46 protein-coding genes (1 of these 46 only partly in view) are annotated in these 57,141 nt (G+C 74.8%); 23 read left to right on the forward strand and 23 right to left on the reverse strand.

Going from position 1 to position 57,141, the window contains the following annotated elements:
* Positions 1 to 115: 115 nt before the first annotated feature.
* Both ABZ459_RS39795 and ABZ459_RS39800 read right to left on the reverse strand, forming a co-directional pair.
* Positions 116 to 532, reverse strand: coding sequence for a CBS domain-containing protein (locus ABZ459_RS39795; RefSeq protein WP_357982139.1), 417 nt, complete (start codon positions 530 to 532; stop codon positions 116 to 118).
* A gap of 77 nt (positions 533 to 609) precedes the next feature.
* Positions 610 to 1,926, reverse strand: coding sequence for a HAMP domain-containing sensor histidine kinase (locus ABZ459_RS39800; protein WP_357982142.1), 1,317 nt, complete (start codon positions 1,924 to 1,926; stop codon positions 610 to 612).
* A 439-nt stretch (positions 1,927 to 2,365) separates the two neighbouring features.
* Here ABZ459_RS39800 and ABZ459_RS39805 point away from each other — a divergent pair, with 439 nt between their 5' ends.
* From ABZ459_RS39805 to ABZ459_RS39815, 3 genes are read left to right on the forward strand one after another with little or no spacing between them, the layout of a single operon-like run.
* Positions 2,366 to 3,343, forward strand: a complete 978-nt coding sequence (locus ABZ459_RS39805) for an ABC transporter substrate-binding protein (RefSeq protein WP_357982145.1) — start codon at positions 2,366 to 2,368, stop codon at positions 3,341 to 3,343.
* Positions 3,340 to 4,116 (forward strand): ABC transporter permease, encoded by a 777-nt coding sequence (locus ABZ459_RS39810; protein ID WP_357982148.1) that lies wholly within the window; start codon positions 3,340 to 3,342, stop codon positions 4,114 to 4,116. The genes ABZ459_RS39805 and ABZ459_RS39810 overlap by 4 nt, the downstream gene beginning before the upstream one ends.
* Entirely contained in the window at positions 4,113 to 4,919 is an 807-nt protein-coding gene (locus tag ABZ459_RS39815; RefSeq protein WP_357982151.1) for an ABC transporter permease subunit, read from the forward strand. Before ABZ459_RS39810 ends, ABZ459_RS39815 begins: the two co-directional genes overlap by 4 nt.
* Before the next feature lie 3 nt (positions 4,920 to 4,922).
* On the opposite strand, the gene ABZ459_RS39820 is transcribed toward ABZ459_RS39815, so the two are convergent.
* Genes ABZ459_RS39820 through ABZ459_RS39830 form a run of 3 tightly spaced genes read right to left on the reverse strand, consistent with a single transcriptional unit; the run spans position 4,923 to position 7,773 of the window.
* The gene (locus tag ABZ459_RS39820; RefSeq protein WP_357982154.1) at positions 4,923 to 5,915 is read right to left on the reverse strand and encodes a nitrilase-related carbon-nitrogen hydrolase; all 993 of its coding nucleotides are present in this window, start codon (positions 5,913 to 5,915) and stop codon (positions 4,923 to 4,925) included.
* A gap of 1 nt (position 5,916) precedes the next feature.
* Positions 5,917 to 6,360 (reverse strand): hypothetical protein, encoded by a 444-nt coding sequence (locus ABZ459_RS39825; RefSeq protein ID WP_357982157.1) that lies wholly within the window; start codon positions 6,358 to 6,360, stop codon positions 5,917 to 5,919.
* Between the two features lie 3 nt (positions 6,361 to 6,363).
* Positions 6,364 to 7,773, reverse strand: coding sequence for an aldehyde dehydrogenase family protein (locus ABZ459_RS39830; protein ID WP_357982160.1), 1,410 nt, complete (start codon positions 7,771 to 7,773; stop codon positions 6,364 to 6,366).
* Between the two features lie 55 nt (positions 7,774 to 7,828).
* Here ABZ459_RS39830 and ABZ459_RS39835 point away from each other — a divergent pair, with 55 nt between their 5' ends.
* Entirely contained in the window at positions 7,829 to 8,332 is a 504-nt protein-coding gene (locus tag ABZ459_RS39835) for a hypothetical protein (protein WP_357982163.1), read from the forward strand.
* Between the two features lie 19 nt (positions 8,333 to 8,351).
* Here the strand turns inward: ABZ459_RS39835 and ABZ459_RS39840 are convergent, their stop codons facing one another.
* Positions 8,352 to 9,806 (reverse strand): serine/threonine-protein kinase, encoded by a 1,455-nt coding sequence (locus ABZ459_RS39840; protein ID WP_357982166.1) that lies wholly within the window; start codon positions 9,804 to 9,806, stop codon positions 8,352 to 8,354.
* Positions 9,807 to 9,942: 136 nt separating this feature from the next.
* Positions 9,943 to 10,941 carry a hypothetical protein gene (locus ABZ459_RS39845; protein ID WP_357982169.1) on the reverse strand — a complete coding sequence of 333 codons (999 nt, stop codon included), beginning with the start codon at positions 10,939 to 10,941 and terminating at the stop codon, positions 9,943 to 9,945.
* Between the two features lie 153 nt (positions 10,942 to 11,094).
* Here ABZ459_RS39845 and ABZ459_RS39850 point away from each other — a divergent pair, with 153 nt between their 5' ends.
* Positions 11,095 to 14,052 carry a S8 family serine peptidase gene (locus ABZ459_RS39850; protein WP_357982172.1) on the forward strand — a complete coding sequence of 986 codons (2,958 nt, stop codon included), beginning with the start codon at positions 11,095 to 11,097 and terminating at the stop codon, positions 14,050 to 14,052.
* On the opposite strand, the gene ABZ459_RS39855 is transcribed toward ABZ459_RS39850, so the two are convergent.
* Positions 14,045 to 14,902, reverse strand: a complete 858-nt coding sequence (locus ABZ459_RS39855) for an SDR family NAD(P)-dependent oxidoreductase (protein WP_357982175.1) — start codon at positions 14,900 to 14,902, stop codon at positions 14,045 to 14,047. The genes ABZ459_RS39850 and ABZ459_RS39855 overlap by 8 nt on opposite strands.
* Before the next feature lie 120 nt (positions 14,903 to 15,022).
* Here ABZ459_RS39855 and ABZ459_RS39860 point away from each other — a divergent pair, with 120 nt between their 5' ends.
* From ABZ459_RS39860 to ABZ459_RS39875, 4 genes are all read left to right on the forward strand, one after another.
* On the forward strand, positions 15,023 to 15,940 hold the full coding sequence (locus ABZ459_RS39860; RefSeq protein WP_357982177.1) for a LysR family transcriptional regulator: 918 nt from the start codon (positions 15,023 to 15,025) through the stop codon (positions 15,938 to 15,940).
* Positions 15,941 to 15,978: 38 nt separating this feature from the next.
* Complete coding sequence (locus tag ABZ459_RS39865) at positions 15,979 to 16,659, forward strand: HAD-IA family hydrolase (protein WP_357982180.1); 681 nt, start codon at positions 15,979 to 15,981, stop codon at positions 16,657 to 16,659.
* Between the two features lie 167 nt (positions 16,660 to 16,826).
* The gene (locus ABZ459_RS39870) at positions 16,827 to 17,702 is read left to right on the forward strand and encodes a hypothetical protein (RefSeq protein ID WP_357982183.1); all 876 of its coding nucleotides are present in this window, start codon (positions 16,827 to 16,829) and stop codon (positions 17,700 to 17,702) included.
* 66 nt (positions 17,703 to 17,768) lie between these two features.
* Positions 17,769 to 18,107, forward strand: a complete 339-nt coding sequence (locus ABZ459_RS39875; RefSeq protein WP_357982186.1) for a hypothetical protein — start codon at positions 17,769 to 17,771, stop codon at positions 18,105 to 18,107.
* A gap of 9 nt (positions 18,108 to 18,116) precedes the next feature.
* Here the strand turns inward: ABZ459_RS39875 and ABZ459_RS39880 are convergent, their stop codons facing one another.
* The gene (locus tag ABZ459_RS39880) at positions 18,117 to 19,682 is read right to left on the reverse strand and encodes an FAD-dependent oxidoreductase (RefSeq protein ID WP_357982189.1); all 1,566 of its coding nucleotides are present in this window, start codon (positions 19,680 to 19,682) and stop codon (positions 18,117 to 18,119) included.
* A gap of 91 nt (positions 19,683 to 19,773) precedes the next feature.
* On the opposite strand from ABZ459_RS39880, the gene ABZ459_RS39885 reads away from it, so the two are divergent.
* Complete coding sequence (locus ABZ459_RS39885; RefSeq protein ID WP_357982192.1) at positions 19,774 to 20,364, forward strand: helix-turn-helix domain-containing protein; 591 nt, start codon at positions 19,774 to 19,776, stop codon at positions 20,362 to 20,364.
* A 33-nt stretch (positions 20,365 to 20,397) separates the two neighbouring features.
* On the opposite strand, the gene ABZ459_RS39890 is transcribed toward ABZ459_RS39885, so the two are convergent.
* Positions 20,398 to 20,853, reverse strand: a complete 456-nt coding sequence (locus ABZ459_RS39890) for a VOC family protein (protein ID WP_357982195.1) — start codon at positions 20,851 to 20,853, stop codon at positions 20,398 to 20,400.
* A gap of 87 nt (positions 20,854 to 20,940) precedes the next feature.
* Positions 20,941 to 21,897 carry an iron-siderophore ABC transporter substrate-binding protein gene (locus tag ABZ459_RS39895; RefSeq protein WP_357982198.1) on the reverse strand — a complete coding sequence of 319 codons (957 nt, stop codon included), beginning with the start codon at positions 21,895 to 21,897 and terminating at the stop codon, positions 20,941 to 20,943.
* A 59-nt stretch (positions 21,898 to 21,956) separates the two neighbouring features.
* Between ABZ459_RS39895 and ABZ459_RS39900 the strand changes: the two genes are divergently transcribed.
* From ABZ459_RS39900 to ABZ459_RS39910, 3 genes are read left to right on the forward strand one after another with little or no spacing between them, the layout of a single operon-like run.
* Complete coding sequence (locus ABZ459_RS39900) at positions 21,957 to 24,041, forward strand: iron chelate uptake ABC transporter family permease subunit (RefSeq protein ID WP_357982201.1); 2,085 nt, start codon at positions 21,957 to 21,959, stop codon at positions 24,039 to 24,041.
* Between the two features lies 1 nt (position 24,042).
* A complete protein-coding gene (gene fes / locus ABZ459_RS39905; protein ID WP_357982204.1) occupies positions 24,043 to 25,134 on the forward strand; it encodes an enterochelin esterase in 1,092 nt (363 codons plus the stop codon).
* Entirely contained in the window at positions 25,131 to 26,246 is a 1,116-nt protein-coding gene (locus tag ABZ459_RS39910; RefSeq protein ID WP_357982207.1) for a M20 family metallopeptidase, read from the forward strand. The genes fes and ABZ459_RS39910 overlap by 4 nt, the downstream gene beginning before the upstream one ends.
* Here the strand turns inward: ABZ459_RS39910 and ABZ459_RS39915 are convergent.
* The 9 genes from ABZ459_RS39915 to ABZ459_RS39955 all read right to left on the reverse strand — a co-directional run bounded on the left by ABZ459_RS39915 (position 26,236) and on the right by ABZ459_RS39955 (position 40,360).
* On the reverse strand, positions 26,236 to 27,570 hold the full coding sequence (locus ABZ459_RS39915) for an MFS transporter (protein WP_357982209.1): 1,335 nt from the start codon (positions 27,568 to 27,570) through the stop codon (positions 26,236 to 26,238). The two genes, ABZ459_RS39910 and ABZ459_RS39915, sit on opposite strands and share 11 nt — an antisense overlap.
* Positions 27,567 to 27,761 (reverse strand): MbtH family protein, encoded by a 195-nt coding sequence (locus ABZ459_RS39920; protein ID WP_357982212.1) that lies wholly within the window; start codon positions 27,759 to 27,761, stop codon positions 27,567 to 27,569. Before ABZ459_RS39920 ends, ABZ459_RS39915 begins: the two co-directional genes overlap by 4 nt.
* Positions 27,758 to 34,606: an amino acid adenylation domain-containing protein gene (locus tag ABZ459_RS39925; protein ID WP_357982215.1), complete on the reverse strand. Its 6,849-nt coding sequence runs from the start codon at positions 34,604 to 34,606 to the stop codon at positions 27,758 to 27,760. The genes ABZ459_RS39920 and ABZ459_RS39925 overlap by 4 nt, the downstream gene beginning before the upstream one ends.
* A gap of 11 nt (positions 34,607 to 34,617) precedes the next feature.
* Positions 34,618 to 34,836: a phosphopantetheine-binding protein gene (locus tag ABZ459_RS39930; RefSeq protein ID WP_357982218.1), complete on the reverse strand. Its 219-nt coding sequence runs from the start codon at positions 34,834 to 34,836 to the stop codon at positions 34,618 to 34,620.
* Positions 34,829 to 35,476, reverse strand: a complete 648-nt coding sequence (locus tag ABZ459_RS39935) for an isochorismatase family protein (RefSeq protein WP_357982221.1) — start codon at positions 35,474 to 35,476, stop codon at positions 34,829 to 34,831. The genes ABZ459_RS39930 and ABZ459_RS39935 overlap by 8 nt, the downstream gene beginning before the upstream one ends.
* Before the next feature lies 1 nt (position 35,477).
* Positions 35,478 to 37,031 (reverse strand): AMP-binding protein, encoded by a 1,554-nt coding sequence (locus ABZ459_RS39940; protein WP_357982225.1) that lies wholly within the window; start codon positions 37,029 to 37,031, stop codon positions 35,478 to 35,480.
* 68 nt (positions 37,032 to 37,099) lie between these two features.
* The gene (locus ABZ459_RS39945; RefSeq protein WP_357982229.1) at positions 37,100 to 38,194 is read right to left on the reverse strand and encodes an isochorismate synthase; all 1,095 of its coding nucleotides are present in this window, start codon (positions 38,192 to 38,194) and stop codon (positions 37,100 to 37,102) included.
* Between the two features lie 91 nt (positions 38,195 to 38,285).
* Entirely contained in the window at positions 38,286 to 39,041 is a 756-nt protein-coding gene (locus ABZ459_RS39950) for a 2,3-dihydro-2,3-dihydroxybenzoate dehydrogenase (protein ID WP_357982232.1), read from the reverse strand.
* 218 nt (positions 39,042 to 39,259) lie between these two features.
* The gene (locus ABZ459_RS39955) at positions 39,260 to 40,360 is read right to left on the reverse strand and encodes an alkene reductase (RefSeq protein WP_357982235.1); all 1,101 of its coding nucleotides are present in this window, start codon (positions 40,358 to 40,360) and stop codon (positions 39,260 to 39,262) included.
* 125 nt (positions 40,361 to 40,485) lie between these two features.
* Here ABZ459_RS39955 and ABZ459_RS39960 point away from each other — a divergent pair, with 125 nt between their 5' ends.
* The 8 genes from ABZ459_RS39960 (at position 40,486) to ABZ459_RS39995 (ending at position 51,895) form a co-directional block, all read left to right on the forward strand.
* On the forward strand, positions 40,486 to 43,659 hold the full coding sequence (locus ABZ459_RS39960) for a BTAD domain-containing putative transcriptional regulator (protein ID WP_357982238.1): 3,174 nt from the start codon (positions 40,486 to 40,488) through the stop codon (positions 43,657 to 43,659).
* A gap of 187 nt (positions 43,660 to 43,846) precedes the next feature.
* Positions 43,847 to 44,956 (forward strand): S1 family peptidase, encoded by a 1,110-nt coding sequence (locus ABZ459_RS39965; RefSeq protein WP_357982241.1) that lies wholly within the window; start codon positions 43,847 to 43,849, stop codon positions 44,954 to 44,956.
* A 265-nt stretch (positions 44,957 to 45,221) separates the two neighbouring features.
* Positions 45,222 to 46,232, forward strand: a complete 1,011-nt coding sequence (locus ABZ459_RS39970; RefSeq protein WP_357982244.1) for a hypothetical protein — start codon at positions 45,222 to 45,224, stop codon at positions 46,230 to 46,232.
* Complete coding sequence (locus tag ABZ459_RS39975; protein ID WP_357982247.1) at positions 46,229 to 47,338, forward strand: FAD-dependent oxidoreductase; 1,110 nt, start codon at positions 46,229 to 46,231, stop codon at positions 47,336 to 47,338. Before ABZ459_RS39970 ends, ABZ459_RS39975 begins: the two co-directional genes overlap by 4 nt.
* Before the next feature lie 104 nt (positions 47,339 to 47,442).
* Positions 47,443 to 48,579 (forward strand): hypothetical protein, encoded by a 1,137-nt coding sequence (locus tag ABZ459_RS39980; protein ID WP_357982250.1) that lies wholly within the window; start codon positions 47,443 to 47,445, stop codon positions 48,577 to 48,579.
* 26 nt (positions 48,580 to 48,605) lie between these two features.
* On the forward strand, positions 48,606 to 49,829 hold the full coding sequence (locus ABZ459_RS39985; RefSeq protein ID WP_357982253.1) for a cytochrome P450: 1,224 nt from the start codon (positions 48,606 to 48,608) through the stop codon (positions 49,827 to 49,829).
* Between the two features lie 163 nt (positions 49,830 to 49,992).
* Entirely contained in the window at positions 49,993 to 51,306 is a 1,314-nt protein-coding gene (locus tag ABZ459_RS39990; protein ID WP_357982256.1) for a cation:proton antiporter, read from the forward strand.
* A 40-nt stretch (positions 51,307 to 51,346) separates the two neighbouring features.
* The gene (locus tag ABZ459_RS39995; RefSeq protein ID WP_357982259.1) at positions 51,347 to 51,895 is read left to right on the forward strand and encodes a GNAT family N-acetyltransferase; all 549 of its coding nucleotides are present in this window, start codon (positions 51,347 to 51,349) and stop codon (positions 51,893 to 51,895) included.
* Positions 51,896 to 51,910: 15 nt separating this feature from the next.
* On the opposite strand, the gene ABZ459_RS40000 is transcribed toward ABZ459_RS39995, so the two are convergent.
* Positions 51,911 to 52,447, reverse strand: a complete 537-nt coding sequence (locus ABZ459_RS40000; RefSeq protein ID WP_357982262.1) for an RDD family protein — start codon at positions 52,445 to 52,447, stop codon at positions 51,911 to 51,913.
* 144 nt (positions 52,448 to 52,591) lie between these two features.
* Between ABZ459_RS40000 and ABZ459_RS40005 the strand changes: the two genes are divergently transcribed.
* Positions 52,592 to 54,028: a carboxylesterase family protein gene (locus ABZ459_RS40005; protein WP_357982488.1), complete on the forward strand. Its 1,437-nt coding sequence runs from the start codon at positions 52,592 to 52,594 to the stop codon at positions 54,026 to 54,028.
* Between the two features lie 46 nt (positions 54,029 to 54,074).
* Here the strand turns inward: ABZ459_RS40005 and ABZ459_RS40010 are convergent, their stop codons facing one another.
* Positions 54,075 to 55,109, reverse strand: a complete 1,035-nt coding sequence (locus tag ABZ459_RS40010) for a hypothetical protein (protein ID WP_357982265.1) — start codon at positions 55,107 to 55,109, stop codon at positions 54,075 to 54,077.
* A 196-nt stretch (positions 55,110 to 55,305) separates the two neighbouring features.
* The gene (locus tag ABZ459_RS40015; protein WP_357982268.1) at positions 55,306 to 56,091 is read right to left on the reverse strand and encodes an SAM-dependent methyltransferase; all 786 of its coding nucleotides are present in this window, start codon (positions 56,089 to 56,091) and stop codon (positions 55,306 to 55,308) included.
* A 47-nt stretch (positions 56,092 to 56,138) separates the two neighbouring features.
* Here ABZ459_RS40015 and ABZ459_RS40020 point away from each other — a divergent pair, with 47 nt between their 5' ends.
* On the forward strand, positions 56,139 to 57,141 hold the 5' portion of the coding sequence (locus ABZ459_RS40020; RefSeq protein WP_357982271.1) for an MFS transporter. It continues 323 nt past the right edge of the window; only the first 1,003 of its 1,326 coding nucleotides appear in the window; the start codon lies at positions 56,139 to 56,141; its stop codon lies off the right edge, out of view.

Consider the following 57,141-nt stretch of genomic DNA (forward strand, 5'->3'; position numbering starts at 1 on the left):
GTGGAACCCGGCGATGGCCTCCTCGAACGCCTTGACCTCGGCGTCGGTGGAGAATCCGTGCCAGAGCTGGATCGTGGCCGCCGGGCGGTCCGCGGCGCCCGGCCCGTGAGGCGGGTCAGTCCGTGGTGAGGGCGTCGAGCAGGTCGCCCACCTTGGCGTCGGGCACGGACCTGGCCACCTCGGCGAGCGCGACGATCCCGACGAGCCGGTGCCCGTCGATGACCGGCAGGCGCCGCACCCGGTGGCCGGCCATCGTCCGCAGGATCTCGCGGGCGTCGTCGTCGGCGCCGATGGTGACGGCCTCGCCCTGGGCCAGCTCGCCCGCCCGGCACTGAGCCGGGTCCTTGCCCGCGGCCAGCACCTTCACCACGATGTCGCGGTCGGTGAGCATGCCCTTGAGCCGGTCGTCGGAGCCGCAGATGGGCAGCGACCCGACGTCCATGCGGGCCATCTTCTCGGCGGCCACCAGCACGGACTCCTCGGCGCTCACGCACTCCGCGTGCGGGGTCATGATCTCTCGTGCGGTCGGCACGATGGTCCTCCTCGTCTCGGGGTCCCGCCCGACTGCCCGCCGCCCGGCGCCTGAAACTGTGTTCTCGGCGGCGGTCCCTAGCGTGGCGGGGCGTCCGGCCCGGGGGCGGGCAGCGGGAGGCGCAGGACGAAGCAGGGGCCCTCCGGGGTGTCCTCGATCTCCAGGTCGCCCTGGTGGGCGCGGGCTATGGCGCGGGAGATGGCCAGGCCGAGCCCGCTGCCCTCGGGGTCGCGCCGGCGTCCCTCCGACAGGCGGACGAAGGGGTCGAACACCCGCTCGCGGTCGTCGGGCGCGACGCCCGCGCCGTCGTCGCGGACCGAGACCACCGCCTGGCCGTCGCGGCGCTCCAGCCGGACCTCGACCACCGTACGGGTGTGCCGCTGGGCGTTGACCAGCAGGTTCGTCAGCACCTCGCCGAGCTGGACGCGGTTGCCGAGCACCTGGAGCTCCTCCTCGACGTGCACGCGGATCAGCAGCCCCGCCCGCCGGCTCGCGACCTCCTCCCGGACCAGCTCGCCGAGCCGCACCGGCTCCCGGTCGTGCGGCGAGGCCGTGCGGACGCGGGCCAGCAGCAACATCTCCTCGATGATCGCCTGGAACCGGTCGGCGGTGGACAGCGCGTCGCTGAGGGCGGCGCGGGCGTCCACGTCGGGGTAGGTCAGCGCCTCCTCCAGCCGGGCGCGCAGGCCGGTCAGCGGGGTGCGCAGCTCGTGGGAGACCATGGAGGAGAAGTTGCGCTGCTGCTCGACCGCCTCCTCCAGGCGGGCCAGCGTCCTGTTGGCGGTGCGCGCGAGCTCGGCGACCGCGTCGCCGCCGGGCGGCTCGGGCACCCGCTTGCTCAGGTCGGTGACGGTGATCTCGGCCATCCTGGCCCGCATCGCCTCGACCGGCCGCAGCGTGCGCCCGATCAGGAACGCCGCGATCCAGGTCAGCAACGCGCTGACGGCCAGGCCCCCGGCGACGATGATCATCTCCAGGCGGTGGGTGGACAGCAGCCGCGGCTCCACCCGGGCGGCGTAGACGACGTGGGGCGCGCCACGCCACAGGAACTGCTCCTCCTGCGGCGAGGGCCGAGTGGCGGTGAACATCAGGCACTCGTCCTCCCGGCAGGCCACGCCGTGCCGGATGCGGTCGTCGGAGGGCGGCCAGAGCGTGCTGATGGGCGGCCTGCCCAGCGCGGCGCGGCTGGCGGCGACCACGCGGCCGCGGGCGTCCACGAGCTGGATGAGGTCGACGTAGGACGTGGTGACCGGGGGCGGGAAGGTGGTGCCCATCGAGCCGATCCACTCGGTGGTGGCCCGCTGGGTGTCGGCGAAGACGTCCTGCCGCACCCTGTCGCGGATCAGCAGGTCGAGGGCGACGCCGATCGCCGTGCAGACGATGAGCGACAACACGGCGGTCGCCAGGATGAGACGCGCCTGGACCGAGAGCCGAAGCGGCCGCAGGGCCCCCACCCCCTCACCGGTCTCGCCCGGGTCCTGCCGCCCACATGCTCTCAACCCGGCTCTCATGGCACGCCCAAGGAGCGGCAATGCCCACGTCGGCGGCGATACGCAGTTCAGCAATTGATCCCGCAATGGCCAGGGATATACACGAATAACCGATTTACCGTGACTTATACCGACCGTTAGGGGCGTCAATACAAATGCCCGGTTTGTTTCATGGCGGTGGCCGCGACTCCTGCTGTACGATCGCCATTCGTGGCAGCGGGGCTTTCCGGTGGCGCCGAATGGTCGGGGGTTCGGGCGATTCGGGCCCGCGTCCGTCCGTGCGCGCGCCGCGATTCTCCCATTGCCCGGCCAGGAACCGCGCCGGCAGTCAGGAGAGAGCATCGTGAAGATCGCACACGCCGCCGCCGCGCTGGCCCTCGTCGCGGGCCTCGCGGCCTGCGGCGGCGGCGCGGCCCCCACCCCCACCAGCGGCTCCGGAAGTTCCGGCGGGCCGGAGAAGACACAGCTCCTCGTCGGCGTGGTGCCGGTGCCGTCGGCGGCGCCGCTGTTCATCGCCGAGAAACGCGGTTTCTTCAAGGCCGAGGGCCTGACGGTCAAGACCGAGATCATCCAGGCCCCTCAGGCGGTCATGCCGAAAATACTCAACGGCAGCATGGACGCGTTCCTGACCTCCTACGTCTCGCTGCTGTCCATCAACGATTCCGGCGCGGCCAAGCTCAAACTGTTCCAGCACAGCCAGGAGTCGGCGCCCGGAATCGCGGGCGTGGTCGTGCCCAAGGGGTCGCCGGTCCGCTCCGCCACCGACCTCAAGGGCAAGACGGTCGCGGTCAACGTGCTCAAGGCGCTGGGCCAGACGGTCACCAACGCCCACCTCCAGCAGGCCGGGCTCGCCCCCGACGACGTCAAGTACGTGGCGATGCCGTTCAACGAGCAGCTCGGCGCGCTGGCCTCGGGCAAGGTCGACGCCGCCTGGCTGGTCGAGCCGTTCCTGACCGCCGCCAGGAAGGCGGGCGGCACGCAGGTGATCGACACCATGTCGGGCCCGACCGCGGGCATCCCGATCGACGGCTGGGGCGTGTCCGAGTCCTGGCTGGCCGCCAACCCCCGCACCGCCGCCGCCTTCCACCGCGCGCTGGCCAAGGCCCAGGGCGTCGCCGCCGCCGACCGCAAGGCGATCGACGCGGTCATCCCGACGTACACGCAGATCGACGCGGCGGGCGCGGCGGCCATGAAGCTCGGCGTCTTCTCGATGGAGCCGCCCCGGGAGGGCTTCCAGAAACTGGCCGACCTGCTCGTCGGCTACGGCTACCTGAAGAGCAGGCCCGACGTCGGCACGCAGATCGCGACCGGCCTGGAATGATCACGCGGGGCGGGCGGCTGGTCCTCGGGGCGGCGGGGGTCGCCGGGGCGCTGGTCCTGACCGAGGCCGCGGGGCGGGCCGGGCTCATCGACCCCGGGGTGCTGCCGTACGCCTCCGACGTCCTGGCCGCCGCGGCCGGGCTGGCGACCGACGGCGCCTTCCACGCGCAGGTGCTGGCCACGCTCGGCGCGTGCGCGGCGGGCCTGCTGATCGCGATCGCGGTGGCGGTGCCGGCCGGGCTGCTGCTCGGCACGGTGCCGGTGGTGGAGCGCTCGGCGCGGCCGCTGGTGGAGTTCCTGCGGCCGATCCCGTCGGTGTCGCTGATCCCGCTGGCCATGTTCCTGTTCCCCGACAGCGCCGACGCCAAGACCTCGCTGATCGTCTACACCTGCTGCTGGCCGCTGCTCGTCAACACCATGTACGGCCTGTCCGACGTCGACCCGCAGGCCAAGGAGACGCTGCGCAGCTTCGGCTTCGGCCCGCTGGCGGTCGTGCTGCGGGTCTCGCTGCCGAGCGCCGCGCCGTTCGTCGCCACCGGCGTGCGCATCTCCGTCGGGGTCACCCTCATCGTCGCCGTCAGCGTGGAGCTCATCGCGGGCGGCGACGGCATCGGCACGTTCCTGCTCCAGGCCGGCAGCGCCAACCACGTCGACCGGGTGCTGGCCGGCACGCTGTGGGCGGGCCTGCTCGGGCTGGCGGCCAACCTGCTGGTCACCTCGGCCGAGCGGCGGCTGTTCCGCTGGCACCACGCCCGCGCGCAGGCCGCCGCGTGACCCGGCCGGGGCCGGGCGGGCCCGGGGCGACCGTCCGGCGGTGGGCGCGCCGCCACTGGCTGTTGCCCGTGGTGGCGGTGTTGTGGGAGCTGGTCGCCCGGCGGGCGGCGGCCGTCTACTTCCCGCCGCCCAGCACGATCCTGGCGCGGCTGCGCGAGATGTGGTTCTCCGGCTCGCCGGGCCGGCTGTTCCTGACCGACGAGGCGGTCGCCGACCTGCTGCCCAGCCTCGGGCGGCTGGTGGCGGGCTGGGCGCTGGCCGCGCTGGCCGGGGTGGCGCTGGGCCTGGCCCTGGGCCGCCTGGAGTGGCTGGCGGCGCTGGCCGAGCCGCTGCTGCACCTCGGCCGCTCGGTGCCGCCCGCGGCGCTGCTGCCGGTGTTCCTGCTGCTGTTCAAGATCGGCACCCCGATGCAGCTCGCCTCGATCGTGTACGGGGTCGTGTGGCCCGTACTGATCAACTCGATGGACGGCGGCCGCCACGTCGACCGCGGCTACCTCGACACCGGCCGGGTCTTCCGCCTGTCGGCGGCCACCCGCCTGTTCCACGTCGTGCTGCCCGCGGCCGCGCCGAAGATCCTGGCCGGTCTGCGGCTCAGCGTGTCGCTGGCGCTGATCATGATGGTGATCTCCGAGCTGTACGGCAGCAGCGAGGGCATCGGCCACCGCCTGCTGGAGGCGCAGAGCCAGTTCGACATCCCGGCCATGTGGGCCGGCATCGTGCTGCTGGGCGTGCTCGGCGTGGCGCTCAACTCGATCTTCCTGGCGGCCGAGCGGAGGCTGCTGCGCCGCTACGCCCGCGCCTGACGCTCAGCCCCGGCCGTGCAGGCGCTCGATGACCTCGCGCTGCCGGGCGACGTGGAAGCCGCGGTCAGGGGCGGTGTCCAGGTCGGCGGGCCGCTCGACGTCGTGCGCGGCGTACTCCTGCGCCCACAGCGCCGTCTTGACCCGGCTGGGCAGGTTCGCCATGCCGGGCCTGCGCCGGACGCGGCGCAGCGCGGCCAGGTCCAGCTCGGCGGCGGCGACCAGCGTCTCCCCCGGCCCGGCCTGGGCCAGCGCGCGGCCCTCATGGTCGATCACCTCCGAGCCGCCGTTGACCGAGTCGCCCGGGATCGCGATGCCGGACAGCCCGGCGGTGTTGGCCGAGACGACGAAGGCCAGGTTCTCCACCGCGCGGGCGCGGCGGGCGACGGCCTTGGGGGTCAGGGCGGGCGAGTACGCCTCGGAGGTCGGGTTGCAGAACACCTCCGCGCCGCGCAGCGCCAGCGCCCTGGCCAGCTCGGGCACCAGGATCTCCTCCGAGGCGAGCGCGGCCAGGTTGCCGATCTCGGTGCGCGCGATCGGCAGCACGCCGTCGAGCCCGTACCGGTCGAGGTACCGCTCCCACACGTCGTACGGCGTGGGCGTGAACAGCGAGTGCAGCCGCCGGTAGCGCAGCACCGCCTCCCCCGCCGGGGAGAGGATCACGCACGCCTGGAAGTACAGGCCGGGGAAGTGCTCGTCGCGCTCGTAGGCGTTGACGCACAGGAACACGTCGTTGTCGGCGGCGATCGCGGCCAGCGCCCGGTACTCGGGCCCGTCCACGTCGAGGGCGGCCTTCTCGCGCCACTCGGCCGGGCCCTGCCCGGCGGGGAAGCCGGTCAGGACGTACTCCGGCAGCACCACCAGCCGCAGGGCGGGGCCGAGCCACGCCTTGCTGCCGCCGACGCGCTCCGCGACGCGCCCGACGGCGGCGGCCAGGTCGGCGCGGTCGGTGACGGCCCTGGCCGCGACCTGGAGCGCCAGGGCGGTGTAGGCGGTCATGTCAGGCGGTCCTGTGCTCGTCGATCAGCGTGCGCCGGACGCACTCGCCGTTCCTGATCCACTGCCAGGTGCGGCTGCGGGAGGCGCCGTCCGGGCTCAGCACGATCAGCTCGAACAGCCGCAGGTCGTCGCCCTCGGCCTTGAAGCGCCAGGTCAGGTAGATCGTGCTGTCGTCGAGCTCCCAGAACTGGCCGGTCAGCCGGTCGGTGTCGAACGCGCACCGGCCGCCGCCCAGGTACGTGCCGGGGAACTCGTGCACCTCGGTGCGGCCGTCGTCCCAGCGGTAGCGGTTGGTCTGGTGGTAGCCGGCGTCGTCGACGATCGCGCAGGTCATCTCGACGTGGTGGCGGTCGATCACGGCGCCGTCCTTGTCGACGTGCACGTACTCGCCGGCCCACTCGCCCTCGTGGCGGGCCAGCAGCGGCATCTCGGCACGCAGTCCCATGCTCTATCCCTCCCTGAGGTGCCACCACGGGTCGGCGGCCCCGGACCGGTTGATCAGGTACGCCCTGCGGCGCAGGAACCGGCCGATCGAGGCGGCGCCCATGCGCGAGCCGCCGAGCCCCGACAGGCCGAAGGAGTTCTTCTCGCCCTCGTGGACGAGCGCGGTCAGCGCGGCGTCGTTGACGCTGACCGCGCCGGCGTTCAGCCGGGCCGCGACGGCCAGCGCCTCCTCCTCGGTGGCGGCGAACACGGCGGCCGACAGCCCGTACGCGCTGTCGTTGGCCAGCGCCACCGCCTCCTCCGCCCCGGACACGGCCATGACCGGCAGCACCGGCCCGAACGTCTCCTCCGTCATGACCAGCATGTCGTGCCCCACCCGCGACAACACGGTGGGGCGGCACCACAGCCCGCCGCCGTGCCGCTCGATCGCGCCGCCCGTGTGGGTCAGCGCGCCCTTGGCGGCGGCGTCGGCCAGGTGGGCCGCGATCACGCCGGCCTGCGCGGGGTCGATGATCGGCCCGATGGGGCCGCCCTCGCAGGTCAGCCGGGTCCGCGCGGCCCGGTCGGCGAGCAGGCCGAGGAAGGCGTCGCAGGCGCCGCGCTCGACGTAGACGCGCTCGACCGACTGGCACGACTGCCCGGCGTTGGCCGTGCCGCCCCACAGGACGGCCTCGGCCGCCCGTTCCAGGTCGGCGCCGGCCAGCACGATCGCCGCGTCCTTGCCGCCCAGCTCCAGGTGGGCGGGGACGAACGCGCGCGCCGCGGCCTCGGCCACCCGGCGGCCCGTCGGCACGCTGCCGGTGAACACGACGGTGTCGACCAGTCCGACGAGCCGTTCGCCGGTCTCGGCGGCCCCCTCGACCAGCCGCAACGGCAGCTCGGCGGGGACCAGCCGCATCAGCGGCTCGATGAAGCGCGGCGTCACCTCGCTCGGCTTGACCAGCACCGCGCAACCGGCCGCCAGCGCGGGCACCGCGTCGATCAGGGCGAGCAGCAGCGGGAAGTTCCAGGGGCTGATCACCCCGGCCAGCTCGTACGGCACCGCGTCGCCGCCCACGACGATCCCCGGCAGCGCGGCCGGCCGTTCTGGCGGGGGCGCGAGCAGGGCGGGGGCCTGGCGCGCCCATCGTTCGGCGAGCCCGGCCGTGAGCTGCCGTTCCAGCCTGGACTCGGCCTCCCGGCCCGTGTCGGCCACCAGCGCGGCCAGCAGCTCGTCGTCGGCCGCCAGCGCCCGGCCGAACGCGGCCAGCACCTCGCCCCGGTCGGCGGCCCGGTCGGGGGCCCGCCAGGCGGGGGCCATCGCGCGCAGCCCGGCCGCGATCTCCGCCAGCCGGTCGGGGCCGACGGGCGCGAGCGGCCGCTCGGCCCGCCCGGTGAGCGGGTTCCTGACGACGTGCCCGGTCGAAGGCGTCACGAGGCCCATTCTGAGCACGTTGACCATCGCGGTGTCCAGCCGTACGCTACCCCGAATGATCTTCGACGCCGGAGAGCTGCTACGGGTGCGCGCGGCGCTGCGCGCGGCCGGCTGCCAGGTGTGGATCGCCGGCGGCTGGGGCGTCGACGCCCTCGTCGGCCGGGCCACCCGCGACCACCTCGACCTCGACCTGTTGCACCGGGCCGAGCAGGAGCCACGCGTCATCGGGGCGCTGGAGGCGCTCGGTTACACCGAGCGGGACGGCGCGGTGCCCGGCCGGCCGGCCCGTTTCGTCATGGCCGACGACCTCGGCCGCGAGCTGGACCTGCACCCGCTCCGCTTCGCCGCGGACGGCTCGGCCGTGCAGGACCTCGACGACCGGGGCGGCGCGCTCTTCTACCCGGCGGCCGCCTTCACCTCGGGCACGGTCGCCGGGCGGCGCGTGCCGTGCCTGTCGGCGGCCCAGCAGCTCGCCTTCCACCAGGGGTACGAGCCGAGGGAGCGCGACCTGCACGACCTGGCGCTGCTGCGCGAGCTGCCCGGGACCACCGGCGGCTGAAGCCGGTCAGCCGGGCCGGTCAGCCCTGGAGCAGCGCCGCGATCGTGGCCAGCAGCGCGATCGGCCCCATGACGGCCACCGTCACCACGGTCGCGCTGCGGCCGGGCAGGAGGCGGGCCAGCACGCGCGCGGCCCTGCGCCGCGCGGGCGCCGCGCCGGGCAGCACGAACAGCCCCAGCGTGAACCCGCCGGCGGCCAGGGCCTCGGCGTGGCTGGTGCTCGATCCGGCCGCCTCCAGCAGGCCGGCCACGCCCAGGCCGACGGCCAGCGACAGCAGCAGGTTGCCCATGGCCACGAGCGCGGCGCGGGCCGGCGTCGGCCGCTCCTCGGACAGGAAGTGGTCGGCGACGCGCAGCGCCAGCGAGAGCGCCACCGCCAGCAGGCCGCCGACGACCGGCGTGACGACGGTGGTGGCCGACAGCGTCACCAGCGCCAGCACGCCGACGAACGCGCTGCTGGTCACGAACCGCCGCAGGTCGAAGGGCTCGGCGGGGGCGGCGGGCGCGGGAGCGGGTCGCGGGCGTTCCCACTGCCGGTCCGCGTGGACGGTGGGGGCGGGCGGCGCCGGCTGCTCGTGGTGGCCGCGCGGCGCGTACTCGACCGGCGGGAGCAGGGCGGAGACGGCGTCCATGGTGAGCGTGCTGGCGCCGGGCCGTTCGGCCATGAGCGGGCGGCCGCCGGGGTCGAGCGCCCCGGCCTGCCGCAGCAGCTCCCGGGCGACGGGCCGGGCCGCCGGGTCGACGCGCAGGGCGCCGGCCAGCCAGCCGCGCAGCCACGCGGGCGCCTCGTCGAGCCGCGCCCGTCCCTCCATGGTGTTGAAGCAGACGGCCTCGAACGACCCGGTGCCGAATGGCGGCAGCCCCGTGGCGGCGAAGAACACCGTCGAGGCCAGCGCGTGCACGTCGGCCGCCGGGGTGACCTGCGAGGCCCGGATGATCTCCGGCGCCAGGTAGCCGGGCGTGCCGACGAACATGCCCGACTGCGTCAGCCGGGCCGCGTCGACCAGGTGGGCGATGCCGAAGTCGATGACCAGCGGCTCGCCGCCGACCAGCATGACGTTGGCCGGTTTGAGGTCGCGGTGGATCACGCCGGCCGCGTGGATGTCGACCAGCGCCTGGCACAGCCCCTGCGCGAGCCTGACCACCGCGCCGGCCTCCAGCGGGCCGTCGGTCAGGACGGCCTGCTCCAGCGTGCGACCGTCGGCGAAGCGCGTCACGACGTAGGGCCGCTGGGCGTCGAACTCGGCGTCGACGACCTCGGCGACGTACCGGCTGCGCACCCGGCGCATGGTCTCCACCTCGCGCACCAGGCGGTCGCGCGCCTTGAGGTCGGCGGCGACGTGCGGATGCAGCACCTTGATCGCGACCTGGCGACCCGCGCCGTCGAGACCGAGGTGGGCGACCCCCATGCCGCCCTCGCCGATCTTCCTGATCACCCGGTAAGGGCCGAGATGCTCCTGCGTCTGAGCACTCATCCTCGACGTCATCCTCCGTGTTCCCCCGTTGTTCCCCGCTGGCCGTGCACCGGCGCGCGGCGAGGAACATTCTCCCGCAGCGCACCCCCCGAGATGCACAGTAAGCGAAGATCGACCGAAGTGCGGCGATATGGAATCAGAGCCAGCCGCGGGCGGCCGCCTCCGCGCCCGCCTGGAAGCGGCTGGTCACGCCGAGGCTCTCCACCACGGCGGCGATCTTGCGGGTGGCCGTCCTGGGGCTGACGCCGAGGTGGCGGCCGATGGCCTCGTCCTTGAGCCCGGCGTTGAGCAGGCGCAGCACGAGCAGGTCCGCCTCCGCCGGGCGTTCCTGCGCCGCCGGCGGCAGCCCGGTCAGCGGCCGGCCGCGCTCCCAGTAGACGTCGAACAGCTCGACCAGCGCGTCCAGCAGCCGCGAGGGGTGCAGCAGGGCGATGTTGTCGTAGACGCCGTCCACCAGCGGGAACAGGCCGATCCTGCGGTCGGCGATGCGCAGCTTGAACGGCAGGTGCGCGACGAACCGGGACCGCTCGCCCTCCTCGGCCAGCCGGATCAGGGTCTCCAGGCGGCCGGGCCGGTCCAGGGACTCGGCGCAGTAGACCACCCGGATGTCCACGCCGCGTGCCAGCAGTTGCCGGGTGCCGTCCAGCTCCGACTCGTTGGTGTCGTGGGAGTCGTCGGGGCGTCCCACGTAGGGAGGGCGGTCGAAGCCGAGCAGTTCCACGCCGACCGTCCGCTGCAGCTCGGTGATCACCCGCTTGACGGCCTCCTCGCCGGCCAGGACCTCTACGACGCCGGCGGGCCCGGAGCCCATCCGGCCGGAGTGGTAGAGCTGGGCGAAGTCCGACACGACCGTCCGGACCGCCGCGAGCCGCGCCTCGGTCTCCAGGCGCCGGCGGTCAACCAGCCACTCGATCGCCGCCTCCGGCGGCACGGCCTCGTACCGGCCGGGTCCGGTGCGGCGCAGCAGCCCGGCGTCGGCCAGGCGGGCCAGCGCGGCGCGCACCCGGGCGGGGCCGGTCCCCAGCTCGGCCGCGGCCCGGGTCGTGGGCAGGCCGGGCCCGCGCAGCAGCAGCCGGTACAGCCGCTCGTCGAAGTCCGACAGGCCCACCGCGCCGAGCACAGAGCCGTCCGCCACAAAACACCTTCCGAAAATGTCGTTTTTGGTCACGTGGCCGAAAATGTCAGCACTATATCTCGACACTGATCTCCACTGGACGCTTGACTCCATGGCGGCCCTCCGGTGATCCTCCCCGGACGGGTGACCAGGCTCGTCCCCCCTTGAGGAGCAATGTCCCGCAACACCCGCGTTCATCGCGCACTGGCACTGGCCGCCGCGCTGGCGGTCACCGCCGCCGTCCCGGCCGTGGCCCGGCCCGCAGCGGCCTCCACAGCGACCGCCGCCCCGCCCGCCGCCCCCTCCCCCTACGTCGTCACCCTGACCGAGTCGCCCCTGGCCACCTACGACGGCGGCGTCACCGGCATCGCGCCCACCAGGGGCGGCAAGGGCAGGAAGGTGGACACCACCAGCCCCCACGCCAGGCGTTACCGCGACCGCCTGACGACCCGGCAGGACGAGGTGGCCCGCAGCGTCGGCGCGTCCGCCACCGCCCACCACGTGGTGGCCTCCAACAGCTTCACCGCCGACCTCACCCCCGCCCAGGCCCTGCGGCTGCACGCCACCCGGGGCGTGCTCTCGGTCACCCCGGACGTCCTGCACAAGGCCCTGGACGACCGGAACTCCACCGACTTCCTGCGCCTGTCCGGCGACCGCGGCCTGTGGGCCGCACTCGGCGGCACGGGCAAGGCGGGCAAGGGCGTGGTCGTCGGCGTCGTCGACACCGGCATCTGGCCGGAGAACCCGTCCTTCGCCGGCCCGGCCCTCGGCACGGAGCCGCCCGCCGACGCCGACCCGTACCGTCCCTATCTCAAGAACGGCGCCACGGTCATGCGGAAGGCCGACGGCTCCACGTTCACCGGCCTCTGCCGGACCGGCGAGCGCTTCACCGCCGACCTGTGCAACGGCAAGCTGGTCAGCGCCCGCTACTTCGGCGAGCAGTGGCTCCGGCAGACCCCGCCGCAGCAGCGCGACGACTTCGCCTCACCGCGCGACGCCCAGGGCCACGGCTCGCACACCGCCGGGACCGCGGCGGGCAACCACGGCGTCCCGGCCGCCGCGAACGGCATCGACTTCGGCACGGTCTCCGGCGTCGCGCCGGGCGCGGCGATCGCCGTCTACAAGGCGCTGTGGCAGGGCAAGGACGGCGGCACGACGGGCGGCTTCAGCTCCGACCTCATCGCGGCCATCGACCAGGCGGTGGCCGACGGCGTGGACGTGATCAACTACTCGATCGGCAGCGCGATGTCGGAATCGGCCGCCGACGACCCGATCCAGCTCGCCTTCCTGGCCGCCGCCCAGGCCGGCGTCTTCGTCGCGACGGCCGGCGGCAACTCCGGCCCCGACGCCTCCACGCTGGACAACACCGCGCCCTGGACGACGACCGTCGCCGCCGGCACGATCGCGCCCCGCCGGGGCGAGGTCCGGCTCGGCGACGGCGCCGCCTACCGGGGCATCAGCACCTCGGTCGTCGCGCCGCTCGGCCCCGTGCCGCTGGTCACCGCCGTGTCGGTGAAGACCGGCCAGGCGGCCGACGCCGACGCCGAGGTGTGCGCGGCCGGCTCGCTCGACCCGGCCGAGGCGGCCGGGAAGATCGTCTACTGCGCGCGCGGGACGACACCCCGCGTGGACAAGTCGGCCGAGGTCAGGCGGGCCGGCGGCGTGGGCATGGTGCTGGGCAACCCGACCCCCCAGTCCACCGACGCCGACCTGCACGCCGTGCCGACCGTGCACGTGGACGCGCCCGACGCGGGGAGGATCGCGGCGTACGCGGCCACGCCGGGCGCGACGGCCACCCTGCTCCCGGCCCCCGCCGACGGCGTGGCCTATCCCGAGGTGACCAGCTTCTCCTCGCGCGGCCCCGCCCTGTCCGCCAAGGGCGACCTGCTCAAGCCGGACGTCACCGCCCCCGGCGCGGCGATCCTGGCCGCCGTGGCGCCGCCGGGCAACGACGGCAAGGACTTCGACTTCTACTCCGGCACCTCGATGGCCACCCCGCACATCGCCGGCCTGGCCGCCCTTTACCTCGGCCGGCATCCCCTGATGTCGCCGATGGCGATCAAGTCGGCCATGATGACCACCGCCTACGACACCAGGACCCCGGACGTCTTCGCCCAGGGCGCCGGGCACGTGGACCCGTCCCGCATGTTCACCCCCGGCCTGGTCTACGACGCCGGGCCGAAGGACTGGTACGGGTTCCTGGAGGGCCTCGGCGTGGCCACCGGTACCGGCGTCGCGCCGCTGGCCGCCTCCGACCTGAACTACCCGACGATCGCGGTGGCCGAGCTCTTCGGCTCGCGCACGGTCACCCGCCGGGTGACGGCGCTCACGCCGGGCGTCTACCACGCCTCGATCGAGGTGCCCGGGTTCAGGGCGAAGGTCAAGCCGTCCACGCTGGTGTTCAAGGAGTTCGGGCAGACCAGGGAGTTCACCGTCACGCTGGAGACCCTGCCCGAGGCCACCGGCGAGACCGCCACCGGCCGGCTCACCTGGAGCGGGGCGGGCACCACCGTGCGCAGCGCGATCGTGGCCACGCCGCTGAGCGCCAGGGCGCCCGCCGAGGTGCGCGGCGCGGGCGCGACCGGCTCGCTCTCCTTCGAGGTGACGCCGGGGCTGAAGAAGTTCCAGGTCACCCCGTACGGGCCGGTCTCGGGAGCCGAGACGCCCGGCACGGTCGGCCAGGACGAGGTGTGGGGTCGCGAGATCCCGGTCACGGTGCCCGACGGCGCCAGGGCCGCCGCGTTCCGCATCAAGGCGGTGAACCCGGAGGCCCAGGTGGGCGGCCTGCTCGTCTACGAGGGCGCCGGCGGGCGCGAGTTCGAGGCATGGGTGTCCAGCCCGGACGGCGACCACCGCGCCGTGCTGTCCCGCCCGCGGGCCGGCAGGCACACCCTGATCGTGCTCAGCCTCGGTGACCTGCCGGGGACGACGTCTACGGCGTTCACCACCCAGGCCGACATCGTGGCGGCGGGCCACGCGCGTGGCGCGCTCACGGTGACGCCGGCCCGCCCGAAGGTGACCGCCGGCACGCCGTTCACGCTGACCGCGTCCTGGACGGGCGCGACGCCGCGCGTCAACACCGGCTACGTCGAGTACCCCAACGGCGCCGGGACGATCGTCACGATCAACTAGCCGCCCGCCACTCCGGCCGCCACGGCAGAACCCGTCCGAACCGGACGAGTTCCCCGTAGTGGCCGGGGTCCACCGGGCCGAGGGCCAGGTCGAGCAGGGGGACGGCGGCCTGCTCCGGTGAAGGGGCGCCGCTGACGTCCCACCACAGGCCGGACGTCGGCGTGTTGATCATCCCCGGGCAGACGGCGGCCAGCAGGATCCCGCGGCGGGCGTCGTCCTCCCGCCGCCGTCCGGCCAGCGCCCGTACCGCGGCGACCTGCCAGACCTTGGACGGGATGTTGACGAACCCCGGCCAGGGCTGGGCGCGGGCGCTGCCGTCCTTGACCGCGTCGCGCCAGGCGGCCACCTGCGCGTCCACCTCCTCCAGGGTGGTCAGCCCGTCGAAGCGGTCGTGCAGGACGGGGGCCAGGTGGTGCAGCGTGCCCAGCGAGCTGCCGACCACCAGGAACCTGCCGCCGTCCCGCACCAGCGGGGCGAAGGCGCGCAGGAGCCGGGTGGTGCCGAAGTTGTTCACATCGGTGTAGGCGTCGATGAGGGCGCGCATGTCGTCGTCCGGGCCGACGCGCATGACGGCGTTGCCGGCGACGACGTCCACGCCGCCGTGCCGCTCACGCAACAGGCCGGCGAGCTCGGCGGCGGCCCGCGGGTCGGCCACGTCGAGCAGCTCGCCGCGGACGCGGGCGCCGGTCGCCGGCATCGCCGCCGCGGCCTCGGCCACGCGGGCGGCGTCGCGCCCGGTGAGGTAGACGGTGTCGTCCGGCGTCATCCGGCGGGCCAGCCCTTCGACGAGGGCCAGCCCGAGCCCCTGCGTCGCGCCGGTCACCAGGGCGACCTTCGGGGTGGTGCTCATTGTCGCTCCTTCGGGAAGTGCTTCTGCGGGCCGGTGCGCGCTCCCGGCACCGGTCAGGTTAGAAGCGGCCGGAGGTATTCGGGTAGCGAAAGTTCCTCAAGTCCGGTATGCGTGATCGGCATGGCCTTCACCGACGCGTCGCTCACCGCCCTGCGGGTCTTCCGCGAGGTCGCCGAGCGGGGCACGCTCACCGCGGCGGCCGGCGCCCTCGGCTACACGCAGTCCGCCGTGTCCCGGCAGGTCGCCGCGCTCGAACGCGCCGCCGGGGCCCGCCTGCTGGAGCGGCGGCACGACGGCGTGCGCCTGACCGCCGCCGGACGGCTCGTGCTGCGCCGCGCCGCGGCCGTCGTGGACGAGGTCGACGCCGCGGCCAGGGAGCTGGCCGGGCTGCCCGGCGAGCCGGCGACCGTCCGGTTCGGCTGGTTCGCCGCGGCGGGGGCCGTGCTGGTGCCCCGCGCGCTGGCCGAGCTGCGCCGCACGCGTCCGTCCATCGCGGTCACCGGGCGGGAGGACGGCAGCTCGGCCCTGGTACGCGCGTTGCGGGCCGGCACGCTGGACGTGGCCCTGCTCAGCTCGGCCCCGCCGTTCCGCGCCCCGGACACCGAGACGCCGCCGCTGGAGATCGAGATCCTCACCGAGCGCGGCCTGCGGGTGGCCGTCCCCGCCGCGCACCCGCTGGCCAGGGGCGAGTACGTGGACGTCGCCGACCTGCACGGCCGCCCCTGGATCGCCAGTCCGGCCGCCCCGGCGGGCGAGAGCCCCACCCTGGGCGTGTGGCCTGGCCTGGACGAGCGGCCGGAGACGGTGTTCGTCGTCCGCGACTGGCTGGCCAAGCTCGCCCTCGTGGCGGCCGGCTGCGGGCTGACCACGGTGCCGGCGTCGATGGGCCCGGCCGTGCCGGAGGGCGTACGGGTGCTGCCGGTGCGGGGCGGGCCGCGCGAGCAGCGGCGGCTGCTGCTGGCCCGCCTCCCCGGCCCCGTCCCCGGGCCGGTCGCGGACCTGGCGGGCGTGCTGCGCGCCACCGCCGTCGGCTCCTGACCGGGCCACCGGTTATGGTGTGGCCTGTGATCCGTGCCGTGGTGGTTGATGTCGACGACACCCTGTGCCTCACCGAGGCCGCGTGCTTCGAGCTGGAGAACGAGGTCCTGGCGCGCCTCGGCCACGGGCCCATGTCCAGGGCGGTGCACGTGGCGACCTGGGGCCGGCCGCTGCACGAGGCCATGCCGCTCCGCTCGCCCGGCCTCGACCTGAGCGCCTACCTGCCGCTGCATCACGCCGTGCTGCGCGAGTACGTGGCGGCCGGGCTGGTCGACGTCGTCCCGGGGGCGAACCTGCGCGCGATCGACGAGCTCAACGCGGCCGGGCGCGAGGTCATGCTGCTGACCTCGCGCGACGAGGCCGAGATGGAGCACCTGATGGCGCCGGGCCACGCGCTGGACGGCCGGATCGCGGCGGTCTACCACGCCGGCAACACGCGCTTCGGCAAGCCCGACCCGCGCGCCTTCGACGAGCTGCTGGCCGCCACCGGCCTCGACCCCGCCGAGTGCCTCTACGTGGGCGACTCCCCCACCGACGCCGAGGCGGCCACCGGCGCGGGCCTGCGGTTCGTCGCCTGCATGCAGAGCGGGCTGCGCCGGCCCGCCGACTTCGCCCCGCACCCGGTCGACGCCTTCATCGACACCTTCCCCGCCCTGGCCGGCACCGTCGCCCTGCTGGAGGAGGCCGCCCGCGGCCCGCTGACGACGGCCCTCGACTAGGAACGTCCTGGACCTGCTCGGCAGAGCCTCAAGCGGCAAAAACCCAAATAACCCACTTTTAGCTTTCTGTCCGATATGTGCTACGTGTAGTGATTATCAGCCCCGGGGATGACAAAGCAAGAAAATCGCGGCTCATTCACCATGAGTCCGATCGGGGGGATATTTCAATGCAGGCAACCAGGGCCTACCGGGTCATCGGAGGCGCCGTTCTCTCGGCCGCCGCATTCACGGCCGGAACGCCGGCGGCCGGCGCGGCGGTCGCCAATGTACCGTGCTCAGGGGCCGCGCTGGTGAACGCGATCGACAACGCCGCACCGGGCGCCACGCTCAATCTGTCACCTGGCTGTACATACGTCCTGAACAACTCGACCGGGCCGCTCCCGTCGATCGACACGCCCCTCACCGTCCACGGGCAGAACAGCACGATCGTGCGGGACGCGGCAGCGAGCCCGTTCCGCCTGTTCACCGTCAACAGCAACTTCAACCTGGACCGGGTCAGGCTCACGGGCGGCGACGCGACGACCTCCCCGGGAGGATTCGGCGGGGCCGTCGCGGTCAACAGCGGAACCACGAACCTCGACAGGGTGCTCGTCCAGAACAACACCGGCACCTTCTCCGGCGGCCTCGGCGGCGTCGGCGGAACTGTCGTCAGCGTGTCGAACAGCAATATCCAGTACAACTCCGCGACCAGGAACGGCGGAGGCGCGACCAATAACGGGAGAATGTCCTTCACCAACAGCGTGCTCGACAACAACCGCGCCGGAGAAAGAGGCGGGGCGATTGCGAGCGACGGAATTCTCACCATCATTCGCAGCACCATCTACGACAATGCGGCCGGCATTGTCGGCGGGGGTGTGGCGAACATCGGTCCCGGCACCGCGGTGATCAGCCGTAGCGTGATCAACGACAACAGGGCCGGCACCGCCCCGGGAGGGATCGACAACGAGGGCGCCCCCGGCTCCGTGACGCTGACGGCCTCGGTCGTGCGGGGCAACGTCCCGACCAACTGCGCACCCACCCCCGTCCCCGGCTGCGTCAACTAGGCGGCGCCCTCGTCCTGGCGTCCCGGTGTCTGGACAAGGGGGCCGGAGGGGCGTAGAGCCGATGGTATGAGCGCCTCGGAACTGCCGAACGACGAGCTGCGCGCCGCCGTCGCCGCGCGCCGGGAGCCGGGTCCCGACTACGAGCAGGCCCTGGTCGACTCGTTCCTGGAGCGGGTCGGCCACGAGATCGACCGGAAGGTCGAGGAGCGGCTCGCCCAGCGCACGCCCCAGGACAGCGGCCACCGGGGGATGTCCGCGGGCCTGGCGTACTTCTCGGTGATCTTCGGTGTGGGCGGGACGATCGCGCTGGTGGGCCGGCCGGACGGGCTGATCGCCGCGATCGTCATGCTGGTCGCCCTCACCGTGATCAACGTGGCCGTCGCCCTGCGCGAGCGGCGCCGCTGACCTCGCGGGTCAGCCGCGCCGCCGGATCCTCAGCACGTTGTCGACGCGGACGGCCGGCGTGCCGCCGGGGGCGGTCTGGGCACGTTCGAACTCCTCGGCCCGCAGCACCTCCCACTCCCCCTCGGCCAGCTCCAGCGCGTCGAGCACCTGGTCGGGGGTGGGCAGCGCGACGCGGGCGTCAGGCTCCCACGGCGGGGGACCGGCGTGCCCGAGCACCAGGAGCTGGCCGCCGGGCGCGACGGCCGCGGCGGCGGCGCGCAGGACCTTCTCCCGCGACAGTTCGGCGGGCGAGTGCAGGTAGCTCGCGGTGACCAGGTCGTACTCGCCCTCAGGGAAGGACTCGGCCAGGTCGTGGCGCTGCCATTCGACGCGCTCGCCCACACCCGCGTCCGCGGCGTGGGCGGCGGCGCGGGCCAGGGCCACGCCGGAGATGTCGGCGGCGGTGACCCGCCAGCCGCGGCGGGCCAGCCACACGGCGTCGGCGCCCTCGCCGCAGCCCAGTTCCAGCGCGGTGCCGGGTTCCAGGTCCGCGACCTCCTCGACCAGGCGCACGTTGGGGTTGCCGCTCCAGATCCGTTCGGACTGCCCGTAGCGGTCGTCCCAGAACCGTTCGCCGGAGACCGGCGCGCCGGCGGCCGCCACCGCGCGGCGGGTCTCCTCCTCGATCAGGTCGGCGTTGATCGCCGCCGCCGCCCTGACCCCCGCGGCGGCCGCGCCGATGACGTTCTCGCCCAGGTTGGCCACGTTCCCGGCCACCCACACGCCCGGGACGCCGGTCGCCCCGGCCGGGTCGGCGGGCACGTGGGCGCCCATGACGTGCCCGTTCATGAGCTGCTCGGCCGTCTCGACGCCGAGCCCGGCGAGCAGGGCCGAGCGGGCGGTGAAGCGCGGGGCGACCACGAAGGCCCGGCACGGGACGACGTCGCCGTTCTCCAGGGTGACGCCGGTGAGCGGGCCGGAGTCCGGCGACAGGCCGGCGACCCGCCCTTCGACGACGGTGACGCCGCGCGCGGCCAGCCTGGCCCGGTCCTCCGCGCCGAGCGGCGGGGCGGTGTGCATGAAGAGCGTCACGTCGTCGCTCCACTGCCGCCACAACAGCGCCTGGTGGGCGGCGATCGAGCCGCCGGCCAGCACGCCGATCGGCTGGTCGCGCACCTCCCACCCGTGGCAGTACGGGCAGTGCAGCACCTCCCGGCCCCAGCGCTCGGCCACGCCGGGCAGCTCGGGCAGCTCGTCCACCAGGCCCGTGGTGACCAGCAGCCGGTCCGCCACGACCGCGGACCCGTCGGCCAGCCGCACGCGGAAACCGCCGGCGTCCAGGCGTTCGGCCGCCACGGCGGAGCCGGTGACGAGCTCGCCGCCGTACCCGGCCACCTCCGCGCGGCCGGCGGCCAGCAGGTCGAGCGGCGAGGTGCCCTCCCGGCCCAGGTAGGTGTGCACGCCGTCGGCCGGGGCGTTGCGCGGCCGGCCCTCGTCGATCACCAGCACCCTGCGGCGGGCCCGGCCCAGGGTCAGGGCGCCGCTGAGCCCGGCGGCCCCGCCGCCGACGACCACCACGTCGTACTTGTCGTCCATCGTGTTCCTCCAGAGATGTGCCGATGGCACACTGTGCGTCCTGCGCGACGAGGTTGACAAATGTCGTTGCCGAAATGGCAAGCTGGGGCGCATGGACGAGACACCGGATCTCGACGAGGTCCTGCGGGCGGTGGGGCCGCGGCTGCGCGCGTTGCGGCAGCGGCGGGGCGTGACGCTGGCGCAGCTCGCCGAGGCGACGGGGATCTCGGTCAGCACGCTGTCGCGGCTGGAGTCGGGCGGGCGCAGGCCCACGCTGGAGCTGCTGCTGTCGCTGGCGCGCGCCCACCAGGTGCCGCTGGACGAGCTGATCGACGTGCCGCCGACCGGCGATCCGCGGGTGCACCTGCGGCCGGTGTCGCGGCACGGCATGACGTACATCCAGCTGAGCCGGCGTCCCGGCGGGATCCAGGCGTACAAGCAGATCTACCCGCCGGGCTGGCCCCACGGCGAGTACGAGCAGCGGGCCCACGAGGGCTACGAGTGGCTCTACGTCCTGTCCGGGCGGCTGCGCCTGCTGCTCGGCGAGCACGACGTGGTGCTGACGGCGGGCGAGGTGGCCGAGTTCGACACCCGCGTGCCGCACGCGTTCGCCAATCCCGGCCCCGATCCCACGGAGGTGCTGGCCCTGTTCGGCCGGCAGGGCGAGCGCCTGCACGTGCGCGCCCGCCCCACCGCCGGATGAGCCGCCCGGGACGTGCCGCCCGGGACGTGCCGGTCAGGAGGTGCCGAAGCCGTCCAGCTGCTCGCGCTCCTCGGGGGTGGCGAGCTCCTGGAAGACGGTGATGTGCAGGCCGCCGGGCGCGTCGAGGCGGGCGTTGAGCGACTGCCAGGGGGTGAGCGTGGGCGGGGCCACCTCGTCCGCGCCGGCCGACACCAGGCGGGCGGTGGTCTCGCGGGAGTCGGCCACCTCGAAGGCGACCCGGAGCTTGGGCGCCACCTGCCGCCCCACCTCGACGTCGTCGATCATCTTCTTCTGGGCCGGGTTCGCGATCTCCAGGGTGGCCCGGCCCGCGTCGAGGATGGCCACGCGGGCGCCGTCGCCGGAGGAGTAGGCGGCCTCCTCGGGCAGGCCGAGCACGTCGCGGTAGAAGGTCAGCGCCGCCTCGTAGTCCTCCGCCTCGACGACCAGCCGGAGCTGTCGGACGGCCGGGGCGTCGGGGTGGTCGTTCATGGGTTCTCCTCATCGGATGCGGACGATCACCCCCGCCAACCCGCGCCCCGGCCGGGAAATTCCGTCACCTGGCCCTTCCGGGCTCGTTCAGGCCGCGCTGAGGGCCTTGACCAGGTCGTCGAGGACGACGCCGGCGGCCAGCGGGGCGCCGCGGGTGCTCCAGACCGAGCCGTTCACCGGCACCACGTGCCCCGCCTTGACCGCTTTCAGCTCCTTGAACGCGGGCGTCTGCCGCACCTCGTCGAGCGTCTTCTCGCCGTCGGCGGTCAGCGTGGAGACGAACAGCCATTCGCCGTCGATGTCGGACAGCGCCTCCAGGCTGAGCGGCATGGAGTGGGCGGTGCCGTCCTTGTCCTGGGCGGCGGGACGGGTCAGGCCGAGGTCGGTGGCGACGAAACCGGCGAACTGCCGCTTCTCCATCCAGCTCGGGCCCTGCGGATTCCACCGCACGATGCTCACCTCGGCCGGCTTGATCCTGGCCTTGGCGGCGGCGACGCGGGCGTCGTAGTCGGCCATGACCTTCTTGGCCGCGTCCAGCTTGTTGAGCGCGTTGCCGACGCCCATGAACGACAGTTTCCAGTCGTCGGTGGGGGCCATCGTCACCACGGTGGCCGGGGTGACCTTGCGGAGCTGGTCGAGCACCTGCTGGTCCTGGAGGTCGCCGGCGAGGATCAGGTCCGGCCGGGCCTCGACGACCTTGTCGATGACCGGCTGCAGCAGGTTGCCCACGACCGGGACGCCCTTCACCTTGTCGGCCAGGTACGCCGGCGGCGTGGCGATGCCCTGGCCGTTGGTGATGCCCACCGGGGTCACGCCGAGGGCCAGGACGGCGTCCAGGTCCTCCTGGGTGAGGGTGACCACGCGCTTGGGCTCGGCCGGGACCTTGATCAGGGTGCCGGTGGCGTCCTTGACCTCCCGGACGGCCGGCGCGGCGGCGGCGGACGCGCCCGGCGAGGCGGGTGCGGAGGACGCGCCGCACGCCACGGCGGTCAGGACGGCGGCGGCGGCGACGAGCAGTCCGCCGACCCTGCGGAGAGGGGCCATACGAGCTCCCGAGCTAAGAAATTAGGAAAGGCTTACCTTTTTTAGGTTAGCCTTACCTTATGTTTACGCAAGTCCGCGCCTTCGGACTCGGCGCCGCCGCACTGCTGGCCCTGTGCGCGGCGTCCATGCTCACCGGCGCGGGCCGGGTCGCCCCCGGGCAGGTCCTCGACTACCTGCTCGGCGGCGGCGGGGACGGCCACCTGCGGATGGTGGTGGACACGCTGCGGCTGCCCCGCACGCTGGCCGCCCTCGTCGTCGGCGCCGCGCTCGGGGTCTCGGGCATGCTGCTGCAGTCGGTCACCCGCAACCCGCTGGCCGAGACCGGGCTGCTCGGCGTGAACGCGGGCGCCGCCCTCGGCGTCGTGACCGGGATCGTCACCGCGGGGGCGCAGACCGGGGGCGCGTACCTGGGATGGGCGCTCGGCGGCGCGCTCCTGGCCACCGGGGTCGTGCTCGCGATCGGGGCCCGGCTCTCGCCGCTGAAGCTGGTGCTGGCCGGGGCCGCCCTGTCGGCCACGCTCACCGGGATCACCACGGCCGTGCTGGTGGCCGACCCGGTGACGTTCGACCAGTACCGGTACTGGATCCTCGGCTCGCTGGCCGGGATCCCCATGGACCGGGTGCTGGCGATCGCGCCGGCGGTCGCGGCGGGGCTGGTCATGGCGGCGGTCGCGGCCCGGCCGCTGGCGGCGCTGGCGCTCGGCGACGACCTCGCCGTCGCGCTCGGGCACCGGCCGGGGCGCACCCGGCTGTGGGTGACGGTGGCGGTGACGCTGCTCAGCGCCGCGGCGGTCGCGGTGGCCGGGCCGATCGGCTTCCTCGGCCTGCTGGCCGGTTACCTGTCCAGGACACTGCTCGGAGGCCGGGTCGGGCCGCGGATCGTGCTGTCGGGGCTGGCCGGGGCGGTGGTGCTGCTGGGGGCCGACGTGCTGGCCCGGGTGGTCATGCGGCCGTACGAGGCGCCCGTGGCGCTGCTGGTCGCCGTGCTGGGGGCCCCGGTGCTGGTCGTGGTGGCCAGGTCGCGGGCGGTGGCCGCGGGGCCCGGCGACCTCGTCCCGTCCCGCGCGCCGCGGCGGCGGCTCGCCCGCAGGACCGCGCGGGCGGGTGGGATGTCGCCTTCCGACGCGCGGGTCGTGCGGGGGCGGGGCTGGTCGGTGCTGGTGCCCGTACGGTCGTCCGTGGCGGCGGCGGCGCTGCTGGCGGTCACCGCGGTGGCCGTCGTGGCGGCGGTCGCGGCCGGGCAGTCGGGCATGACGGCCGGGCAGGCGCTGGGCGCACTGGCGGGGGCGGGCGAGGGCGGGCACGTGCTGCTCGTCCAGGAGATCAGGCTGCCGCGCGTGGTGGCGGGGCTGGTGGCCGGGGCGGCGCTCGGGCTGTCCGGCTGCCTGACCCAGGCGCTGGCGCGCAACCGGCTGGCCACCCCCGACATGCTCGGCATCAACCAGGGCGCGGTCATCGCCATCATGGTCGCCGGCATGGTGTCCGCCTCGGGCACGCTGTTCGCCCACTGGTGGATCGGCCCCGCGGGCGCGCTGGCCGCCGCCGTGGCGGTGTTCGCCGTCTCGGGCGGCGTCGGCCGGCAGGGCTACCGGTTCATCGTGACGGGGCTGGCGCTGACCACGCTGGCCGGCGCGCTCACCCAGTCGCTGCTGGCCTGGCAGGGGCTCGGCTCGGCCACGGCCGTGCACTCCTGGAGCGTGGGCAGCCTGGCCGGGCGCGGCTACTCCGTCGCCCTGCCCGTGGCCGCCGGGCTGGCGGTGCTGGTCCCGGCCGCGCTCGCGCTGGCCCGCCGAGTGGCCGTGCTGCGCTTCGACGAGGACGTCAGCGCCGGGCTCGGCGTCGCGCCCGGCCGTACCAGGATCGCCCTGCTGGCGCTCGCCGTCGTGCTGGCCGGGCTGGCGGCGGGCGTGGCCGGGCCCGTCGCGTTCGTGGCACTGGCCGCGCCCGTCGTCGCCGCCCGGCTGGCAGGACCGGCCCGGCTCCCCCTGGTCGGCGCGCCGCTCACCGGCGCGGCGCTGGTCGTGATCGCCGACACGGCCGGGCGCGTGGCCGCCGACGGCGCCGAGATCCCCGTGGGCGTCGTGACCAGCATCCTGGGCGGCCCCTTCCTGCTGTGGACCCTGCTGTCGGACCGGAGGTCGTGACATGACACCCGCAACCACCCCGATCGTCGAGCCCGCCGGCACGCCCGGCCGGTGCAAGGTGACGTTCCTCTGGCGGCCCAGGTCGCGTGGCGAGCAGGCGGTCGTGCTGATCAACACGATGACCGACCGGGACCGGCACGCGGGCGACATCAGCAGACATGTCATGACCCGCCGTCCGGGCAGCGACCTGCTCCACCTGACCTACGAGCTCGACGCCGACCTGCGTGCCGGCTACCAGATCCTGCCCTGCGACCGGCTGCCCGGCACCGACCGGGACTCCTGGCTCCAGGTCATGCGCACGGCCGTGCCGGATCCGGGCAACCCGCTCACCGTGCCCGGACCGCCGGACCGGCGTCCCTCCTCGTTGCTGGAGCTGCCGCAGGCGCCGCCGCAGCCGTACCGGGAGCACCGGCCGGGCGTGCCGCGCGGCCGGGTCGTCGAGGCGCGGTCGGGCGGGCGGCGGGTGTGGGTCTACACGCCGCCCGGCCCCGCCGCCGGCCCCCTTCCCGTGGTGGTGCTGCTGGACGGCGAGGTGTGGGCCGGGCGCGTCGCGGCCACCCTGGACAACCTGGTGAACGAGGGCCGCCTCCCGCCCCTCGTCGTGCTGATGCCCGACTCGGTGGACCGGCCGACCCGGCTGCGGGAGCTGGCCTGCCACGAGCCGTTCGTCCGCTACCTGGCCGACGACCTGCTGCCGTGGGCCGGGCGCACGTGGCGGGCGACGAGCGATCCGGGGCTGACCGTGATCGCGGGGCAGAGCCTCGGCGGGCTGACCGCCTCCTACGCCGCGCTCCTCGCGCCCGGACGGTTCGGCAACGTCCTGTCGCAGTCGGGGTCGTACTGGTGGCCCGACGAGGATCCGGAACGGCTGACCCGCCGGTACGCCGCCGTCCCGAGGCTGCCGGTGCGCTTCCACGTCGAGGCCGGCCGGCTGGAGTGGATGCTGCTGGAGGAGAACCGCCGCTTCGCCCGCACCCTCGCCGCCCAGGGGTACGAGGTGAGCTACACCGAGTACAACGGCGGCCATGACCCGGCCTGCTGGCTCGGCGGCCTGGCCGACGGCCTCACCGACCTCGCGGCGGGCTGGCTGTGAACGTCAGGGACGCGATCCGCCGCCGCGCCGAGGCCCACGCCCCCGAGCTGGTCGCGCTCAGCCACCGGATCCACGCCCATCCCGAGACCGCGTTCGAGGAGCACCGGGCGGCCGCCTGGACCGCGGACCTGCTCCAGGAGGGCGGCTTCGCGGTGACGGCGGGCGCGGGCGGCCTGCCGACGGCCTTCTCCGCCTCCCGCGGCACCGGCCCGCTGACCGTGGCCTTCTGCGCCGAGTACGACGCGCTGCCCGGCCTCGGCCACGCCTGCGGCCACAACGTCATCGCCGCCGCCTCGACCGGCGCGGGCCTGGCGCTGGCCCCGTTCGCCGACGAGCTCGGGCTGACCGTGAAGGTCGTCGGCACCCCGGCCGAGGAACGCGGCGGCGGCAAGGCGCTGCTGCTGGAGGCGGGGGTGTTCGACGGCGTGGACGCCGCCATGATGGTGCATCCCGGGCCGTTCGAGACCGTCCGGTTCCGCTCGTTCGCGCTCGGCACCCTGGACGCCGAGTACACCGGACGGGCCGCGCACGCGACCCTCGCCCCGCACGAGGGCCGCAACGCGGCCGACGCGGTGACGCTGGCCCAGGTGGCGATCGGCCTGCTGCGCCAGCAGCTCCCGCGCGACCTGCGTGTGCACGGCGTGGTCACCTCGGCGGGCGAGGCGCCCAACGTCATCCCGGCCAGGTCCACGGCCTCCTACGAGATCAGGGCCGCCGCCTCGGGGGACCTGGCGGAGCTGCGGGCGCGGGTGGAGTCCTGCTTCCGCGGCGCGGCGACGGCGACCGGCTGCGAGCTGCGGCTGACCCGGCCGGAGCCCGACTACCTGGACTTCCGCGACGACGCCGCGCTGGCCGGTCTGTACGCGGCCAACGCCGCCGCGCTCGGCCGTCCGGCGCCGGTGGAGCGTGAGCCGTTCGCGATGACGGACATGGGGAACGTGTCGCACGTCGTGCCGGCCGTCCATCCCATGCTGGACATCGGGGCGGGCGGGGCCGCGCCGCACGAGCCGGGGTTCGCGGCCGCGGCGGCGGCGCCGGCGGCCGACCGCGCGCTGGTGCAGGCGGCCGTCCTGCTCGCGCTGACGGCCGCCGACCTGGCGCTCACCCGGTAGTCCCGGCCTCCCGCGCGACGGCGGCGGGCCGCAGCAGGACCGCGGCGCCGTACGCCGCCAGCAGGAACGCCGCCGCGGCCAGCAGCGCGGCTGGGTACCCGGCCAGGGCCGCCGCCGCCGCGCACACGCCCACGCCGAGCCCGCCGCCGAGCATGCGCAGCGACTGGAACAGGGTCATGGCCCGGCCCATCACCTGCGGCCCGACCGTCGTGAACGCCGACACCTGCACCGCCGTCACGGCCTGCCCGAGCACCAGACCCACGGCGAACATGACGGCCCGCAGCGTCCAGGGCCCCGGCTCGGCCAGCGCGAGGAACGCGAACAGCGCCGCGCCGCCGAGCAGCCCGGCGGCCACCACCCGCCGCTCGCCCCAGCGGGCGCAGGCGCGGTCCACCAGGAACCCGGCGGCCATGAGCCCCAGCGCCTCGGGGAAGACCACGAGGCCGGCGTCGGTGGCCGTGGCGGCCAGCGCGTCCTGGTACATCACGGGGAAGGCGAACAGCATGCCGAGCAGGCCCGCGGCCGACAGCGTGGCGGTGGCCGCGCCGCGCAGGAAACCGCGGTCGGCCAGCAACCCCAGGTCCAGCAGCGGCAGCTCGGTGCCGCGCGCCGACCTGGCCAGCGCCCACACCAGGGCGGCTCCGGCGGGCAGCGCCGCCCAGGCGAGCGGCGACATGCCGGCGGCGGCCTGGTTCAGCCCGTACATCAGCAGGCCGGAGCCGGCGCCGGCGAGCAGCAGGCCGCGCACGTCCAGCCGGCCGCCGCCGCCCGTCCCGGGGGCGGGCCGTGGCGCGGCGGCCCCGGCGAGCAGGGCCGCCGCGCCGAGCGGCAGGTTGACCAGGAACGCCCAGCGCCACGAGAGCGTGTCGGCCAGCAGGCCGCCGAGCACCGGGCCGAGCGCGGGCGCGAGCGCGGTCGGCACCACGATGTGCCGGGACAGCCGCATGCGCTCCTCGGGGGCGTAGGCGGCGAACAACATGGCCATCCCGGCGGGCGTCAGCACGCCGCCCGCCGCGCCCTGCAGCACCCGGAAGCACACCAGCGACCCCAGGTCCCAGGACAGCGCGCACAGCCCGGAGGCCGCCGTGAACGCGGCGAGCGCGGCCAGGAAGACGCGGGACGCGCCGTACCGGTCGCACAGCCGGCCGGCGACCGGCATGGCGATCGCGAGGCTGGCCAGGAACGCCGACTCCACGGCGTTCGCCGCGGCGGGCGGCACGCCGAGGTCGGCCGCGATGGCGAACAGCGCCGGGTTGACGATCGTCGCGTCCAGGCCGCTGACGCACATCGCCGTGACGTAGGCGGCCAGTACGCGGCCCCTCACCGGCGCAGGCTGCGGGGGCGCAGGTCGGTCCAGGACGCCTGGACGTAGGCCAGGCAGGCGGCCCGGCCGTCCGGCCCGAACCGCACCGACCAGCCGTCGGGGACGTCGGCGAAAGAGGGCCACAGGGAGTGCTGGTCCTCGTCGTTGGCCAGGACGAGGAACCGGCCGTCCGGGTCGTCGAAGGGGTTCACGGGGTGTGCTCCTGGGTCTTGGCGGCGGCGCCGAGGGGGTCGGGGCCGCCGGGCCGGTCGAGATGGTCGAGGCGGGCGGCGACGATCGCGGCGATCTCGGCGATCGGGCCCGGCTGTGTCATGTCCTTGTGGCTGCAGGCCACGTCGTGCGTCTCGATCGTGCCGCCGACGTGCGGGCGCCAGGCGTCCGCGGTCAGGGTGTCGTCCACCGTGTCGACGGTGGCGCGGAAGAACAGCACGTCGCCGTCGAAGCGGCGGGTGTCGAGGGCGCGTACGAGGCGGTTGGTGTTGAGGTAGAGGTCCTTGAGCTCGGCCAGCGTCCCGGCCGGCAGCCCGGCCAGGGGGCTGGACTCGCGGCGCAGGATCTCCGCCACCCGCTCCAGCGTGAGGGCGGCGTCGGGGGCGAAGCCGCCCATCGTGAGCAGCGCCTCCAGCGCCTCCGACTCGTCGGAGGGCGGCAGGCCGCGCATGCCCTCGGCGGGGTAGGCGTCCAGGACGGCCAGCAGCGCGACCTCCTGCCCGGCCAGCCGGAGCTGCACGGCCATCTCCTGGGCGATGATCCCGCCGGTGGACCAGCCCAGCAGGTGGTACGGCCCGCGCGGGCGCACCAGCCTGAGCTGGGCCACGTAGTCGGCGGCCAGGCGGCGCAGCGAGGTGGGCAGGTGGTCGCGGCGGGCCTGCAGCCCGTAGATCGGGCGGTCCGGCACGTGCCGGATGAGGCCGCCGTAGCACCAGCTCAGCCCGCCCGCCGGGTGCACGCAGAACAGCGGCGGCCGGGATCCGGACTCGCGCAGCGGCAGCAGCATCCGCAGCGGGTCGGTGCGCGCGCCGCCCTCGGCCAGGGCGGTGAGCGCGGCGGCGGTCGGCGCCTCGAACAGCGCTCCGATGGACACCTCGGCGCCGAACACCTCCTTGACCCTGGCCACCAGCCGGACCGCGAGCAGCGAGTGGCCGCCGAGGTCGAAGAAGCCGTCGTCCACGCCGACCCGGGGCAGGCCGAGCACCTCGGCGAACAGCGCGCACATCGCCTCCTCGCGCGGCCCGTCCGGCAGCCGACCGCCGCCGGTGGGCGCCTCGGGGGCGGGCAGGGCGGCGCGGTCGAGCTTGCCGTTCACGGTGAGCGGCAGCGCGGGCACCCGGACGACGGCGGCCGGCACCATGTAGCCGGGCAGCGCCCGCGCCACGAACGCCCGCACCTCCCCCGCGTCGGCGTCCCCTTCGGGGGCGGCCCCGGCGGGCGGGACGACGTAGGCGGTGAGGCGCTGGTCGCCGGGCCGGTCCTCGCGGACGATCACGGCGGCCTGGGCGACCGACGGGTGCCGCAGCAGGGCCGCCTCGACCTCGCCCGGCTCGATGCGGAAGCCGCGCACCTTGACCTGCTGGTCGGCGCGGCCCGCGTAGTCGAGCGTGCCGTCGGCGCGCCATCTGGCCAGGTCCCCGGAGCGGTACATGCGGGTGCCGGGCCGGCCGAAGGGGTCGGCGACGAACCGTTCGGCGGTCAGGCCGGGCCGGCCGAGGTAGCCGCGGGCGGGGCCGTCCCCGGCGACGTACATCTCGCCGACCACGCCGGGAGGCACCGGCCGCAGGCGGTCGTCCAGGACGTAGACCCGCAGGTCGGGGATGCCGCGCCCGATGGGGCTGCCGTGCTGCTCGCCGGGCGGCAGCACGTGGTGGGTGACGTGCACGGTCGTCTCGGTGATGCCGTACATGTTGACCAGGCGCGGCAGGTCCGGGCGGCGGGCCCGCCAGGGGGCCAGCCGGGCCGGCTCCAGCGCCTCGCCGCCGAAGATGACGTACCGCAGGGCCAGGTCGCGGCCGTCGTCGGCGGCGATGAGCTGGTAGAACGCCGACGGCGTCTGGTTGAGCACGGTGACGCGCTCGCGTTCCAGCAGGGCGAGCAGGTCGCCCGGGGACCGGCTGGTCTCGTACGGCACCACGACCAGGCGGCCGCCGTGCAGCAGCGCGCCCCACAGCTCCCACACCGAGAAGTCGAAGGCGTAGGAGTGGAACAGCGTCCACACGTCGCCGGGGCCGAACCCGAACCACGCGTCGGTGGCCGACAGCAGCCGGACGACGTTGTGGTGGGTGACGACCACGCCCTTGGGCCGCCCGGTGGAGCCGGAGGTGTAGATGACGTACGCGGCGTCGCCCGGACGCAGGTCGCGCTCGGGGTCGTGGTCCAGCCAGTCGCCGAGGTCGCCCAGCCAGGACGCGTCCACGACGCACACCGGCCCGGCGTCGGCGATCATGTAGTCCGTCCTGGCGGCCGGGTGGGACGGGTCGAGCGGCAGGTAGGCCGCGCCCGTCTTGACCACCGCGAGCAGCGCCGCCACCAGGTCGGGCGAGCGGGGCAGCGACAGCGCGACGACGGCACCGGGCCGGGCGCCGTGGGCGATGAGCTTGTGCGCCAGCCGGTTGGCGCGCGCGTTCAGCTCGGCGTACGTCCACGTGTCCACGGCGACGGCGTCCGGGGTGCGGCGGGCCTGGGCCTCGAACAGGCCGGGCAGGGTGCCGCCGGGCTCGCTGACCAGGTCGCCGTTCCACTCCTCGACCAGGGTGCGGCGTTCGGCGGCGTCGAGCAGGTCGTGCGCGCCGAGTGGCCGGTCCGGGTCGGCCACAGCCTGTTCCAGCAGGCGGGTCAGCCGGCCGGCGAGGGATCGGGCGGTGGCCCGGTCGAACAGGTCGCGGTTGTACTCCAGGAAGCCGGCGCCGGACGGGCCGACGTTCAGGGTGAGGTCGAACTTCGCCGTCCCGGTGTGGACGACCTCGACGCCGGGCGGGTCGGCGGCGTCCTGGTAGACGAGCATGACCTGGAACAGCGGGTGCCGGTCGCGCGACCTGGGCGGGTTGAGCGCCTCGACGAGCCGGTCGAAGGGCAGCCCGGCGTGGTCGAACGCGGCCAGGTCGGCGGCCTTGACCCGGTCCAGCAGCTCGGCGAACGACGGGTCACCAGAGGTGTCGGCGCGCAGCACGAGGGTGTTGACGTAGAAGCCGACGCTGCCGTCCAGGGCGCTGTCGCCGCGGCCCGCGACGGGCGTGCCGATCGGGATGTCGGTGCCCGCGCCGAGCCGGGTGAGCAGGGCGGCCAGGGCGGCGTGCAGCACCATGAAGACGCTGGCGCGGGCGCGGCGGGCGAGCGCCTCGACCTCGGCCATGAGGGCGGGCGGGAACGCCACGGGGACCGTGCCGCCCTCGCCGCCCAGCACGGCGGGCCGTGGCCGGTCGAAGGGCAGTTCGAGCCGGTCCGGCAGGCCGGCGAGCGTGGCCCGCCAGTGTTCCAGCCCGGTCAGTGGCAGGTCGCGCTGCCACAGGGTGTAGTCGGCGTACTGGACGGGCGGCGGCCCGAACGCCGGCGCCTGTCCGCTCCGGCGGGCCTCGTAGGCCGCCCGCAGGTCACCGACCAGCGGCCCCGCCGACCAGCCGTCGCCCGCGATGTGGTGCAGGACGAGCATCAGCACGTGCTCGTCGGGGCCGAGCCGCAGCAGGTGGGCGCGGAAGGGCGGCTCGGCGGCCAGGTCGAAGCCGCGGCGGGCGATCCGCCGCATGGCCGCGGCGGGCTCGTCCGGCTGCCAGACGGGCATCGGGACGCTGTACCGGTCCAGGACCCGCTGGCAGGGGACGCCGTCGCGTTCGGGGAAGACCGTGCGCAGGATCTCGTGCCGGGCCACGACGTCGTCGAGCGCGGCCCGCAGCGCGGCGCGGTCCACGTCGCCGCCGAGCCGGAGTGCCAGGGGGATGTTGTACGTCGGGTTGGGGCCCTCGATCCGGTACAGGAACCAGAGCCTGGCCTGCGCGGACGACAGCGGCACGGGGTCGGGCCGCATCGCCGCCGGCCCGGTCCGCGGGGACGGGACCGGGGACGGCCGGGGGGCGGTGACGCCGAGCATGGCCGCGAGCCCGGCCGGGGTGGGGGCGTCGAACACGGCCCTGATCGGCACGGCGGCGCCGAAGGTCTCCCTGATCCGCACGGTGAGGCGGGCGGCCAGCAGCGAGTGGCCCCCCAGGTCGAAGAAGCCGTCCTCGGGGCCCGCCGCCGGAAGGTTCAGCACCTCGGCGAACAGGGCGCACATGGTCTCCTCGGCGGCGTTCGCGGGCCCGCGGCCGGTGGCGGCCCTGGCCTCGGGGGCGGGGAGCGCGGCCCGGTCGAGCTTGCCGTTGGGCGTGCGCGGCAGCGCCTCCAGGGTGACGACCTGGGCGGGCGTCATCCCGGCGGGCAGCCGCGCGGCGGCGAACCGCAGCAGCTCCACGCCCGTCGGGACGCCCTCGCCTGCAGGGGTGGGGACGACGTAGGCGATCAGGCGGCCGGCGTGGGCGGCGACCGCGGCCGCGGCCACCGACGGGTGCTCCTCCAGCACCGCCTCGACCTCGGCCGGCTCGATCCGCACGCCGCGCACCTTCACCTGGTCGTCGGCCCGGCCCAGCAGTTCCAGCCGTCCGGGGGCGGCCCAGCGGGCGCGGTCGCCCGTCCGGTACAGCCGCGACCCGCCGGGACCGGCGACGAACCGCTCGGCCGTCAGGTCGGGACGTCCCAGGTAGCCGCGGGCCAGCCCCTCCCCCGCCAGGTACAGCTCGCCCGCGGCGCCCGGCGGCGCCGGTTGCAGTGCGTCGTCGAGCACGTGCGCCGACGAGCCCGCGGTGGGCCCTTCCGAGCCGTCGCCGAGCCAGGTGTAGGCGTCCACGGTGGCCTCGGTGGGGCCGTAGTGGTTGACGGCGAACGTGCGCTCGCGCAGGGTCCGCCACAGCGGGCCGGGCACGGCCTCGCCGCCGACCACGACGACGCGCGGCGGCTCGGCCAGCAGGCCGGGCAGCTCCTTCAGGTGGGAGGGGGTCAGGTCGAGGTGGTCGACGCCGTGCTCGCGGACGTAGGCGGTCAGGGCCTCGGGGTCGCGGTAGCGGTCGTCGGCGAGCAGGTGCAGCTCGTGGCCGCCGATCATCCACAGCAGCGGGTCCAGCGAGGCGTCGAACGAGAACGACGCGGTGTGCGCGACACGCAGCCTCCCGCCGTCCGGGAACAGGCGCTCGCGGTGGGAGTCCAGGAGGGCGGCGAGCCCTCCGTGGGTGCCCACGACGCCCTTGGGCCGGCCGGTGGAGCCGGAGGTGTAGATGACGTACGCGGCGTCGCCGGGCCCGGGGAGGGGCAGCGGGTCCGGCGTGCCGGGCGCGTCCTCGGCCCAGCCGGGGGTGAGCACGACGGACGGGCCGGCGTCGGCCAGCATGAGGGCGCGCCGCTCCGCCGGGTAGGAGGGGTCGACCGGCAGGAAGGCGGCGCCGCTCCGCAGCACCGCCAGCAGCGCCACCACCAGCTCGGCCGAGCGCGGCAGGACGACGGCCACGATCCGCTCCGGGCCCGCGCCGCCGGCGGCCAGCCGCCGGGCCAGCCGGTCCACCCGCGCGCCCAGCTCCTCGTAGGTGAGCCTGTCGCCGTCGCACACCAGGGCCGTCTCGGCGGGCGTCAGCCGGACCCGTTCCAGGAAGGCGTCCACCACGGTCCGCCCGGTGGTCCGCCCGGTGGTCCGCCCGGTGCGGCCGGTCCGCGGCGCGGCCCCGGCGGGAAGGGCCGCGCGGTCCTCGCCGGTGAGGAGGGGGAGGCGGCCGAGCGGGGTGTCCGGGGAGGCGCCGGTCAGGGTGGTGAGGAAACCGGCCAGGCGCCGGGTGTGGGCGGCCAGGGCGTCGGTGTCGTAGCGGGCGGCGTTGCCGTCGAGTTCCAGGGTGAGGCGGTCGCCGTCGGGCAGGAGGGCCACGGCCAGGTCGTCCACCGGGCCGGCGGCCAGGTTGGTGACGGTGGCGGTCGCGTTGCCGAACTTCGTCTCCGCCGGGAACGGCTTGATGTTGAGCAGCGGGCCGAACAGGGCCCGCGACGTGCCGCCGAGGCCCAGGTCGCGGCGCAGGTCCTCGATGCGGTAGCGGCCGTGGCGGCGGGCCTCGGCGATCCGGCGGGCGGCCTGGCCGACCAGGTCGCCGACCGTGCGGCCGGGCCGTACGTCGAGCCGGACCGGCAGCACGTTGACCGTCAGGCACGGCACGCGGACGGCGGCCCCCGCGCGGTTCATCAGCGGCAGCCCGAGCAGCACGTCGGTGCCGCCGGTGAGCCGTCCCACGTAGCAGGCCAGGCCGGCGGCGGCGACGTCGGCCCAGGTGGCGCGGGCGGCGCGGGCGAGGTCGTCCCACCGGGGCAGGGGCGGCAGGGGGGCGCGCCGCCGGACGACCTCGCGGGCCGACAAGGCGGGCGTCCCGGCCGGCCCGGCGGGTTCCGGGGCGCCGGCCAGCTGCTCCAGCCAGTACGCCCGGTCGCGGTCCCGCCGTTCCGAGGCCAGGTACGCCTGCTCCTCGGCCAGCACCGCCGCCATCGACCCGAACGGCCCCGCCCCGGGCGCCAGCCCGTCGGCCAGCGCCGTGTAGATGTCGGCGGTCCGGCCGACCAGCATCGACAGGGCGTAGGCGTCGATGAGGATGTGGTGGGCCCGCAGGTACCAGACGTGGTGGTCGCCGGCCAGGCGCAACAGCGCGTGCCGCGACAGGGGGCCGGTGACGACGTCCACCGGCGTGGCCAGGTCGGCCCGCATCCAGGCGTCCGCCGCGGCCGCCGGGTCGGGCTCGCCGCGCAGGTCCAGCACGGTCAGGCAGCCGCGCAGCGAGTCGTAGTCGGGCAGGTACTGGGCGGGTTCGGCGGTGAAGCGCAGGCGCAGCGGCTCGGCCTCGGCCAGGCAGCGTTCCAGCGCCCGCGCGAAGAGGGCGGGGTCGAGCGGGCCGCGCAGGTCGATGCGGTCCGCGGCGTTGTAGATGGGGTTGGCGGGGTCCAGGCGCTGGGCGAGCCAGATCCCGGCCTGGGCGCCTGTGAGCGGCATGGTCTGCAGGGTCACGCGAGCAGCTCCGCCCAGGCCGCGATGGTGGGCCGGTCCACGAGGTCGGGGAAGCCGAGGTCGCGGCCCTCCCGCTTCCACGCCTCGATGAGCGTCATCACCCTGATGGAGTCCAGGCCGGCGTCCAGCAGGTCGTCGTGCAGGCCGAGCTCGGCGGGTTCGACGTACAGCAGGCCGGCGATCTGGGCGCGCAGGCGCTCCTCGGCCTCAGACACCGGCCACCGCCCCCGACAGGGCGCGGCTGACGCGCGTGGTCGTGGTGGTGACGGCGCACCGCTCGGCGGCGTAGGTGAGGGCCATCTCGTGGTGCTGCCGGGAGAAGTCGGCGACGGCGTCGGCGACCACGAACGCCTGCACGTCCCGCATGAACGCCTCGCAGGCGGTCATCAGCACGCCGATGTGGGCGTACACGCCGCAGATGACGAGCTGGTCGCGGCCCTGCGCGGCCATCAGCTCGGCGAGCCCGGTGCGCTGGTAGGCGCTGTAGCGCCACTTGGTGAGCAGCACGTCGCCGTCGCCGGGCGTCAGCTCGTCGGCGATCGCGGCCTCGCGCGGGTCGGCGCCGATGCCGGTGCCCCAGAAGTCCAGCAGCAGGCCGCGCTGCTCGGCGCTCTGGGCGCCGGGCTGGGCGGAGTAGACGACGGGCACGCCCAGCTCGGCGCACCGCTCGCGCAGCGCCAGCACGTTGGCCATCAGCTCGACCATCGGCGAGCGGCCGGGGGTGAAGGCGCGCAGGAAGTAGTTCTGCATGTCGTGCACGAGCAGCACGGCCCGGCGCGGGTCGGGCCGCCAGTCCACCCGGTTGGCCGGGAGCTCGGACGGCATGGCGTACGGTTCGATCCTGGGGATCGGCATGTCATGTCCTTTCGCGGAGGTGGCGCTTGCTGACCTTGCCGACCGCGGTCTGCGGGAAGGCGTCGACGAACTCGAACCGGTCAGGGATCTTGAAGGCGGCGATGCCGCGCCCGCGCAGGAACGCGCGCAGCTCGGCCCTGCTGGGCGGGTCGCCGTGGCAGATGAGGTAGGCGCAGGCCCGCTCCCCCAGGTAGGGGTCGGGCACGGCCACCACGCTGGCGTCGTGGACCGCCGGGTGGGCCAGCAGGTGGTTCTCGACCTCCTCGCCCGCGATCTTCTCGCCGCCCCGGTTGATCTGGTCCTTGGCGCGTCCCTCGACGACCAGGTGGCCGCTGGGGGTGCGCCGGACGATGTCGCCGGTGCGGTAGAAGCCGTCGTCGGTGAAGGCGGTCCTGTTGTGCTCCTCGGCCCGCCAGTAGCCGCGGATGGTGTACGGGCCGCGGGTCAGCAGGTGGCCGTGGTCGCTGTCGCGGCCGTCGTCGTCCAGGACGCGGATCTCGTCGTCGGGCGAGATGGGACGTCCCTGGGTGGCGACGATGGTCTCCTCGTCGTCGTCCAGCCGGGTGTAGTTGACCAGGCCCTCGGCCATGCCGAACACCTGCTGGAGCGTGCAGCCCAGCTCGGGCCGCACGCGCTTGGCCGCCTCCCGGCTGAACTTGGCGCCGCCGACCTGGAGCACCTCCAGGCTGGACAGGTCGTGGCCGGTGGTGGCGGCGGCGTCCAGCCAGACCAGGGCGAGCGGCGGGACGAGGGCCGCGATCGTGACGCGCTCGCGCTCGACGAGCGGGAAGCAGGTGCCGGGGCTGGGGTCGGGGGCCAGCACGGACGCGGCCCCGGCGCTCAGCGCCCCGAACACGCCGGGCGAGCTCATCGGGAAGTTGTGCGCGGCGGGCAGCGCGCACAGGTAGACGCTGTCCGGCCGCAGCGCGCAGATCTCCGCGCTGGCGCGGAAGCTGTAGATGTAGTCGTCGTGGGTGCGCGGGATGAGCTTGGGCAGGCCGGTGCTGCCGCCCGACAACTGCAGGAACGCGACTTCGCCGGGCGCGGGGCGGTGCCGGCCGCTCCCGCTCGGGCCGCCTTCGTCCGTGCCGTCCTCCGGGCCGTCCTCGTCCGGGTCGGCCTCGGGGAGCTCGCCGAGGACGTGGGCGGGCGTGCCGGGGGCGAAGGCCCGGTGCTCGTCGTCGGGGCAGATGTAGGCGGCGGCCTCGGTGAAGGAGCAGAAGTAGGAGATCTCGGCCGAGCGGTGGGCGGGCAGCGCGAACACCGGCCAGGCGCCGATCCGGAACAGCGCGAAGCACACCTGGTGGAACTCGGGCACGTTGGGGAGCTGGACCACGACGCGGTCGCCGCGGCCGATGCCGCTCGCGCGCAGCCCGGCGGCCAGGCGGTCGGCGCGCTCGTCCAGGTCGCGGAAGGTCCAGCGGGTCGTGGGCGAGATCAGGGCGGGGCGGGGGCCGTACGCGGCGGCCAGGTCGCGCAGCAGGCCGCCGAACGTCTCGCCCCGCCAGTAGCCGGCCGCCCGGTACCGCGCGGCCTCCTCCTCAGACCAGTGCACGCCGCACCTCCCCGGCCCGCGGCTGGTGGAACGGCGCGCGCGGCCGCCTTCCGGCCTGTCGGGGGTGGTCAGGCCAGCGCATCGGAGACCCCCAGGGCGCGCAGCATGGTGCGGAACTTGGCGGCGGTCTCGGCCAGCTCGGCCTCGGGGTCGGAGCCGGTGACGATGCCGGCGCCGGCGTACAGGCGCAGGGTGTGCTCGGCCACCTCGGCGCAGCGGATCGCCACGGCCCACTCGCCGTCGCCGGCGGCGTCGGTCCAGCCGGCCAGCCCGGCGTAGAAGCCGCGGTCGAACGGCTCCAGCTCCTCGATCATCCGCCGCGCCCCCGACTCGGGCGTGCCGCAGACGGCGGGCGTCGGGTGCAGGGCGGCGGCCAGCGCGAGCACGCGGGTGTCGGGGTCGCGCAGCGTGCCGGTGACGCGGGTGGACAGGTGCCACATGGTCTCGGTGGAGGTCAGCTCGGGCGTGACGGGCACCTGCAGCCCCGCGCAGTACGGCGCGAGCGCGTCGGCGACGGCCTCCACGACCAGCCGGTGCTCGCGCAGGTCCTTGGCGGAGGCGGCCAGCGCGGCGGCCCTGCGCCGGTCCTCGGCGGGGTCGGCGCAGCGGGCCGCCGAGCCGGCCAGCGGGTTGCTGACCACCGCGCGCCCGTGGCGGGAGACCAGCAGCTCGGGGCTGGCGCCGGTGAGCGTGCGGCCGCCCGGCAGCGGCGCGGCGAAGGAGTAGCCGTGCCCGAGCAGCGGACGCAGCAGCCCCGGCAGGTCGATCGGCTCGTCCGAGCGCAGCTCCACGGTCCTGGCGAGCACCACCTTGGCCAGGCCGCCGCGCTCCAGCTCGGCCAGCGCCCTGCGCACCGCGGCGGCGTACGCGGCCGGCTCGGGCACCCGCCTGCTCCACCAGCCGCCGCTGACCAGGGGGGCGGCGCCCGGCGGCAGCGGCGGCGACCAGGTCTCGGACTCGGGCAGGATCAGGTGGGCCGCGCCGTCGAAGCCGATGGCCCCGGCTGCCGGGCCGTCCACCCTGCCGGCCAGCGTGGCCAGGTCGCCGGCGGCGACGCCGCGCACCCCGCGGGTGAGCAGCGTGCCGCGGGCGGAGGCGAACAGCACCGACTCCGCGCGGTCGTAGCCCGCGAGCGGATCCGCCGCGGTTGTCAGCAGATGCAATGGAGGTCCAATCTCGATCGGTCCGATCTGGTTCGCCCCGATGCGGGGTCCGGGCTCGCAGGGGGTGGGCTCGGGGGCGGTCCGGGCCGGGTCAGGCGCGGAGGGTGGCGCCGCCGTCCACGAGGAGGTCGTGCATGGTGATGTGCCTGGCCCGTTCCGAGCAGAGGAACAGCACCGCGTCGGCCACGTCGGCCGGGTCGGCCACCCGGCCGAGCGGGATGCCGACGCGGAAGGCGGCCGGGTCGCCGTGCAGGGTGGCCGACAGCGCCTCGTCGGGGTCGGCGCCGTCCCACAGGGCGCGCAGCATGGCGGTGTCGGTCGAGCCGGGTGAGACGACGTTGCACCTGATGCCGTGCCTGGCGACCTCCAGGCCGAGGCAGCGGGTGAACATCCGGGCCGCCGCCTTGGAGGCCGCGTAGGCGGCCATGCCGACGCGCGGCACGCCGGCCGCGTTGGAGCCGACGGTGACGATCACGCCCCGCCGCCGGGGCGTCATGCGGCGGGCGACGGCGCGGGAGACGTGGAAGACGCCGTCGGCGTTGACGGCGAAGCTCTGCCTCCAGTGGTCGTCGCCGGTGTCGTCCACCTCGCCGGGCAGCAGCACGCCGGCGGTGTTGACGAGGATCGCGATCGGGCCGAGGTCCCGCTCGACCGCCGCGACGACGCGCTCGACGTCGTGGGGGTCGCGCACGTCCACGCGGTACGGCCGCCCGTCGCCGCCGGTCACCGGTCGCAGGTCGGCAGCGGCGACCACGGCGCCGGCCCCGGCCAGGGCGGCGCAGACGGCCGCCCCGATGCCGCGGGCCGCGCCGGTCACCAAGGCGATCCCGCCGTCGATCCCGTCCATTGCGGCACGTCCTCCCCGAGTGCTTTAGTTAGGTAAGCCTTGCCTAATTTGACCGTAAAGAGAGCGTCTGTCAAGACCGCCTTCCGGACCCGGCGACAGCCGTCCGCAAGGCCGCGTGAGGAGCGAGATCGGGGATGTCACCGCAGGTAGGAGACGCGAAAAGGCGGCGTGGCCGCGGCTGGGAGCCGCGGCCACGCCGCCGGTACGAGAAGGTGGTCTCAGGCCAGCGCGGGCTGGCGCAGTGTCGGGTAGTCGGTGTAGCCGGTGTGGTCGCCGCCGTACCAGTGCTCGATGCGGACGGGGTTGAGCGGGGCGCCGGCGGCGAGCCTGTCGGGCAGGTCGGGGTTGGCCAGGAAGGCCCGTCCCAGCGACACCAGGTCGGCGCCCGCGTCGAGCAGCCGCTCCCCCTCGCGCCGGCCGCCGTCGGCGGGCAGCGGTCCCGGCCAGGGCTGGGCGGGGTTGGCGATCAGGGCGCCCGGCCAGGCGGCGCGCAGCCGCCGGTAGAGCGGCTGGTCCGGCTTGGCCCACACCAGGTGCAGGTAGGCCAGCCCGAGTCCGGACAGCTCCTCGACGAGCGCCGGGTAGAGCACGTCGGTGTCGCTCTCGCTCATCCCCTGTCCGGGGAACCCGGGTGACAGCCGCAGCCCCACCCGCTCCGGCCCGACGGCGGCGGCGACCGCGCGCACCACCTCGACGGCGAAGCGCATGCGCCGGGCCGTCGAGCCGCCGTAGGCGTCGGTGCGGTGGTTGGTGCCGTCGGCCAGGAACTGGTGGATGAGGTAGCCGTTGGCACCGTGCACCTCCACCCCGGCGAAGCCGGCGTCCACGGCCCGGCGGGCGGCGGCGGCGAAGTCGGCCACGGTGGACTCGATCTCGTCCAGGCTCATCGTCCTCGGCACGACGGCCGGGCGGTTGCCGTCCGGGGTGGCGACCGGCTCGGGCAGGGCCACCGGGGACGGCGCGACCGGCCGCAGGCCGCTGGTGGCGGGGTGGCCGATCCGGCCGCCGTGCTGCAGCTGCACGAACATCCGGCCGCCGGCCTCGGCGACCGCCTCGGTGACCCGCCGCCAGCCGGCCACGTGCCTGGGCAGGTGCAGGGCGGGGATGTTCGGGTAGGTCTGGCCGACGGCGTTGGGCGTGGTGGCCTCGGCGATGATCAGCCCGGCGGCCGACCGCTGGGCGTAGTACTCGGCCATGAGGTCGGTGGGCGTGCCGTCGGCGGCGGCGCGGTTGCGCGTCATCGGCGCCATCACCAGGCGGTTGGGCAGGCTCAGCGAGCCGAGAGTCGTGGGCTGGAACAGGGGTGACGTGCCGGACATGTCAGTGCTTCCGATCTGTGCGAGGCGGATCGCCGTGATCCGTGACTGAACTCTGCACCCGGGCGCTGCGGGGATCCTGACGGTCTGCTGACGGTCCTCCTCCGGCACGTGTGTACGGTTCTCCCATGCGGTTCGCAGTACTCGGCCCGCTCGCCGTGTGGGACGACGAGGGGAGGCCCGTCAAGATCGTCGAGAGCAAGGTCCGGGCCCTGCTCGCCGACCTGCTCGTCCACGAGGGGCGGCCGGTGTCGGCCGACCGGCTCATCGACGACCTGTGGGGCGACGAGCCGCCGGGCCGGGCCGGCAACGCGTTGCAGGCCAAGGTGTCGCGGCTGCGCGCGGCTCTGGGGCGCGACCGGGTGCCCTACCAGGCGGCCGGCTACCGGTTGCGGCTGGAGGCGTCCGACGAGGTGGACGCGGCGCGGTTCCGGTCCCTGGTCACCCGGGCCCGCCCGGCCGGCGACCCGCGCGAGCGCGCCGCGCTGCTGACCGAGGCGCTCGGGCTGTGGCGCGGGCCCGCGTTCGCGGACGTCGCCGACGAGGAGTTCGCGCGGGTCGCGGCGCGGCGGCTGGCCGAGCAGCGGCTGTCCGTGCTGGAGGAGCAGGCGGAGGCGCGGCTGGCCGCGGGCGACCACCTGCTGCTGGCCGGCGAGCTGGCGGGGCTGGTGGCCCGCCATCCGCTGCGGGAGCGGCTGCGCGCCGTCCAGCTCCGCGCCCTGTACGTGGCGGGGCGCCAGAGCGAGGCCATCGCCTCCTACGGCGACCTGCGCGACCGGCTCGCCGACGAGCTCGGCGTCGACCCGTCCCCCGCCCTGACCGCCCTGTTCGAGGCCATCCTCCGCCAGGACCCCGCCCTCCTCCCCGCCGCCGCCGCGAGCGTCCCGGCCCCCGCCGCCGTGGAGCCCCGCCGCGCGGTCGCCGCCGCAGTGGAGCCCGGCCGGGAGGCGCGGACGAACCTGCCCGCGCCGCTCGGCGACCTCGTGGGACGGGACGCGGCGGTCGCCGAGGTGGGCCGGCTGCTCGGAGACGTCCGGCTGGTGACGCTGACCGGCCCCGGCGGGGTCGGCAAGACACGCCTGGCGCTGGAGGCCGCCCGCCGGGCCGTCCGCACGACCGGCGACGGGGTGTGGCTGGTGGAGCTGGCCGGGTGGCGCGGTGCCGCCGGTGACCTGGCTCAGCACGTCGCCGCCGTCCTCGACGTCCGCGACGACGCCCCCGCGTTCGGCGCGGGCCCGGCGGCCGGGACGCCCGGGGCGCGGCTGGCCGCCGCCCTGCGGGAGCGCGAGATCCTGCTGGTGCTGGACAACTGCGAGCACGTCGTCGAGGCCGCCGCCGACCTGGCCGCCGGGCTGCTGGCCGCCGCGCCCCGGCTGCGGATCCTGGCCACCAGCCGCGAGCCGCTCGACCTGGCCGGCGAGCGGGTGTTCCTGGTCGAGCCGCTGCGGCAGGCCGACGCGGTCCGGCTGTTCGTCGAGCGCGCCGCCGCGTCCGCGCCCGGCTTCTCCCCCGACGACGAGACCCGCGAGCTGGTGGCCGACCTCTGCCGCCGCCTCGACGGCCTGCCGCTCGCGCTCGAACTGGCCGCGACCCGGGTCCGCGGGCTCGGCGTGCGGGAGCTGGCGGTGCGGCTGGAGGACAGGTTCGCGCTGCTCACCCGCGGACGCCGCGGCGCGCCCGAGCGGCAGCGGACGCTGCGCGCGGTGATCGACTGGAGCTGGGAGCTGCTCAGCACGCCCGAACGCGTCGTGCTGCGCCGCCTGGCCGTCCACCGCGACGGCTGCACGCTGGAGGCCGCCGAGGCGGTGTGCCCGGGTGACGGCGTGGTCGCCGAGGAGGTCCTCGACCTGGTGACCAGGCTGGTCGACCGTTCGCTCGCGGTGATGACCGACGGCCCCGCGGGCCCCCGGTACGGGTTGCTGGAGTCGGTCACCGCGTACGCCACCGAACGTCTGAGCGAGGCCGACGACCTCGCCGAGGCGCGCGGCCGGCACCTGCGCCACTACACGGACCTGGCCGAGCGCGCCGAGCCCGAGCTGCGCGGCCCCGGGCAGCGGGAGTGGCTGGCCCGGCTCGACGCCGAGGCCGCCAACCTGCGCGCGGCGCTGGAGGAGGCGGTCGGGACCGGCGACGCCGCCCTGGCCGGGCGCCTGGCCGCCGCCCTGTCGTGGTGGTGGCTGCTGCGCGGCCGGCTGCACGAGGGCCGCCGCAGCCTGGCGCGGGTGTGCGCCCTGGCCCCCGAGGCGGCCGGCGCGCGGCTGGCCCACGCCGCGTTCCGGCTGCTGACCGGGGAGCGCCCCGGCCCGGCGTCCTGCGACGTTCCCGCGCCGGGCGACGCGGCCGTGCCGGGACCGCCGGCCTGGCTGTACGCCTACGCCCTGTTCAGCGCCGGCGACCCCGGCACGGGAGCGCTCGACGTGGCCGCCGCGTCCGGCGACCGGTGGACCGCCGCCGCCACGCTCGCCCTGCGCGCCATGCACGCGATGCTCCGCGACGACCTGGCCGGGGCCGACCGGGACGCCCGGCGCGCCGCGCAGCTCTTCCGCGAGCTCGGCGACCGCTGGGGCGAGCTGCAGACCGTGCCGCCGCTGTCGTCCGTCGCCGAGATCAAGGGCGACTACGCCGAGGCCGCCCGGCTCCAGGAGGAGGGGCTGCGCATCGCCGAGGAGCTGGGCCTGGCGGGCGAGCTGTCGGTCCGCCACTCCGGGCTCGGCCGCCTGGCGCTGCTGGCCGGCGACTGGGACCGCGCCCGCGACCTGCACGAACGCGCGCGGGACCTGGCCGCGCGGCAGGGCCACCTCTACGGCGAGGTGCACGCGGTGATGGGCCTGGCCCTGGGCGCCCGGCGGTCGGGGGATCTCGACGCCGCCGAGTCCTTCCTGGCCCGCCTGCGCGACGTCTATCCCTCCTCACCCGCGGGCGAGCACCTGGTCCATGCCGAGCTGGGGTTCGTGGCCGAGCTGCGCGGCGATCACGAGTCGGCCGCCGCCCGCCACCGGCGCGGCCTGGAGATCGCCCGCTCGACCGGTGAGCCGCGGACCCTGGCGCTCTCCCTGGAAGGGCTGGCCGGGGCGGCGGCGCTGGCCGGAGCGCCGGAACGGGCCGCGCTGCTGCTCGGCGCGGCCGAGGGGTTGCGCGGCAGCGTGGGCGCCCCGCTGCCGGCCGCCGAACGCGGCGACGTGGAGCGGATCACCGCGGCCGCCGTCGCCGTGCTGGGCCGGGACGTCTTCGCCGCGACGTTCCTACAGGGCACAAACAACTTTCTTGACATCGCCGAAAATGCCGGGTCGAACTTTTCATGAGTCCTGCTCGGGCCGATGCGATCTCATTAACCGGGACGTAAGGCCAGGTCAGCGGCGCGCCTGAGGCGGCGGAGCCCCTTCCTTGATCTATTACTGCCGGTCAAAAAATCAGTATGACAGCCTCTTGCTCTCCTTGGGGATTTTGTTCATATTTGCGGGCAAGTCACCCCACCCTCAGGAGGCTCCAGTGAGCATCCATGGCTTACGGATCCGGCGCGCCGCACTGATCGTCGCCACCGCCGGACTCCTCACCGGCGCGGTCACGGGCGTACCCGCCCAGGCATCGCCCGCGCCGGCCCAGCCCGCCGCAGACCCGGCCGCCGCCGCGGCCCGGATGGAGGGGCAGCTCGGCGCCCGCACCGCCGGCTCCTACTTCGACCAGGCACAGGGCAAGATGGTGGTCACCACCACCGATCCGGCCGACGCCGAGGCCATCACCGCCTCGGGCGCCGTGCCGCGTGTCGTGTCCCGCAGCGGCCCCGCACTCGAGGCCATCATGTCCTTCCTCGACCGCACGGCCGCCGTCCCCGGCACCGCGTGGGCCGTCGACCCGGCCTCCAACCAGGTCGTCGTCTGGGTGGACAGCACCGTCGCGAGCAGCGCGCGCACCAAGGTCCAGATCGCGGTCCAGCAGGCCAACACCCAGGCGGCCGCCGCCCAGGGCCAGAGCGCCGAGGCGGCCACGCCCGCGGTGCGCGTCGAGAACGAGCCCGGCAGGTTCAGCCTCTTCATCCAGGGCGGCGACGCGATCTACGGCGGCCAGTACCGCTGCTCACTGGGCTTCAACGTGGTCAGCGGCTCGACCTACTACTTCCTGACCGCCGGCCACTGCGGCAACATCGCCTCCACGTGGTACGCCAACTCCGCCAAGACCACGACCCTGGGCACCAGGACCGGAACCAGCTTCCCGGGCAACGACTACGCGATCGTCCGCTACACCAACACCAGCATCGCCCACCCGGGCGGCGTCGACCTCTACAGCGGCTCGCGTGACATCACCAGCGCGGGCAACGCCTACGTCGGCCAGTCCGTGCAGCGCAGCGGCAGCACGACGCACGTGCACAGCGGCTCGGTGACGGCGCTCAACGCCACCGTGAACTACGCCGAGGGCACCGTACGCCAGATGATCAAGACCAACGTCTGCGCCGAGGGCGGCGACAGCGGCGGCGCGCTGTTCTCCGGCGGCGTCGCGCTCGGCCTGACCTCCGGCGGCAGCGGCAACTGCTCCAGCGGCGGGACGACGTTCTTCCAGCCGGTCACCGAGGCGCTGAGCGCCTACGGGGTGAACGTCTTCTGATCATCCGCCGGCGGCGGGTGAGACGAACTCCCGTGCGGGCCGCGTCCAGGCGTGGCCCGCACGTTCACGTAAAAGAACCTATACAAAACAGACAAAACGCCCTAATGTGGGCATCGCCCCAGTCGGAAACGACTGGGGCGCCAAGCTTCCTCCGCCGGCGCGCGCGACGACCGCCCACGGCGCCCTCTTCCCGGACAATTCCCCTTCCGGCCGAGGTGCGACCCCCTCAATTACGGTTCGTAATGGCTGTGTTACTGTCCGCGTTATGAACAAATCGGCCACCGAGCGGCAGATCGAAATTCTCTGGCCCACCATCGGCGTATCGGTCACAGCAGACCTTGACGGACGCAACCGCGACCTAGCCGACGCGTTGTGGCAGACCCTGCCCTACCGCAGCCTGCAAGGCCACGCCCTCGTGGCGGGCCACCACCTCTACCATCTGGCCCCGATGCCCGAGTTGCTGCACGTCCCGGGCGTCCACAAGATCGACCGGCGGATCGCACCCGACGGATCGGTGTTCTGCTCCCGTCTCCAGCACCTCGGCATCAAGTACGGCCCGCTGAGCGAGCCCATGCCCGCCACGCCCATCGGCACCGTCCGCGAGGAGGACCTCGACGCGCTCGCCGAGGCCGGGCAGGCGGTGTGGCAGTCGGTGTACTCCGGCGGCGAGCCGGTCATCGTCGAGGTGCGCAGGGCCGGCGACGGCGGCGGCCACCAGCTGCGCCGCCCGACGGCCCGGCACACCGAGGCCGACCAGCTCCTCGCCGAGCTGCACGACGAGATCGAGCGCATCTGGCTCGACCCGCCCCAGGAGCTGGTCGACCTGCACGAGGGCCGGATCGCCTCGGGCGCGGGCAGCTTCGGCACCACGCTGACCACGATGCTGTTCGTCAACGGCGAGACCCGCCCGCTCGGCTACTGCTGCTACTCCGGCCTGGTCAGGGCCGCCCAGCAGCAGCAGCTCCCGCTGGAGTTCCTGCAGCAGATGGCGCGCATCATGGCCGCCACCCCGGCCGAGTTCCTCGGCTACTGCGGGCTGAACAAGCTGCACCAGTTCACCGAGCGCGCGCTGGAGGTCGCCGACCAGCTCCAGGACCGCGAGGACTTCGTCGCGCTCATGGCCCACATGGCCCTGTACGTCAACTGCCTGGGCGCCTGGAACCTCCAGCTCTTCCCGTGGCAGGTCGACGAGCACCTGCGCGCGGACGGCTCGGTGGCCCCGGTCTCCGGCTCGATGCTGGCGCCCTTCAAGAGCGGGACGGTGGCCCCGGCATGAGCCAGGCCGACCGGGCCGAGGTGGTGGTCATCGGCGGCGGGGTGATCGGCCTGTCGATCGCGGCCCACCTGGCCGAGGCGGGGGTCGAGACCGTCGTCCTGGAACGCGACGACCTGGCCTCCGGCGCCTCGCGGGCCACCGCGGACGTGCTGCGCGCCTACTTCTCCGGCGACCCGGTCAGCTCCGCGATGGCGGTGCGCAGCCTGTCGGCGTATCAGTCGTTCCCGCGCTGGCCCGGCGCCGAGCTGCCGATGCGGCAGGTCGGCTACCTCGTGCTGTTCACCGAACGGGAGCAGGTGAACAGGTTCGAGGCCGAGCTGCCGGCGCAGCGGGCCGCGGGCGTGGACGTGTCGCTGATCGGCGCGGAGGCGGCCCGGCGGCTCAACCCGCTGGTCGAGGAGCCGTCGCTGCTGGCGGCCGCGTGGTCGCCGCAGGCGTTCGTGAGCGACACGGCCGCCATCGTGGAGGCGTACGCCGAGGGCGCGGCGCGGGCGGGGGCCTCGCTGCGCACCGGCTGCCCGGTCACCGCCGTCGATCCGGCCACCGGACGGGTCGAGACCGCGGACGGCACGCTCACCGCGCAGGCGATCGTGTGCGCGGCCGGGGCCTGGTCGGGCTGGATCGCGTCGGCGGCGGGCGTGGACCTGCCGCTGACCGGGCCGGCGGTGCAGGAGTTGCTCACCACCGGCCCGCTGCCCGAGATGCCGGACATGCCGGTCACCCTGCACGCCGCCAGCGGGCTGCTGATCCGCCGGCGCGGCGACCGGATCCTGATCGGCATGGGCAACCCCGGCACCGACCGGGACGCCTGGTTCGTCAAGGCCAGGACGCAGCTCGCCACCACCTATCCCGGCCTGGACCTGTCCGGGCTGGAGACGGCGGTGCGCGGCCCCAGGGACGCCAGCCCCGACCGGTCGGCCTTCATCGGCCGGCTGCCCGGATCGCCGGCGTTCCTGTACGCCACCGGGTTCTCCGGCCACGGGCTGTGCAACGCCCCGGCGGCCGGCGAGCTGGTCCGTGACCTGTACCTGGGCCACGACCCGGCGGACGCGTTCGGCTTCGACCCGATCGAGCTGTCGGCCGGGTCGCGACGACGCTCGCGCTGAAACTGTGCCGCCCGCGCCGGCGCCGCATCCTTTCCGTGATCGAGGTGTGGCGTTGCCGCGGGTTGGCACGGCAGCGGGTACGACCGGCACCGGGGGAGACAACGATGACCACGAATCCGTACGCCACTGCGCCCTTCGGCTACGCGGCCGAGCCGACCGCCGCGCCGTACTCGATCGTCGAGCTCATGCCCGGCGCCCGCAACCTGGTCCACTACCTGCGGGTGGCGCCGGGCGAGCGGGTGCTGGTGCTGGCCGAGCACACCGTCGACCCGGTGGTCGTGCAGGCCATCGCGGCCGCGGCGGCCTACCGTGACGCCGACGTGCACATCCTGTCGGTCGCGCCGTTCAGCCCGGGCGGCTGGGACAGCGGGGCCGGGCACCACGTCGAGCGGGCCGCCGTCGGGGCGTCCGACGTCGTCATCGCCTGCACCTGGTGGGGCGAGGTGCACACCGCGCCGCTGTTCTTCGACGAGATCGCGGCCCTGCCGGTCAGGTTCGCGTCCCTGCACATGAGCGCCACGGCGGGCGCGCTGCTCACCGGCGCCCGCCTGCCCAACGAGGTCTTCTACGCCCTGGCGCACCGCACGCTGGAGAAGCTGGCCGCGACCACCAGGATCCGGGTCACCTCGACGGCCGGCACGGACCTGACGCTGTCCGGGCTGACCCTCATGCCGGACGCCGAGCCGCCGGGCCCCGGCCAGTGGCGGCCCTTCCCGTACGGGGGCGTCAACTTCTGGCCCGCCGACACCGAGGGCGTGCTCGTCGTCGAGGACTGCACGGTGACCGGCGTGCCCGAGGAGCCGCTGAGCGTGCACCTGGCCGGCAACGTCGTGCAGAAGATCGAGGGCGGGACGGCCGCCGACCGGCTGCGCCGCTTCTCCCCCGGCGGCTTCTACCTGCGGCACGCCCTGATCGGGCTGAACCCGAAGGTGCGGGTGGCCGGCGGCAGCCAGTTCGAGCGGGAGAAGCACGCCGGCGCGTTCTACTGCGGGCTCGACGCGCTCACCGACGGCGTGGCCGTCACCACCGCGCCCGGCTTCGCCCACTGCGACTGCCAGGTCGACCGGCCCACCCTGTACGCCGACGACGAGCCGCTCGTCCTCGACGGCCGGCTGCTGCTGCTCGACGACCCCGAGATCCGCCGGGTGGCCGAACGTTTCGGGCCGCCGGACGTGATCCTCGACGACAACCCGGTCATGGTCCTCCCCCGCCGCTACAGCGGGGCGACGTCGAGCCGATGACCGCCCGACCGCACCAGACAGACAGGATGACCATGGAACCCGAGTTCGTCCTCGACCCGGCCACCCTCGACCTGCACGACAGCGACGAGCGGCTGCGCCGGGCCGGCCCGCTCGTCCCGGTGCGGGTCGAGGGGGTGCTGGCCTGGGCCGCCACCAGCCACGCGACGCTGGAGGCGGTGCTGTCGCACCCGGCGATGACGCGCGACATCCGGTACTGGGACCCCGAGGCCCGCGCCGCGGCCCCCCAGGGCACCTCGCTGATGCGGCTCGTCACCGACGCGTCCATGCTCAACGCCGACGGCGAGGAGCACCGGCGGCTGCGCGGCCCGCTGGTCAAGCTGTTCAGCGCGCGCCAGGTGCAGCGGATGGAGCCGTGGATCACCTCCATCGTCGGCGACCTGCTGGAGGAGCTGGCGGCCCGGCCGCCGGGCGAACCGGTCGACCTGCGCGCCGAGTACGCCTACCCGCTGCCGTTGCGCGTCATCGTCGAGATGCTGGGCGTGCCCGACTCCCACCGCGAGCGCCTGCGTGCGCTCACCGACGAGGTGGTGCAGCTCGACCAGAGCCCGCCGGACAGCCCGCAGGGCCGCAGGGCGCTGTTCGAGCTGGTCGGCGAGATCATCGAACTGCGGCGCGACACGCCCGGCGAGGACCTGACGAGCGAGCTGATCGCGCTGCACGCCCAGGGCCGGCTGGACGACGCCGAGCTGCGGGACACCGTGCAGGTGCTGCTGATCGCCGGTCACGTCACGACGATCAACCTCATCGCGCACGCCGTGCGCGCCCTGCTGGGCCGGCCCGAGCAGCTCGAACTGCTGCGCTCGGGGGCCGTGCCGTGGAGCGCGGCGGTGGAGGAGGCGCTGCGCTGGGAGTCGCCCAACGCCTACTTCCCGATGCGTTACGCCATGGAGGACCTGGAGATCGAGGGTGTCCGGCTGCGGGCGGGCGAGGCGGTGCTGGCCTGTTTCTCCGCCGCCGGGCGCGACCCCGAGCGGTTCGGCGAGAACGCCGCCGACTTCGACGTGACCAGGCCGGCCGTGCCGCATCTGGCGTTCGGGCACGGGCCGCACTTCTGCCTGGGCGCGCCGCTGGCCCGGCTGCAGGCCGAGGTCGCGCTGCCGGCCCTGTTCGCGACGTTCCCCGGCATGCGGGCCGCCGGGCCGCTCGACGACCTGCCCCGGCTCACCTCGCTGCTGGACAACGGCGTGCGCGCCCTGCCGGTGCTGCTCGGCCCGCGCGCCTCCGGCTGAGCTCCGTGGTGCGGGGGTGGCCGGTTTCTCCGTGATTGCGGATCTTCATGGGCTGCCTTCTCGGAGAGTGCCGCATACGAACGGGTCCGTTGCGGCGGCCGCGCCGGGCGTTCTTTGCTGAATATCCAGGTTCGGAAACCGGGATCGACCTCCAGGGGTATTCATGCAGACGCCCATCGCCCCCATCGGCGCGCACGGCATGCTCGTGTTCCTGTTGCAGATCGGAGTGCTGCTCGCCCTCGCCCTGGGGCTCGGGGCGCTGGCGGCCCGGTTCCGGCTGCCCGCCGTGGTGGGCGAGCTGTTCGCCGGAGTCGTGCTCGGGCCGTCGATCCTGGCGCACGTCGCGCCGGACCTCCACCGCTGGCTCTTCCCCGCCGACCCCGGCCAGTTCCACCTCCTGGACGCCGTCGGGCAGGTCGGCGTGCTGCTGCTGGTCGGGTTGACCGGCATCCACATGGACCTCGGCCTGGTGCGCCGGCGGGCGGCCACCGCGGCCGGGATCAGCGTGGGCGGTCTGGTCATCCCGCTCGGGCTCGGCATCGCCACGGGGTTCCTGCTGCCCCGGATGATCGTGCCCGACGGCACCGACGAGACGGTGTTCGCGCTGTTCATGGGCGTGGCGATGTGCGTGAGCGCGATCCCCGTGCTGGCCAAGACGTTGATGGACATGCGGCTGCTGCACCGCAACATCGGCCAGCTCACGCTCACCGCCGGGATGATCGACGACGCGTTCGGCTGGTTCATGCTCTCGATCGTCAGCGCCATGGCCGTCAACGCGGTCAGCACCGGCACCGTGCTCACCTCGCTGGCCTACCTCGTGGCCATCGTCGTGGTGGCCCTGACCGTCGGGCGTCCGCTGGTGCGCGGCGCGATGCGGCTGGCGGCCCGGTCGCCCGAGGCCGGCCCGACGGTCGGCGTGGCGATCTTGCTCCTCGTCCTGGCCTCGGCCGGGACGCACGCGCTCGGCCTGGAGTCGGTCTTCGGCGCGTTCGTGATGGGCATGCTCATCGGCGGCGCGGGACGGGTGGATCCGGCCCGCCTGGCGCCGCTGCGCACGGTGACGCTGTACGGCTTCGCCCCCGTCTTCTTCGCCACCGCCGGGCTGCGGATGGACCTGACCGCGCTGACCCGCCCGCCGGTGCTGCTGGCCGGGCTCGCGGTGCTGGCCGTCGCGATCGTCGGCAAGTTCGTCGGCGCGTACGCCGGCGCCCGGCTGAGCCGGCTCAACCGCTGGGAGGCCCTGGCCCTGGGCGCCGGGCTCAACGCGCGCGGCGTGATCGAGGTCGTGGTCGCCATGGTCGGCCTGCGGCTGGGCATCCTCAGCGTCGAGGCGTACACGCTGGTGGTGCTGGTCGCGATCGTCACGTCGCTGATGACGCCGCCCATCCTCCGCGCGGCGATGGCCAGGGTGGAGCAGACCGCCGACGAGGAGATCCGCGAGACGGCCCACCGGGCCTGGACCACCACGGCGAGCTGACGGAGACGACGCCTCTCGCGACACGCCCTAAAGTTGCCCCATGTCCGAAATGCCGTCACGGGTGGAGCTGCACCCGCTCACCCTCTCCGACCAGGACGAGTTCTGCTCGCTCGTCCTGGCCAGCGCCGAACTGCACGGGCCGTGGATGCAACTGCCCTCGACCGCCGAGGAGTTCCGGACCTGGATGCGCCGCTTCGACGACGGCAGCAACCTGGGCTTCCTGATCCGCGTCCGGGAGAGCGGCGCCGCCGCGGGCATGGTCAACATCAACTCGATCATCCGGGGCCGCTACCAGGGCGCCTCCCTCGGCTACGCGGCCTTCGCCCCGTCGGCCGGGCGCGGCTACATGACCGACGGGCTCACCCTCGCCCTGCGGCACGCGTTCGGCGTTCTGCGGCTCCACCGCCTGGAGGCCAACATCCAGCCGGCGAACAAGGCGTCCCTGGCCCTGGCCCGGCGCCTGGGCTTCCGTCACGAGGGGCTGTCGCCCGACTACCTCTACATCGACGGCGCCTGGCGCGACCACGAACGCTGGTCCATCACCGCGCCGAGCCCCTGGCAGCCCGATCCGTCCCTGCCGGAGGTGTGATCGGCGGCCGGGGCGTCAGGGCGACGGCACCACCCGCGTGGCCGTCACGAGGTCGTGCAGGGCGGCCCGGTCGCGGCGGGTCAGCACCAGCACGACCGAGGCCCCGGCCAGGGCGTACGCCGCGACCAGAAGGGGCATGGCGACGGCCGAATCCGGGTCGCGGACCAGCCGGGAGACCGCCATGTGCGCGCACTGCCACGGAAGCAGCTTCACCAGGGCGCGCGCCACGATCCGCGCCGCGCCGGGCCGCCCTCCGCCGCCGAGTGCCACGACGAGCCCGGCCCGCCGCTTGCCCCACGTGGCCCGCCGCCGCCCCGCCTCCCCCATGACCAGGTACGCCCCGACGGGCAGCACGCTCAGCGCGGTGATCAGCAGGTCGGTGCCCAGGGCGCCGAGCCCGCCGAACCCCGCTCCCGCGCGACTCAGCGGGACGAACACCGCGGCCAGCAGGGCCAGCCAGGCGGCGATCACGAGATAGTCCCAGCCGGCCGCCACCAGCCTCGGACGTAACGCCGTCCGGCCACCTCGCGTCCGCTCCCGCTCGTTCAGCACGGCCTGATCCTCGCACGGCCGCGACCAGGCGGAGGACGAGGGGGCCACCCCTCGGATCTATGCCGACCGACACAGGCTCTATCGTTCACCATCGACACTGCCGACGGGCACGGGCCCGCGGGGAGGAGATGGTCAGTGGTGACGATGACGACCGCCGGCAAGGTACGCGGGACCGACGAGGGCGGCATCGCCGTCTTCAGGGGCATTCCGTTCGCGAAGAGCCCCTTCGGGCCGCTCAGGATGGCCGCACCGGCGCCCGCCGACCCCTGGGACGGCACCCGTGACGCCACCGGCTTCGGTCCCCGGCCGCCCCAGCAGGCGGTGCTGCCCGGGATGCCGGCGTGGAGCTCCGCCGGCGGGCTCGACTGCCTGACCGTCAACGTGTGGTCGCCCGACCCCGGCGGTTCCGGCCTGCCGGTGATGGTGTGGATCTACGGCGGCGCGTACGTCACCGGCTCCTCCGACCTGCCGGAGTACGACGGGCGGCGGCTGGCGGGCGAGGGCGTGGTCGTGGTCTCGTTCAACTACCGGATCGGCATGGAGGGCTTCGGCCGGATCGACGGCGCCCCGCCGAACCGGGGGCTGCTCGACCAGGTCGCGGCGTTGCGCTGGGTCCAGGAGAACATCACCGCGTTCGGCGGCGACCCGGGAAACGTCACGATCTTCGGCGAGTCGGCCGGCGCGGGCTCGATCGCCTGCCTGCTGACGATGCCCTCGGCGGCCGGCCTGTTCCGGCGCGCGATCGCGCAGAGCGTGCCGGGCCTGTTCCTCACCCCCGAGCGGGCCGCCCGCGTCACCGCGGCCGTCGTCGAGCGGCTGGGCGGCGCGTCGCCGTCCGAGAGCGCGCCGGAGGAGCTGCTCGCGGCGGGGAGCGCGGTGGCCGCCGAGGACTTCACGGCCTTCCCCGGGCGATGGGGACGGCTGGCCTTCGCGTCGGTCCCGTTCATGCCGGTCGTGGACGGCGAGGTCCTGCCCTCGCTGCCGTGGCCGGCCCTGGCCGGGGGCGCCGCCCGGGACGTCGACCTGGTCGTGGGGTTCACCAGGGACGAGTTCGACCTCTTCCTCTCGATGGACCCGAGGCCGGACGACGACCTGGCCTCCCGGCTCGACGCGGCCCTCGCGGCGCTCGCCCCGCCCGGCGCGGACGCGGCCTACCGCGCCGCCCTCCCCGGGGCGTCCGCGCGGCGGCTGTACGGCACGCTCATGTCCGACTGGCTGTTCAGGATGCCGAGCGCGCTGCTGGCCGACGCGCATCGCGGGCGCACCTTCGCCTACGAGCTGGCCTGGTCGCCCACCCCGCTCGGCGCCTGTCACGGCCTGGACGTGCCGCTGACCTTCGGCACCCTGGACACGCCACTGGCCGCGATGCTGACCGGGGGCGCCCCCGAGGGCGAGGCGCTCTCGGGGCAGTTCCGCACCGCCTGGACCCGGTTCGCGGCCACGGGCGACCCCGGCTGGCCCGGCCACGAACCGGAGAAGGCCGTCACCCACGTCTTCGACGTGGGCAGCTCGGACGTGGCCGACCCCGAGGCGTCGTCCAGGGCGCTGTGGTCCGGCACCGGCGTCGGCGTCATCGACTGAACGACGCCCCGGCCCGGCGCCTCGGGGGCGCCCGCCGCGTCCCGGGTCAGCCGGAGACGTACGTGATGGAGCCGGTCCAGCGGTTGGCCGCGTCCCGGTAGACCTGGAACAGCCCGGTGTCGAAGTACGGGGAGATGCCGGTGTCGTACCGTCCGTCGGCGTCGGTGTCGGCGACGCTGATCGTCAGGCCGGTCAGGTAGCCGGCCCGGGTCTCGGCGTCGTACCCGGTCACCCACGCCGCCCCCGGCGAGACCGTGAACGGCGACTCCACGCCGACGGGCCGGTCCGCGCGCAGGATGGAGGGCTTCACCGCGAACGTCGGCCCGGTCGAGCGTTCGAGGCTCTGGCCGGCGTACGGGCCGGTGCCGTCGGGGTGGAGCCCGGAGGGGTGGCCGAAGACGTCGGCCGCCGGCGGGAGCGGCTGGTTGGCCGCGATCCCGAGGCCGCCGACGTTGTCGCCGAGGCGGCCGACGGTGGTCAGCGTGTCCGGGGCGGACAGGACGACGCCGCTGTGGACGGTGGCGAAGGCGTAGTCCCGGTCGAAGTCGTGCAGGTCCTCGAAGTCGTAGTGGGTGATGCCCTGCTTGCCGACGTACAGGCCGTAGGGGGTGGCGCCGTCGGAGTAGGCCGGGACGAAGACCCACTTGCCGAGCGCGCCCATCGGGGCCTCGATGTCGAACACACAGTGGCCCGCGGTGGCGACCAGGTTGCGGTACTTCGACTGCACCGAGGTGCCGGTGCACCAGTGGGGCAGGCCGTCGCTGCCGATGAAGAACACCTTGCCGGACGTGACGACCTCGTCGCCGGGCGGCGGGTTCTCGGCCCCGATCGGCGGGGTGCTGACCGCGGGCCCGTCCGGGACGACGCCGGTGGACAGGCGTTCGCCCCCCGCCACGGCCAGCACGGTGTACGGCGTGGCGGCCCGCAGGTTGGCGGCGTCGCCGTCGAGCCAGAACCTGGCCACCTCCCGGGCCTTGTCCACGACGGTGGCCAGCGAGACCGTCGCGACGGTGGCCGCCCCGGCGGGCCCGGCCACGACGACGGGGGCCAGCAGGCTCAGCGCGGCGGCTGACGCGATCATTGCACGCCTCAAGGACATCTCTCCGTCCGGTAGAGCCGGCCGGACGACCCGGCCGGCGAACACCAAGATCGTAAGCACCACCGGCAGCAGATGCCCACACGTTTTAGATCACATGTTCGAAACGGTGCCGAGCCCGGAAACGCGTACGGCCCATCACCTGGAGGTGATGGGCCGGGTCCGAGGGGAACCGCGCGGGTCAGGACCGCTTGCGGCCCACCGCGCACAGGTGGTAGTCGCCGTCGATCGGGGACGGGTCGGTGTCGGGGTCGGGGCGCCACTCGCGGGTGTTGACGATGCCCGGCTCCAGGAGGTCGAAGCCGTCCAGCATGGAGGCGAACACCGACCGCCTGCGGGCCGTGAACGGCGAGGTCGCGTTGCGGTAGACGGCACTGACGTCGTCGGCCTTGCTCGGCATGGTGTCCGGGGCGACGTGCGTCAGCACGAGGTGGCTGCCCGCGGGCAGCAGGTCGCGGTAGCGGTGGACGACGCCGACCGGGTCCTCGTCGTCGGTGACGAAGTGCAGCAGCGAGACCACCAGCAGCGCGATCGGCCGGGAGAAGTCCAGCACCTCCGCGGCCCGCTCCATGACGGCCTCCGGCCGCCGCAGGTCGCCCTCCTGGACGGTGACGTCGGGCGAGTGGCCGAGCAGGGCGCGGGAGTGGGTGAGCACGACCGAGTCGTTGTCCACGTAGATGATCTTCGCGCCCTCGATCACCTCGTGGACGTGGCCCGCGGTCGGCAGCCCCGACCCGATGTCGAGGAACTGGTCGACGCCCGTCTGCCGCAGGTGGCGCACGGCGCGCTGCAGGAAGGCCCGGCTGTTGCGGGCGTCGCCCCTGATCTCGGGGATGATCGACAGCACCTTCTCCGCGGCGGCCCGGTCGGACGCGAAGTTGTCCTTCCCGCCGAGGTAGTAGTCGTACATCCGCGCCACGTTGGGCACCGCGGCGCTGACGCCCGGCGGGACTCGGTCACTCATCATGTGCCAAACCTAGACGATCTAGGGCTGACGTTGGGATGATCTCTGCCATGTTAGGTCTCGACGCCGCGACGGGCATCAGCAGGACCAACCTCTGGGCATGCATGGGGCTCGGGCTCCTCGGCACGGCGGTCATCACGTTCCTGCCGGCCGCCCAGCCGTACCTGCTCACCGACGCTCTGGGGCTGTCCGGCGACGACCTGGGCCGCACGACCGGCTACCTCCAGGTCGCCGCGGAGGCGGCGCTCATCCTGAGCCTGGCCTGGTACGGCGCGCTCGCCGACCGGATCGGCCGGCGGCCGGTCGCCGTGGCGGGGCTGCTGCTGTGCACCCTCGGCGCGGCGCTCTACCCGTTCGCGGGCAACGTCGCCGTCCTGGTCGCCCTGCGGGTCGTGTTCGCCCTCGGGATCGCCGCCCTGAACGTCACCATGTCCGCGATCACCGCCGACTACGTGCGCGACCGCGCGCGCGGCAGGGCCTACGGCTGGCTCGGCCTGTTCAGCGGCATCGGCGCGGTGATCGCGGTGCTGGTGCTGGTACGCCTGCCGAACATGCTGGAGGACGGCGGCATGGCCCCGGCCACGGCGGCCAGGGTGGGCTTCCTGGTGGTCGCCGGGCTGGTGCTGCTGGGCGCGCTGGCCCTGCGCGGCACGCTGGCCCCCGGCCTGGCCACGTCCGTCGAGCCGCCCGCCGGGCAACCGGCCGGTGCGCGGGCCGGGCTGGCGCGGCTGGTCGTCGAGGGCGTGCGGCTGGCCCGCGACCCCGGCGTGGCGCTGTCGTACGCGGCGTCGTTCGTGGCCAGGGCCGACCTGGCGCTGGTGGCGAGCTTCCTGTCGTTGTGGATCGTGGACTACGCCAAGGCCGTGCGTGGCATGTCCGCCACCGAGGCCCTGGCCAAGAGCGGCGCGATCGTGGGCATCGCGTACATGGTGATCGTGGTGGGCGCGCCGCTGTTCGGCTGGCTCGGCGACCGGATGCGGCGGCAGGACGTGGTGATCCTGGCCCAGGCGCTGGCCGGGGCAGCGTACCTGTCGACGCTGCTGGTCAGCGACC

Source organism: Nonomuraea sp. NPDC005692 (genome assembly GCF_040631115.1).
Lineage (GTDB): Bacteria > Actinomycetota > Actinomycetes > Streptosporangiales > Streptosporangiaceae > Nonomuraea.

Bases quoted from the DNA above. Each gene is read 5' to 3' on its own strand.
- ABZ459_RS39960 (WP_357982238.1), top strand. From the start codon at position 40,486: ATGCGGTTCGCAGTACTCGGCCCGCTCGCCGTGTGGGACGACGAGGGG.
- ABZ459_RS39890 (WP_357982195.1), bottom strand. From the start codon at position 20,853: ATGAACGACCACCCCGACGCCCCGGCCGTCCGACAGCTCCGGCTGGTC.
- ABZ459_RS39925 (WP_357982215.1), bottom strand. From the start codon at position 34,606: ATGCCGCTCACAGGCGCCCAGGCCGGGATCTGGCTCGCCCAGCGCCTG.
- ABZ459_RS39955 (WP_357982235.1), bottom strand. From the start codon at position 40,360: ATGTCCGGCACGTCACCCCTGTTCCAGCCCACGACTCTCGGCTCGCTG.
- fes (WP_357982204.1), top strand. From the start codon at position 24,043: ATGACACCCGCAACCACCCCGATCGTCGAGCCCGCCGGCACGCCCGGC.
- ABZ459_RS39990 (WP_357982256.1), top strand. From the start codon at position 49,993: ATGCAGACGCCCATCGCCCCCATCGGCGCGCACGGCATGCTCGTGTTC.
- ABZ459_RS39950 (WP_357982232.1), bottom strand. From the start codon at position 39,041: ATGGACGGGATCGACGGCGGGATCGCCTTGGTGACCGGCGCGGCCCGC.
- ABZ459_RS39885 (WP_357982192.1), top strand. From the start codon at position 19,774: ATGGACGAGACACCGGATCTCGACGAGGTCCTGCGGGCGGTGGGGCCG.
- ABZ459_RS39935 (WP_357982221.1), bottom strand. From the start codon at position 35,476: ATGCCGATCCCCAGGATCGAACCGTACGCCATGCCGTCCGAGCTCCCG.
- ABZ459_RS39855 (WP_357982175.1), bottom strand. From the start codon at position 14,902: ATGAGCACCACCCCGAAGGTCGCCCTGGTGACCGGCGCGACGCAGGGG.
- ABZ459_RS39825 (WP_357982157.1), bottom strand. From the start codon at position 6,360: ATGGGACTGCGTGCCGAGATGCCGCTGCTGGCCCGCCACGAGGGCGAG.
- ABZ459_RS39980 (WP_357982250.1), top strand. From the start codon at position 47,443: ATGACCACGAATCCGTACGCCACTGCGCCCTTCGGCTACGCGGCCGAG.
- ABZ459_RS39900 (WP_357982201.1), top strand. From the start codon at position 21,957: ATGTTTACGCAAGTCCGCGCCTTCGGACTCGGCGCCGCCGCACTGCTG.
- ABZ459_RS39820 (WP_357982154.1), bottom strand. From the start codon at position 5,915: ATGACCGCCTACACCGCCCTGGCGCTCCAGGTCGCGGCCAGGGCCGTC.
- ABZ459_RS39835 (WP_357982163.1), top strand. From the start codon at position 7,829: ATGATCTTCGACGCCGGAGAGCTGCTACGGGTGCGCGCGGCGCTGCGC.
- ABZ459_RS39970 (WP_357982244.1), top strand. From the start codon at position 45,222: ATGAACAAATCGGCCACCGAGCGGCAGATCGAAATTCTCTGGCCCACC.
- ABZ459_RS40005 (WP_357982488.1), top strand. From the start codon at position 52,592: ATGACGACCGCCGGCAAGGTACGCGGGACCGACGAGGGCGGCATCGCC.
- ABZ459_RS39810 (WP_357982148.1), top strand. From the start codon at position 3,340: ATGATCACGCGGGGCGGGCGGCTGGTCCTCGGGGCGGCGGGGGTCGCC.
- ABZ459_RS40015 (WP_357982268.1), bottom strand. From the start codon at position 56,091: ATGATGAGTGACCGAGTCCCGCCGGGCGTCAGCGCCGCGGTGCCCAAC.
- ABZ459_RS39975 (WP_357982247.1), top strand. From the start codon at position 46,229: ATGAGCCAGGCCGACCGGGCCGAGGTGGTGGTCATCGGCGGCGGGGTG.
- ABZ459_RS39895 (WP_357982198.1), bottom strand. From the start codon at position 21,897: ATGGCCCCTCTCCGCAGGGTCGGCGGACTGCTCGTCGCCGCCGCCGCC.
- ABZ459_RS39840 (WP_357982166.1), bottom strand. From the start codon at position 9,806: ATGAGTGCTCAGACGCAGGAGCATCTCGGCCCTTACCGGGTGATCAGG.
- ABZ459_RS39860 (WP_357982177.1), top strand. From the start codon at position 15,023: ATGGCCTTCACCGACGCGTCGCTCACCGCCCTGCGGGTCTTCCGCGAG.
- ABZ459_RS39875 (WP_357982186.1), top strand. From the start codon at position 17,769: ATGAGCGCCTCGGAACTGCCGAACGACGAGCTGCGCGCCGCCGTCGCC.
- ABZ459_RS39995 (WP_357982259.1), top strand. From the start codon at position 51,347: ATGTCCGAAATGCCGTCACGGGTGGAGCTGCACCCGCTCACCCTCTCC.
- ABZ459_RS39985 (WP_357982253.1), top strand. From the start codon at position 48,606: ATGACCATGGAACCCGAGTTCGTCCTCGACCCGGCCACCCTCGACCTG.
- ABZ459_RS40010 (WP_357982265.1), bottom strand. From the start codon at position 55,109: ATGATCGCGTCAGCCGCCGCGCTGAGCCTGCTGGCCCCCGTCGTCGTG.
- ABZ459_RS39880 (WP_357982189.1), bottom strand. From the start codon at position 19,682: ATGGACGACAAGTACGACGTGGTGGTCGTCGGCGGCGGGGCCGCCGGG.
- ABZ459_RS39870 (WP_357982183.1), top strand. From the start codon at position 16,827: ATGCAGGCAACCAGGGCCTACCGGGTCATCGGAGGCGCCGTTCTCTCG.
- ABZ459_RS39850 (WP_357982172.1), top strand. From the start codon at position 11,095: ATGTCCCGCAACACCCGCGTTCATCGCGCACTGGCACTGGCCGCCGCG.